Consider the following 54,899-nt stretch of genomic DNA (forward strand, 5'->3'; position numbering starts at 1 on the left):
GTCCGCGCTCTACACAGCGGGCAGGGGCACGCGGAATGGTTGGCGGGCACGGCGGAGCGGTCTTCGGCGGCTGCTGGACGGCCGCCGGTCGCCGAGCAACCACGACAGGGCAGCGGTGTCCGGCCGTGCGGCGTCCCGTGACGGGTCGACGGGGTCTCCTCCCGGCCGGGCCGCGTGCTTCCGGCCCGGCCGCAGACCCGTCAGGACCCGTTCCGTGGGCGGTCACCCGGTGCGTGACCTTCTTCGGAGTCGCGCTGGGCGGCCTTGAGCTGGTCGATCTCCGCCTGGAGGCGAGTGATCTCCGTGGCCTTGGCGTCCGGGTCGGTAGGGGCGCCAGCCGCTTGCCCGGGCTGGTGCTGGGCCTGGTTCTTTCGCTGATACCGGCTCATGAGCCACATCGCCCCGCACATCCCGACGGGACAGGCCAGGAGCAGCACGACGAGTGCAACGGTCTGGGACGACATCATCAACTCCCTTCACGCGGCGGCCAAAGGACGGAGTTGTTCACCGGCCGTCTGTCCGCGTGCCTCCGGCGGAACGTGATCGGTGACGTGAATCCGGCACGCCCGAACCGGACGCGCGCTTCATCATCGGGACGGTGTGCGCGGTGGCCGCGTGCCAGTGGCGCCGGGAGGGCAGGAAGCGGGGCGTGGCGGCCGCGTACTCCTCCCAGACCATGCCGAACCGGCGGGCGACCTCCGCCTCCTCCCGGATGGCGAGGCGTCGGTAGACCCAGACCAGCACAGGGAACATCACCAGAGTAGGCAGGGTCGGCCACATCAGCAGGAACCCGACCATGATCGCGAGGAATCCCGCGTACTGCGGATGACGGATGTGCCCGTACGGGCCCGAGGTCGCCAGGACGCCCGACTGCGCGGCGGCGTGCAGATGCCGCCACCCGGCGCCGATGAGCACGAAGCCGAGGATGATCAGCACGTAGGCGGCGAGGTGGAAGGGGCTCATGTGAGGGTCGCCCTTCCAGCCGATCAGGTCGTTCCACAGGTGACCCTGGGCGTGGCTGTAGCCGAGGTTGGGGAACCAGTTGCCCAGCGGTCCGGCCAGCAGGTAGACGGTGAGCGGGGAGCCGTACATCTCGGTGAACAGCGCCACCGCGAAGGCGGAGAAGCCGCCCAGTGCCTTCCAGTCCCGGCCGGTTTTCGGGTGGAAGAAGCTCGCCGCGAAGATCACCAGCACGAGCGTGTTGATCACGACGAGTGGCCATAGTCCGTAGTCGTACGGGGCGTTCACGGCGTGTCCTTCTTCGGTGCCGCCTGCGGCTTGGTGGCGGTTTCCCTGGTGGCAGATGGTTGTCGCGGTCCCCGGGCGTGAACGGCACGGCCCGGCGACGCGCGCTCGGCCGGGCGTGCGGTACCGGCCTCGGTCAGCAGCGGCAGGGCCCGGCGGAGCAACCGGGCCACGTCGGCGAGTTCGTCGCGCTCGGAGCGGCACCCAGAACAGTGGACGAGGTGAGCCTCGATCGGCGCCTCCTCCCCCGGCTCCAGCGCCCCGATCACGTACGCGCCGAGCCATTCGCGGATCTCGTCGCATCCGGGCGTCGGCTTCGGCATAGCCCCTCACCCCCTTCTCATCGCGTCCCGGTGGTACGGGACGCGGTCAGGTGTGCGCGTCGGAGCCGGTGTCTTTCGTGAACTTGACCGCCTCCTCGGCCCCGGCAGTGGTGACGCCCTCCTGCCGGGCCTGCGCGGCCTTGAGGTCACGTAGCTCGGCCTGAATAGCGCTGATCTGCTTGTTCAGGTCGGTGTCGGAGACGGAGGGCGTACCGGCCCTGGGGGTCGTGGTCCCCGTTCCGCACGAGCTGCCGGCCTTCGTCTTGCCCTGGCCGCCGCTGTTCATCCCGCGCATCATGAAGATCATGCTCAGCGGGCACAGGGCGAGGACGAGCAGTGGCAGGGCCGCCAGGAACCAACCGGGCTTGACCAAGAGAACCGCGGCGGCAACGGCACCGAGGCCGATGATGGCCTTCTTGTTCAGGCACATGGGGATTCACTCCGAGGGTAGGGCGCGTGTCCGGATACGGGGCGCCGAACTGGCTTATAACTGGAAGATTAGGTTCGGGCTGTGACAGATCGATGAGCATGCGGTGGGCGGCCGATGTGCCTGACGCCCACCGGGTCCGGGGCGCTTCCCGTCGAAGGGCGGCGGCGCGAGCTCGGCACCCTGCCCGGGGCGGTGCCCTGGGCAGGGACCTGGACCGCGGTAGTGGCACCGCATCGTCATCGGCCTCTCCGCACAAGGGCGGTTGTTCGGTCCTCGCTGTCGCTGCTCCTGTGGACCTCGGTCGGCGGTAGGGGCTCGTCCCGGCCCTTTTGTGACGCCGCGGGCTCTTCGGCGGCGTCAGCCGCGGCCGGGCCGACAGCCCTGTCGGGCACGGCGGTCTCAGCGGCTTCTGCCGGGTCAGGCGCGGTCGGCCGCGCGGGGCGGCGCAGGTAGAGGAAGGCGAGCGCTGCGGCGAACAGCAGCAGGCTGGTCCACACGTTCAGGCGCAGGCCCAGGATGTGGTTGGCGGGGTCGACGCGCAGCATCTCGATCCAGCCGCGGCCCGCGGTGTAGGCGGCCACGTACAGGGCGAAGACGCGGCCCCGGTCGAGGCGGAAGCGCCGCTCGGCCCACACGATCAGCGCCGCCGCTGCCAGGTTCCAGCCCGCCTCATAGGCGAAGGTGGGGTGGTAGGTGGCGGCGTCCGGTGTGTCCGCGGGGCGGTTGGCGGGGTCGATCTCCAGGCCCCAGGGCAGTGTGGTGGGCCTGCCGTACAGCTCCTGGTTGAACCAGCAGCCGATCCGCCCGATCGCCTGCCCGACCAGTACGGCAGGGGCGACCGCGTCGGCGAACGCGGCGAAGTCGATGCCGCGCCGCCGGGCCGCGATCCACGCGCCCAGCGCTCCGCCCGCGATGCCGCCCCACACGCCGAGGCCGCCCTGCCACACGTACAGGACTTCGACCGGGTTCTTGCCGGGGCCGAAGTACAGCTGCCAGCTGGTGATCACGTGGTAGAGCCGTCCGCCGACGATGCCGAACGGCACGGCGACCATCGCGATGTCCAGGACGGTCCCCGGTGCGCCGCCGCGGGCGCTCCAGCGGCGCTGGCCGATCGCGACGGCGGCGATCACGCCTGCGATCACCATGACCGCGTACCAGTGGATCATGAGCGGGCCCAGGTTCAGATAGGGACTGGACGGGCTCGGCAAAGAGGCGAGGTTCATCAGGTCACATCAGCTTCGAGTGAGATAGACAGCGGTGGGCGGGGGCACGCCTCGCGGCGCGGACGGCCGAGCCGGTCCTGTGCTCGGCGGGACCGGTCCGGCGTTGAGGAGGGGCGCCGCTGATGCGACGGCCTGCTGTGCTCGGGGGCGGTCAGCCCATGCCGTGGTGTCCGTCCTCGGAGGCGCCGCCCAACATCGAGCCGCCCATCATCGAGTCGGAGTTCATGCCGTCGGACATCATGCCGTCGGACATCATCTTCTCCATCTGCTGCCGCGCCTTGGCGCGGTCTTCGGCCGGCAGCTGATCCGTACAGTGGCGGATCATCGCCTCCCTGCCGTCGGCGCTGTCCGCGTGGCGTCCCGACTCGGAGCTCTGTGTAGCGGAGGGCTTGGGGCTGGGCGGCGAGTCCGCGGCGAACGCGGTGGCGCCGTAGGTGCCGAGGCCGCCGAACACGACCGTCGCGGCGGCAAGGCCGATGGTCCTGCGCTTGATCATTGATTCGCTCCCTGTCCCAAGTGGGGCTTTTACGTCATCGACGCTAGGCACGGGGTGTGAAGGGGCCATGAAGCGCCGATGTGGCGCCTCTGTGCCCTCGCCCAGGCTGGATTCGGCCATCCCGCGGGAGAGTCCTCACTCCCACCTGCGCAAACGCGGGCACGACACCATCCGGGCCGCCCGTTTCGCACGAGAAGAGCCGTTTGCTACCCCTAGGGGGTACGAGTAGTTTCGCAGTAGTTTCGCTGACGAAAGGAGGTCGACATGGCGAACCAAGGCACTCAGCACCAGGAGCGGTTCCTCGCTCCGGATGTGGTGAACGACGCGGTGGTGCGGCTGGCCAAGATCAACGGCCAGGTGAAGGGCGTCTCCCGGATGATCCAGGAGGGCCGGCACTGTGTCGACGTCCTGGACCAGATCGAGTCGGTACGCAAGGCCCTGGACGGGGTGTCCCGCCAGGTGACGCGGAACTACCTGGAGCGGTGCGTCACCGACGCGATCAGGCGCGATGACCCGCTCATCTACGACGAGCTGATGAAGGTGCTGTTCCGGCACCGCTGACCGGCGCCGACTCCACGGAAGGAAGGAGAAGAAGACATGTCCAACATGATCACTTTGGCTGTTCCCGGAATCTCCTGCGGGGATTGCCGGCAGGTCATCGGCGGGGCGGTCGGCGCGGTGGCCGGGGTGTCGGCCCCGCAGGTGGACATCGAGGCCCAGACGGTGGGCGTGGCCTACGGCGCGTCGGCGGCCCTGCCTCGGATCGTGGCCGCGGTCGAGGACAGCGGCCACAAGATCAGCGGGTACGCGGTGCAGAACCAGGTCGTGAGGAGGGCGTCGTGAACGTGGACCAGATCGTGGTGCTCGCCGGAGCCGCAGGGCTGATGGCGCTGCTCGCCTGGTTCTTCTTCGGGCCGAGGAAGACGCGGCTGACCGAACTGCGGGGCGGAGCCCAGGAGATCGGCATCACCGTGAAGGGCGGCTACTCCCCGGACCTGATCCGGGTCCGTCAGGGCCTGCCCGTCCGGCTGATCTTCGACCGGCAGGAAAGCGGGGAGTGCACCTCCCGCGTGCTCTTCCCCGATTTCTCGGTGGCGAAGTCGCTGCCGGCGTTCGGGAAGGCCACAGTCGAATTCGTACCCGACAAGGCGGGCCGGTTCGGCTTCGCCTGCGGGATGAACATGGTGCACGGCACCGTGCTGGTCGAGCCCGGCGACGGGAACGGGGAGGCTGCGTCATCGGCCGCCGTGAGGGAGGAACCGGCCGCGCCCGCCGCCATACCGGGCGAGGTCGACACCGGGGAGGATGAGGCCGCCGAACGGCAGGCCGAGATCAAGGATCTGTCCCGGCGAGTGCTCATCGGTGCGGTGCTGTCCGCGCCGGTCGCACTCGCGGTCATGCTGCACGAGTTTCTCGGGGTCGATGTACCGGACCTGCTGCTCAACCGATGGTTCCAGCTCGCGCTGATCACGCCGGTGATGTTCTACACCGGCCGGCCGATCCACACGACGGGCTGGCGCGCCCTGCGCAACCGCAGCGCCGAGATGAACACGCTGATCACGCTGGGCACGTGCGCGGCCTATGGCTACAGCCTGCTCGTCACGGCGGTGCCGGGCCTGTTCCCTGCCGGAGTGCGGGAGGTCTACTACGAGGCAGTCGGGGTGATCCTGACCCTGATCCTGCTGGGTCGGCTGTTCGAGGCGAAGGCCAAGGCGGGCACCGGGCAGGCGATCCGCGAACTGCTGGGCCTGCAGGCCAAGACCGCCCGGGTCGTGCGGAATGGTGCCGAGGTGGAGGTGCCGGTCCAGGACGTGATGGCCGGTGACGTGGTCGTGGTCCGGCCCGGCGAGAAGGTCCCGGTGGACGGGGTCATCATCAACGGCCGCTCGACTCTGGACGAGTCCATGGTGACCGGGGAGTCGCTCCCGGTGACCAAGGCCGCCGGGGACGAGGTGGTCGGCGCGACGATCAACCAGACCGGCGCGTTCAGGATGCGGGCGACCAAGGTCGGCGCGGAGACGATGCTGGCGCAGATCATCCGGTTCGTGCAGCAGGCGCAGGCGTCCAAGGCCCCCATCCAGCGGGTCGCGGACCTCGTCGCCGGCTACTTCGTCCCCGCGGTGGTCGTCATCGCCATCGCCTCGTTCGCAACCTGGTACCTGATCGGGCCCGACCAGGCGCTGACGCTGGGACTGGTCTCCGCCGTCGCCGTACTGATCATCGCCTGCCCGTGCGCGCTCGGCCTGGCCACCCCGTTGTCGATCATGGTGGGCACCGGCAAGGGCGCCCAGCACGGCATCCTCATCCGCTCCGCCGAGGCCCTGGAGACCGCGCACCGGCTGCAGACCATCGTGCTGGACAAGACAGGCACCATCACCAAGGGCCGGCCCACGCTGACCGACGTCGTCCCAGTGAACGGGTTCGCCGAGGACGAACTCGTCCGCCTGGTCGCCTCCGCCGAGCACTCCTCCGAGCACCCTCTCGGCCAGGCCATCGTGCAGGGCGCCGCCGACCACGGGATCGATCTGGCCGAGGTGAGCGAGTTCGACTCGGTCACCGGAAAGGGCATCACCGCCACCGTCGAAGGGCACCGCCTGCTGGTGGGCAAGGCCGCCCTGCTCACCGAGGCGGGCATCGACACCGCCCCGCTGGAGACGGACGTGGACCGGCTGGCCGCGGAGGGCAAGACCCCCGTCTTCGCGGCCGTCGACGACCGGCTGGCCGGGGTGGTGGCGGTCGCGGACACGGTCAAGGAGGACTCGGCCGCGGCCATCGCCGAGCTGAAGCGGCTCGGCCTCGAAGTCGTGATGATCACCGGTGACAACCGGCGTACCGCCGAGGCGATCGCCCGCCAGGTCGGCATCGACCGAGTGCTGGCCGAGGTGCTGCCCGAGCACAGGGCGCAGGAGATAGCCCGGCTGCAGGACGAGGGCAAGCGGGTCGGCATGGTCGGCGACGGCATCAACGACGCCCCGGCCCTCGCCCAGGCCGATGTCGGCTTCGCCATCGGCAGCGGCACCGACGTGGCCATCGAGGCATCGGACATCACTCTGATCTCCGGGGCGCTGGGCGGGGTCGTCACCGCCGTAACCTTGAGCCGGGCCACCATGCGCAACATCCGCCAGAACCTGGTCCTGGCCTTCGTCTACAACACGGCGGGCATCCCGCTGGCGGCCGGTGTGCTCTACCCGTTCACCGGCTGGCTGCTCAGCCCGATCATCGCCGCCGCGGCCATGGCCCTGTCGTCGCTGTCGGTGGTGGGCAACGCGAACCGGCTGCGCACCTTCACTCCGCAACCGTTCCCCGCGGCCCCGCAGCAGGTCGCGGAAGCCACGTCCCCGATCGAGGTGGCCACATCATGACATCCGCGACCGTGCTGGTCGTCGACGACGAGACGAAGCTGCGCGCCCTGGTACGCGACTACCTCGAACGCGAGGGGTACAGGGTGCTGGAGGCGAGCGAGGGCCGCCAGGCCCTCGACCTCGCCCGCACCGCCCACCCCGACCTGATCGTCCTCGACTTGGGCCTGCCCGGCCTGCCCGGCGAGGAAGTGGCCCGGCTGCTACGCAAGACCAGCGACGTGCCGATCGTCATGCTCACCGCCAGGGCGGCCGAGAACGACCGGGTGATGGGCCTGCGGCTGGGCGCCGACGACTACGTCGTCAAGCCGTTCAGCCCGCGCGAACTGGTCGCCCGGGTGGAGGCGGTACTGCGGCGCGCCCGCGGCCCACGCGCCGCAGTCGAGGAAACAGCCGTCTCCTACGGCGACGGCCAGCTGCGCGTCGACGCCGAGCGCCGCGAGGTGCACGCCGACGGACAGCCGGTGGAACTCACCCGCACCGAGTTCGACCTGCTCGCCGCCCTCGCCTCCCGGCCAGGGCGGGCCTGGACCCGGATGGAATTGGTCGGTCGTGTCCAGGGCCACACCTTCGAGGCATACGAGCGCACCATCGACGTCCACGTGAAGAACCTGCGCCGCAAGCTCGGCGACACCCCGCCCTCCCAGGTAGTGCTCACCGTGCCCGGCGTCGGCTACAAGCTGGGACTGGACAAAGATGCGTGACCTGCTGCGAGGCCGCTTCGCCCGCCGCCTCGCCCTCGCCTTCGCCGCCCTCGGCATCGGGGCCGCGGCCCTGACCGCGGTGCTCGTCAACACCGCCTTCGGGGCCCGGTTCGACGATTACCTCGCTGAGCAGCAGCAGGTGCGCCAGCAGCAGCTGGTCGCCCTGTTCGCCGCCGAGTACACCAAGGACGACGCCTGGAAGACGTCGACACTCAACGAACTCGCGCCGACGGTCACCATGACCGGCTCGCAGGTCGAACTCCGCGACCGGGCTGGGCAGCGGATCTGGTCGCTCGCCGACGCCGAGGTGGACCCGGCCACCCTGGCCATGCACCGCGACATGATGGGCATCGGCGACCTCGGCCCACCGCACGAACTGCCCATCACCGTCGACGGGCAGAAGGTGGGCACCCTCGACATGCGCGTGCCCCAGGGCCCGATCCCCGCCGTCGACCGGGAGTTCCGCGCCGACGTCAACCAGCTCCTGATCGCGGGGGGCTTGACCGCCGGGCTGGTCGCCCTCGCCGTCGGCCTCTACACCGCTCGCCGTGCCACCGCCCCCATCGCCGAACTCACCCGCGCCGCAAGCGACCTGGCCGCCGGACAGCGCGACCGGCGCGTGGCCACCGTCCCCAACAACGAGATCGGAGAACTCGCCACCGCCTTCAACACCATGGCCGACCGCGTGGAGAAGGAAGACGAACTGCGCCGCGCCTTCGCCGCCGACGTCGCCCACGAACTGCGCACTCCGCTCGCGATCCTGCGCAGCGAACTCGAAGCCGTCCAGGACGGCGTCCGCCAACCCACTCCGAAGGTCATCGGCTCGCTGCACGACGAGACACTCCGTCTGGGCCGGCTCATCGCCGACCTGGAGACCCTCGCCTCCGCCGACGCCGCCGCCTTCACCCTCGAACGCGAGCCCGTATCCCTGACCGGCCTCGTCCGCGACACCACAGACGACCTCTCCGGCCGGTTCACCGAAGCGGGAATCACCCTGCACACCGACCTCACCACCGAGGTCCACGTCACCGGCGATGGGGTACGCCTGCGGCAGATCGTCACCAACCAGCTCACCAACGCCCTCAAGTTCGTCCCCGCCGGCGGCACCGTCAACGTCACCCTGCGCCACGACGGCGACTGGGCCGAACTGCGCGTGGCCGACACCGGGCCCGGCATCCCCGCCGAGGACCTGCCCCGCATCTTCGACCGCTTCTTCCGCAGCCGCACCGCCCGCGCCGACGGCTCCGGCATCGGCCTCGCCGTCGCAGCCGAACTCACCGCCGCCCACGGCGGTACCCTCACCGCCGACAGCGCACCCGGCCAGGGCGCCACCTTCACCACCCGGCTGCCCGCCACCAGCTCAGCACGCCCCCGCAAGCCGGGACAGTCCCCGCGATCCACGCCATAAGCACGCCATTGCGCGTCCGTTCCCGCCACCCTCAAACCCTGAAACCCAGGAAGCCCAGGAGAGCGGGGTGGGTCAGCGCAGTGACTGAACGGCGTAGAGAGGGAGTTACCTCTGTGTCGTGACGGTCGTGGCCGAGGCGGCCCGGCCGATGAGCGCGGCCGCGGCCAGCAGGGCTGCTCCGATGGCGTAGACGGCGGTGATGCCGGCCGCGTCGGCCAGCCAGCCGCCCAGAGCGAGGGAGGCGAGGCGGCCGAGCTGCCAGATCAGGTCGAATGCGGCGAAGACGCGGCCCCGGGCGGCGGGCGGAGTCTCGGCCTGGAGCAGCGAGTTGAAGGTGACCGCGCCGGTGGAGGTGGCCACCCCGTATCCAGCCAGGCTGCCCAGTGCCACGGCCGGGACGCGCACCAGGGCGAGGACCGCGTCCACGACCGCGCGCAGCAGGTAGGGGCCGAAGACGAACACCGGGCGGCGCGGGTCGGACACGTACCGGGTGAGCAGCAGCGGACCGGCGGCGGCACCGACCCCGATACAGGCCAGGGCCATGCCATAGCCGGACGGCCCCAGCCCGAGCCGGTCGCGCACCAGCACGACCAGCAAGGCGCTCGTCGCTCCGGCCGACAGCGCGGCCAGTCCTTGCCCAGCGGCAAGGGCCCGCAGCACCCGGTGCCCGGCCAGCACCCCGATACCGTCGCGGGCCTGCCGCCAGAAACCGCTCCGGGTCGCGCCCGCCGGGCGGCGTGGCAGGCGCAGGCGGGCCAGCACTGCGGCGGAGGCGGCAAAGCTGGCCGCGTTGATCCAGAACGCGGGACCGTAGCCGATAGCGGCAACCACCATCCCGGCGGCCGGGGCCAGCACGATCTGCGACAGCACCGCGGCGGTCCAGATGCCGGAGTTGGCAGCGATCAGTTCCTCCTCGTCCACCAGCGCGGGCAGCACCGCCCCGGCGGCCGGGTTGAAGAACGCCGACGCCCCCGACATCGCGAACGCCACCGCGTAGATGCCCGGCACCGAGTGGTCCACCAGCGGCAGCGCCGCGGCCAGCAGCATCCGGGCCAGATCGGCGATCACCATCACCCGCACCGGCGCAAGCCGGTCGACGACCACCCCGGCGACCGGAGCGAGCAGCAGCACCGGCGCGATCTCGGCGGCCACCAACCCGGCCACGCTCAGCCCGGAACCCGTGCGCTCCCACACCAGCAGACTCAGCGCGACGGTGGCGAAGGCATCGCCCCAGGCGGAGGCGGTCCGCGCGAACCACAGACGACGGTAGCCGGGCAGGGCGAACACCTGACGCAGGCCGGTGTTCACTCTGCCCGGCCAGGTCCGGCTCAGCGGACCTTCTCCATCACGTGCCCGCAGCAGCAGGTGGGGTTGCGGTCTCCGCCGTGACCGGGGGCCGCGCCCTTGGTCACCGTGATCTCACAGCCGCACTCCGGGTCCGGGCACCGGTACACCTCGCCCTCGACGAATGGCATGACCTGCGCCTCCTTCCGTGGCGTCGTCGTACGCTGGAGACGCTAGAACCTTCACCCGGGGTGAAGGTCAAGCCGGGAACGGAGGCGTGCGATGGCCGGGACCATGACCGTGGGACAGGCAGCGCAGGCAGCTGGGGTCACCCGCCGGGCCGTGCGGCTGTACGAGGAGCGCGGCCTGCTGGCCTCCGCCCCGCGCACCGCGGCCGGCTACCGCCTGTACGACCAGGACGACATCGACACCCTGGTCTTCATCCGCCAAGCCCGCGCCCTCGACCTCCCCCTCGACGACATCGCCGCCATCCTCGCCCTGCGCCGCGGCGGCACCGCTCCCTGCACCGCCGTACGGGAGCTCGTCGATGCCCGCATCGCCGAGATCGACCGGACCATCGCCGACCTGCGGGCCCTGCGTGCAAGCCTGGTCGCCACCCGCCGGGACGCGGCGGAGGCGAGTCCCGCGTCGCAGCCGGGCGGAGCGGTCTGCCCGATCATCGAGCGTCAGGCGACGGCAGCCGGTTGAGGGCTGGGTCGCCCTTGCCCTCGTCGTGGGTACGGCCGTGTTGAGTCGCGCGCCTCAAGTGCCGGTCCCGGGCTGTCGCAGACAGACACGAGCCGTCCCGGGCGGGACAGCGCCACCGGTGACCGCTGGTTGTCCGGTGCCCGAACCGAGTCGATAACCCGGAACGGGTTCAGGACTGCCTCGCCGAGACCCGCGAGGGACCAGGGAACGCCACGGCAGCCCCGGCGGATCCCCTGCCGGCCACGGCACGATGGGCCAGCTCGGTGCGCAGCCGGGCGCGGCCGCGGTGGATGCGGCTGCGCACCGTCCCGAGCTTCACGCCGAGTGTCGTGGCGATCTCCTCGTACGGCAGGCCCTCGATGTCGCACAGAACGATCGCCGCGCGGAACTCCGCGGGCAGTGCGTCGAGAGCGGCCTGCACCTCTGTGTCGAGCTGTGCGTCGTGGTGGGCCCGCGCCGGATCCTCTTCCCTGGCCGGCACCCGCTCGGCGGCGGCGTCGGTCAGGTGCTCGAACCGGATACGGGACCGTCGCCGGGCCATGTCGAGGAAGAGGTTCACGGTGATCCGGTGCAGCCACCCCTGGAAGGTGCCGGGTCGGTACCGGTCCAGTGACCGGAAGACCCGTATGAAGACCTCCTGAGTGAGGTCCTCGGCGTCGTGCTGGTTGCCGGAGAGCCGGTAGGCGAGTCGGTAGACCTGGTGGGCGTGGCGGCGGACGATCTCGTCCCAGCTCGGCATGGTCCACACCTCTCCGGCGGGGCCGTTGTGGGCGGCGGGCACGGCATCCGAACGACCGCTGGGAAGTCGGCGCCGCTCGGGGAGGCCGACTGCCGCGTCATCGGTGTTCCCCGGGCTCCCCGGTGCGGGCACGGAGCCACAGGCCGACCGGGCAGACCCGGCAGGCGTCGCGTCGGGAAGGACACCACACGCGCCGCTGTCGCTGAGGTCGCGGTTCATCGGATTCTCCTCGCAACGCTTCTCCTGCCTGATGCGGTCCGTGGCACCAGGCGGCAGTGGCACAGCCACAGCAGGAACAAAACTATGCGGAAGGGGATGAAGGCCCTGTGAAGCGTCCATGTGCTTGCCAGGAAGGCAGCGGTGGTTTCACCTATTCACCGGTCTGCCCCGGTCGGGGTTCGCATTCCCGCTGTCGGGTCACAGGTCTACCGCCAGGATCGGGCTGCGAGCACGTGAGACGCAGGGATAGATCACATCGCGGCGCCCGCGCTCGCTCACGGCCAGCACGGTGTCGCGGTGGTCGGGGGTCCCTTCCAGGACGCGCAGCTCGCAGCTGCCGCAGAAGCCCTCCTCGCAGGAGGAGGGGGCGTCGGGAACCGCCTCGCGGATCACCTCCAGCAGGCTGCGATCGGCCGGGACCGGCAGGAGGCGTCCGGTGCGTCTCAGCTCGACTTTGAACTCGCGGGCGTCCGGGTGATGTCGGTCGGCTCGGGGGGCGCCGAAGCGTTCGGTGTGCAGATGCCGGTCGGGGAAGTCCGCGATGGTCTTCTCCAGGGCGGCGAGCAGCGGTTCGGGGCCGCAGGCGTAGATCGCGGTGCCGCGCGGGGTGTCGGCCAGGGCGGCGGCGAGGTCGGGCAGGCCGTCGGTGTCCTCGGGGACCAGCTGGACCAGGCCACTGCCGAGGGCCGGCAGTTCGTCGGCGAACGCCATGGCGGCGCGAGACCGGCCGCCGTAGATCAGGCGCCATTCGCGCCCGGCCGCGGCCACCGCGTGGACCATCGGCAGGATCGGGGTGATGCCGATGCCGCCCGCGATGAACAGGTAGTGGTTCGCCAGGACCAGCGGGAACCTGTTGCGGGGGCCCCGGATGGCGATCCCCTGCCCGGCTCGCAGGCTGTGCACCTCCGCCGATCCGCCGCGCCCGTCCGGTACGTCCAGGACGCCGACGCGGTAGGTGTCCCTGTCTGCCGGGTCCCCGCACAGCGAGTACGACCGGACCAGACCGGAGGGCAGCACCAGGTCGACATGGGCGCCCGGTTCCCAGGCGGGCAGTGACGCGCCGTCCGCGGCGGCGAGTTCGAGGGCCACAACGCCGTCTGCGGCGTGCCGCAGCTCGCTGACGACGACGCGCCGCGCTGCGGGCTCCTCGCGGCGGACCGGCTGCTGGGCTGCTTTACCCGTCGACGCGGGCTTCACGCTGACGGCGCTGGAAGTGCGGCGTCCGACCAGTAGCCGGTAGATGGTCAGGAAGGCGACGACCGCGGCCAGCACGAGTGCGGTCCAGCGCACGGTGCCCTCGTCGGTTCCAGCGGTCAGAGCGTGCACGGTGCCGAGCACGAACAAGGCGAAGGTGCTCGTGTGGACGTAGCGCCACCACCGGTGCGGGATACGCGACTTGAGCAGCGAGGTGGCCTGAACGGCGGCGAGCACGTACAGCGCGATCACACCCCAGGCCACGGCCATCGGCCGGTAGTCGGAGGTGAACGGGAACAGGATCTGGACCAGGCCGATGTCCACCCAGGAGTCGGTGAGCAGGCCGACCAGGTGGATGCCCAGGAAGACCAAGGAGAGCGCGGACAGGAAGCGGTGCAGATCCAGCAGGCGCCCCGGCACCGCCTTCGGGCCCAGTACCCGGGTGTACAGCAGCAGTCCCCACACGACCGTGGCCGACAGCAGCCACCAGGACATCAGCCCGCCGACGCGGGCGAGGTACCAGGACAGTTGCGAGACCACGTCACAAACCTTTCCCAGGGCCCGGCGCGGTGCGCCGTGCCGTCTTCGGTCACGAGCAGGCCGGTGACCCCGTGGGTCTCCAGCAGGGCCACTCCGGCGGGCAGCCCGGCGATCAGCGCCGCCTTCGCGAGCACCTCGGCCCAGTGCGCCTCGCCGGCCACCACGGTCACGCTGTGCACGTCGCTGGTGGCGGGCGCCCCGCTGCCCGGATCGATCAGGTGGTGCAACTCCCGCCCCTGGCGCTGCCATCGGCGGCGCAGCCGGGTGGAGGTGGCGACGGCTCCTTCACCGAGGGTCAGCCACGCCAGGTCCGTCCCCGGGTGGGCCTCGTCCTCAACGGCGACCACCCACGCATCGGAGCCGGGAGGCGATCCCGTCGTCCGTACGTCGCCGCCCAGATTGACGCAGGCCCCGTCGGCGCCCGCGGCCATCAGCTCCTGCGCGACCAGGTCGGCCGCGTACCCCTTGCCGATGCCGCCGAGGTCGAGTCGCACGCCGGGCGGTACGCGCACCCGGTCGTCGCGGATCTCGACACCCGCGCAGCCCGGCACGAGGGCTGGGCGCAACCTGTCCGGCTGCTCCCGGGGCAGTGCGTCGAAGCTGTCGGTGTATCCGGCGGCTTCGAGGGCGGACAGGACCGTCGGGTCGAACAGGCCGCCGGTCGCCTCCCACGCCCGAACCGCCTGCCGTACGACTGCGACGGTCGGCGGAGACAGGGCGACCCACCGGCCGGGCGAGGCATTGAGATGGCGCAGCTCGCTGTCGGGGCGGAACCGGGACCAGAGGGCCTCCAGCTCTTCCAGGCGGCGGAGTGCCCTCTGCACGAGTTCCGGCTCGCGGCCTCCGGCCACCAGGAGATGGCCAGTGGAGCCCATCACCTCGAAGCGCGCTTCAGCTGCCACTGCTGCGCGTCACCGGGGCGGACGGGGGTACCAACTGGCCCTCGCCTTGGCCCTGCTGGGCCGGGGGCTGTGCCTGGGTGGGTGTCGGAGCCATGGGTGCCTGAGCCGCTGTCTTTGTCTTTCCGCAGCCGCTGCCGCTGCTACGCGTGACCGGGGTGGTCGGCGAGGCCTGGGACTGCGCCGGGGCAGGGATTGCGGCTGTCGGGGAGACGGATGAGGGAGGGACTGGGCTGGAAATGCCCGCGGGTGACGTGGTCGCGGCGGAGGGCTCGGCCGCGACCACAAGGGCCGTGGTCAGCAAGGCCGCACCGGCCAGGCTCGCGCTGGCTACCGTGATCCGTACCGCTGTCCGCCGGTCCCGTTCGTCGGCGTTGGAAAGGTCAGCCATCCCCCATCTCCATCTCGGCCCCGTCCATCTCCGAGCCGTCCTCCTGGCCCCGGCTGTCGTCGCCCATGTCGTCCCCGTCCTTGCCCAGCGCGCCGCCCGGGACGCTGCCGGAGTCAGAGGGTGAGGGGACGGCGGCTGGTGCCGAGGTGTTCGAGGGATCCGGCGTGCCGGGTCCGCCACCCGCTACCGCCACGGTGGCGACGGCCATGGAGGCGGCCACTACCACGGCTCCGCCGACGGCGGCGAGTACGGTGCGAGGCCCTGCCTTACCGATGAACGAATTGGCCCTGCGCATAGACGATGTGCTCTCTCCCGATGGAACGAACGGCTCGGTGATCAGTGCGCCGCTACATGTCGCCCATGCCCATGCCCATATCCATGTCCATGCCGTCGTCCTCCCCCATGCCATTCATTCCGTTCATGCCGCCCATGCCGGAGCTGTCCTGCCCGCCCATCCCCATGCCGCCGGAGCTCTTGTCCGTGCCCTTGTCCTGCTCCATGCGCATGTTCATGCCGGCCTCCATGCCCATACGCATGGCCTCCATCCACATACGCATCTCCATCTCACTCATGCCGCCGCCGTTGCCCTGCATGCCGTCCATGCCATTTCCGGTGCTGGGCGCCGGGCTGGGCATGCCGCCGGCCGGCTGGGACGGTGCGGCGGGGGCCGCCGGAGCCGGGGATGCCGGGCCCGTCGGGCTGCCGGAAGGCGAGGAGCTCGCCATGCCCGACATGGAGGGAGGCGGGGTGTCCGGCCCACCGCCAGCGACGGCCGCGGTGGCGACGACGGCGGTGACGCCGACCGTCACGACGGCTGCCGCGACGGCGAGGGCGGTGCGGTGCTTGATGGTGCCGGCCATGGGGTTGGTCCTCTTTCTGTCGAATCCCGTGGGGTCTGGGCGAGGGACAAAGATGAGCCCCTAGTCCCCTTAGTCGATTAGGTTGTCAGGTCGGTTTGGTGACAGCCCCGCTCGGTGGGGCTGCCGGGTATCAGGGGCGGCGGCTCACGCCCGGTGGGCGGGCTGGAAGCGCCGCAGCCGCAGGCTGTTGCTGACGACGAACACCGAGGAACTGGCCATCGCTGCCCCGGCGATGAGCGGGTTGAGCAGGCCGAGCGCGGCCAGTGGCAGGGCGGCGACGTTGTAGGCGAACGCCCAGAACAGGTTGCCCTTGATGGTGGACAGCGTCCTGCGGGCGAGGCGGATCGCGTCGGCCGCGCCCCTCAAGTCGCCCTTGACCAAGGTGAGATCGGCCGCAGCGATCGCCGCATCCGTCCCCGTGCCCATCGCCAGGCCCAGGTCGGCCTGCGCGAGGGCGGCGGCGTCGTTGACCCCGTCGCCGACCATCGCCACGACCTTGCCCTGCTCCTGCAGCCGCTTGACCTCGGCGACCTTATCCTCGGGATGCACCTCGGCGATGACCTGCTCGATGCCGACCTCGGCCGCGACATGCTCGGCTGCCGCGGTGTTGTCACCGGTCAGCAGCACCGGGGTCAGGCCCAGCTCCTTGAACTGCGCGACCGCCTGCGCACTGGTGGGCTTGACGGTGTCGGCGACCACCAGCGCGGCGCGCACCTGGCCGTCCCAGGCGGCGAACACGACCGTACGGCCGGTCCGTTCGGCCTTCTTCTGCGCCTGGAGCAGGGCCGCGGGGACCTCCAAGTCCTGGTCGTCGGTCAGCCAGCTCGCCCGTCCGGCCAGCACCTGGTGTCCGTCGACCGTGCCCGTCACACCCCGGCCCGCGTGGTTGGCGAAGTCGGCGACAGGCGCGAGGTCGCCGGTCTCGTCCTCGGCGGCGTCCGCGATCGCCTTGGCGATCGGGTGCTCGCTGGCGTGCTCCAGCGCCCCGGCCAGCCGCAGCACCTCGGCCCGCTCCTCGCCCTCGACGGTGACCACGTCGACCAGGCGCATCTTCCCCTCGGTGACCGTGCCGGTCTTGTCCAGCACGATGGTGTCGATCCGCCGGGTCGATTCCAGCACCTCCGGGCCCCGGATCAGCAGGCCGAGCTGGGCACCGCGCCCTGTGCCGACCATCAGCGCGGTCGGAGTGGCCAGGCCCAGCGAACACGGACAGGCGATGATCAGCACCGCCACCGCCGCGGTGAGCGCCATGGCGGCCGGATAGCCCAGGATCAACCAGGCGAACAGCGTCTCGACCGCCAGCAGGATCACGATCGGCACGAATATCGCGGAGATGGAGTCGGCAAGACGCTGCACCTCCGCCTTGCCGGTCTGCGCCTCCTCCACCAGCCGGGCGATCTGCGCGAGCTTGGTGTCCGAGCCCACGCGCGTGGCCCGTACGACCAGACGGCCCCCGGCGTTGACGGTGGCGCCGGTGACGGCGTCGTCCGGGCCGACCTCCACCGGCAGCGACTCGCCGGTCAGCAGCGACTCGTCCACCGCCGAGGTACCCTCGACGACGATGCCGTCGCTGGCGATCTTCTCCCCGGGCCGCACCACGAACTCGTCCCCGACCGCCAACTGCTCGATCGGCACGCGCACTTCGCGCCCGCCGCGCAGCACGGCGACTTCCTTGGCGCCCAGGTCCATCAGGGCCCGGATCGCCTCACCGGCCCGGCGCCGGGCGCGGGCCTCGAAGTAGCGGCCGGCCAGGATGAACGCGGTCAGCGCCGCGGCGACCTCCAGGTAGATCTCCGGCTGCCCGGCATGCTCGCCCGAGCGCGGCAGCAGGGAGAAGCCCATGCTCATGCCGGGTTCGCCCGCACCGCCCCAGAACAGGGCGTAGACGCTCCAGGCCCAGGCCGCCAGCACGCCGAGCGAGACCAGGGTGTCCATCGTCGTCGCCCGGTGCCGCAGGTTCAGCGCGGCAGCACGGTGGAAGGGCCAGGCGCCCCACAGCGCCACCGGGGAGGCCAGCGCGAAGGCCAGCCACTGCCAGAACCGGAACTGCAGGGGCGGAATCATCGACAGCGCCACGACCGGCAGGGTCAGCACCGCCGAGGCCAGCAGCCGGTCCCGCAGCGCCCGCACATGCCGCTCCTCCTCGCTGACAGCCCCGTCACCAGCCGCATCCTGGCTCCCCGGGGCGGCCGAGGCGGGCGGCGCGGGCAGGCTGGCGCCATACCCGGTGGCCTTCACCGTGGCGATCAGGTCCTCGGGCGTCAGGTCCTCGGGGTAGCCGACGCGGGCGCTGGCGGTGGCGAAGTTCACCGTCGCGCTGACGCCTGGCATCTTGTTCAGCTTGCGCTCGATGCGATTCGCGCATGAGGCGCAGGTCATGCCGGTGATGGACAGGTCGACGGTCTGCGCCGGAGCACTCCCGTCGGGGAACTCCGCCGTGGGCAACCGGGTGGTCGTGGTGGTCATGCGAGGCTCGTCATTCATGTGCGGGGACCGGGGGCCGGGCGAGCCGTCAGACCCCGACCAACTCGTAGTCGCCCGCCTCGGTCAGGGCCGCCCGGACGTCCTCGGTCGCCAGCGGGCCGTCGCTGGCCACCGTGACACGGCCCGCCTCGACGTCGACCTCGACCTTCTGCACACCGGAGAGCGTGGTGAGCTCCCCGGTGATGGCATCGGCGCAGTGGCCGCAGGTCATGCCGGTGACCGTGTAGATGGACTTGCTCATCAAACGCTCCTCGCTCCATGAGAACGACCACCGGGAAGGGCGGCACAACGTCTCAGGCACCTCTGGACGCCCACAGCGTTACACTTCCAGCCCACTGGAACTTCAAGTGAGGAGCCCCATGAAAATCGGCGAAGTGGCCGAGCTCACAGGGACCAGCACCAAGACCATCCGCTTCTACGAGGACTCCGGCCTGGTGCCTCCCCCGGCCCGCACCCCCAGCGGCCACCGCGTCTACGGCCCCGAGACCGCCGACCGGCTCCGCTTCATCCGCCGCTGCCAGGCCGCCGGCATGACCCTGCAGGAAGTACGCCAGATCCTCACCGTCCACGACAGCGGCGAAAGCCCCTGCGGCCACGTCAGCCGCGTCCTGACCGAGCGCCTGGACAACGTCCGCGCCCAGATCGCCGAACTCGTCACCCTCGAAGCCCACCTGGAATCCCTCCTGGCGCACGCCGCCCAGGGCCGACCGACCGATCACGACCAGGCCGGCGTCTGCTGGATCCTCGAAACCGAGCCTGCCGAGTCCGCCGAGCCCTCGGTCACCGAGTGACGGGAGACCGTACAGGCGCGGGCTCCGGCCCAGCCGGTACGACAACGGCGAAGCCCTGCCCCTCCGCAGGCCGCCAGCCCAACTCCCCCGCGTACAGGCGGCGCAGCACATCAGGCGGCCGGTGATAACAGAACACCGACGCCCCGGCCCCGACGATCGACGGGGTGTCGAGGAACAGCGGCAGCTCCGCCAGGAAATAGCGCACCGCACGCTCGACCTGCCCGGCCTCCGGCGCCCGCCCCGGCGGGAGCTTCCCGGCCAGCACCCAGCGGGTGGCCTCCCTGCACGCGTCCCGGAAGCCCGGATCCTCGACGTACCGTTGCAGCCCGCCTTCGTGCAGCCCTGGGAACACCGCGTTGCGCTCCAACTCGGCCCACCCCAGCACCCGCGCTCCCGCGTCCGCCACGCCGAGCGACGTGAGCGCGGTGACGATCTTGTTCCGGGTGTACTGCCCTTGCCGCCGCGCTTTCCACGCGGCCTTCTCCGGGGAGTACCCCAGGGCCTCGAGCGTGAAGGCACTGGGCGCGTCCGGCACGAAGAAGTCCACCCGCTCGAACCGGCCCAGCCCCCAGGCCGCCAGCTCCCGGATCCGGGCCGTGGAGAAGTAGCCGTTGAACGGGCTGATCCCGAAACAGACGTGCTCACCCCGCTCGACCGCCTCTGCGCACCGGGCGCTGAGCGGAGTCACCGTCAGAGCGGCCCCGCTGCCGCCGCCTTGCTCTGTGCTCATGCCCGGACGCTAGAAGGCTCCCCCTGGGGCAAGTGCAAGCAAGGCGCGCACCGCCCCACCCGATCGAGGTATGCCGTCATCCCTCACCAGCCGTTCAAGCCGCCCGATGAGGTGAGCGGCGCCTGACGGCCGGACCGCAGGTCGACCGGCGTCGGGTCTTCGGGGCCTGCTTCGGCTACATGCCGCCGCCGGTGCGGTACGCCCGGAGCAGATCCAGGATAAGGGCGTTGGTGACGACGTAGTGCCGCACCAGGGGAACGAGGCCAGGTGGTCCTCGGTGCGCTCCGCGCCTTTGGCGGGCGGGCGAACCAACTGCGTTGGCTGCCCTCCTACACGGACTCCCCCAGCGGCCGTCCTGCCCGCAGGTTCCACCGACCGGCGCGTCCGCTGAACTCCAAGGCGGTCAGCGGCGGTACGTCGATCCGCCAGAACGCCTGTGCCGTCGCCCCCAGCGCCCGCACCGCCGCCGCGCGGACGGCCTCCGGCTCCACGACGGCGATCAGCCGCCCCGCCTCACCGGCCACCGCATCCAGCCATCCTCCGACCCTGTCGCACAGCTCCTGCAGCGACTCCCCGCCGTGCGGCGCGCATCCCGGGTCCGTCAGCCAGGCCGCGATCGCCTCCGGCTCGGCGGCGGTCACCTCTTCCAAGGTCCTGCCCCGCCACCTGCCCACCGCCCACCCGGCGACGTCGGGCAGCGGCACCGCCTCCAGCCCGAGCCCGGCGGCCGTCTCTCGGCAGCGCACCGACGGGGAGGCGAACACCCGGTCGGCCATCGGCAGTGTTCCGGCGGCGGACTGTGCCCGCCGCAGCCCAGCGGCGTCCAGGGAGCAACCGTCGTCGAAGCGCGCTTCCCGGAGCGCCGCGCTGACCGCTGGTGAGATCAACATCACCCGGCTTGTCATGCACCCTCCTCCTACCGCCGAACGAGCTTGCAAACACCGGAACTTGGGCGTACGGAAGCGGATCCGGCGCGCGGTCGGCGCCACCCGCGCGCTCTTGGCGGGAATGCCGCCCCGCGCTACCTTCACCACGACATTGACGACGGCATGACGGAAGTCCGGTGAGAATCCGGCACGGTCGCGCCACTGTAAGCCCAGCAGGAGCCGCCCCCGCCAGGGGCGCTGATCGCCGGGCAAGTCAGACCCGCAGCCGTCGCTTCGAGCTCCAACGACATGGGACGCGAGTTCCCCCAGGAGGTCCTGCCATGGCGCAGTCCGCAGCCCCGCCGGCCGTTGCCCCCGACGCACCCCTCACCCTCCCCGTCCGGGCGATCCTGCCCTGGGCGGCCTTCTTCGGCATCCTGATGCTGATCCTGCTGTACTTCGTCGGCGCCGAAGGCGGCACGGCGGCTGTCTTCTCCGGCGAGGGCGTGCACGAGTGGGTGCACGACGGACGCCACCTGCTCGGCTTCCCCTGCCACTGAGACGAGGCCGCGCACATGAATTCCGCCACCGTCAGAACCCTCCTGGTACGCGGCATGCTCACCGGCATCGCCGCCGGAGTGCTGGTCTTCGCCTTCGCCTACCTCGTGGGTGAATCGCCGCTGAGGTCCGCACTCGTCTTCGAAGCAGCCCACGAGACCGAACACGGCCCGGAACTGGTCAGCCGAACCCTGCAGGAGACCGCCGGCCTGGCCACCGGCGTGCTCTTCTTTACCACCGCGTTCGCCGGAATCGCCGCCCTGACCTTCTGCTTCGCCCTGGGCCGCATAGGCCGCTTCGGTCCGCGGGCCACCGCCGGCCTGGTCGCCCTGGGCGGCTTCGTCACCGTGTTCCTGGTGCCGTTCCTCAAGTACCCGGCGAATCCCCCGGCGGTCAGCAACCCCGACACCCTCAACCAGCGCACCGCCCTGTACTGGCTGATGATCGCGCTCAGTGTGCTGATCGGCATCGCGGCCGTCGTCCTGGGCCAGCGGCTGGCCCCACGCCTGGGCAACTGGAACGCGACCATCGCCGCCTCCGTGGCCTTCGTGATGGCGATCGGCCTCGCGCTGGCCTTCCTCCCGGCGGTCAACGAAATGCCCGAGGGCTTCCCCGCCAATGTGGTCTGGGACTTCCGCCTCGCCGCGGCAGGCATGCAGCTTCTTCTGTGGGCATCCTTCGGCCTGATCTTCGGCCACCTCGCCGAGCGGGTACTGGAACCTCGTACCACTACCGCACCCACCCAGGCTGTGGCATCGCAAGCAGCCCCCGCACCCCACTGAGACAACTGAGAGGACGGGCCCGCGGGGGACACCCCCTGCGGGCCCGTCCGCATGTCTCATGGCGACCTCAGGTGCGATCCGCCTAGTGCCTGCCCGACGTGTGCGCGTCACCGAGTCCCGCGGCATGCGTCTGCCCTTGCCGGGACCCGCGCACGTGGCCGACGGCGACCTGCCGGAGAAGTAGCCGCGCCGGCGGGGCCGGCACTCCCCCGGCATGCGGTCGCCGTCGTCACGAAGCCGTGGCGGCGGGGTCGCGGAAGTCGGGCGGCAGTGCGCCGTCCACGCGGGTCACCAGGGCCGGTGCGCACGTGCGCATGCTCTGACTGGTCACCAGCAGCAGGGACAGCGTGGTTCCGGTCTCGTCGTCGATCGGGAAGCGTGCGTCGGGGTAGCGCCGGGAGAATTCGATGATCGTGTCGACGTCCCGGGTGAGCGACGTCTGGCTGGCGCTCTTGTCCTTCGCGCGGCATCTGGTGTCGATGTCGTGGAGGGCCTCGTGCACGGGACGGACCTGGGCGGAAGGCGGGGTGACGAAGGACGCCGTGGCGCTCGGCTCGGTAGTGGCGGTCGATCCGGTACCGCCGCCGGAACCGCCCCGCAGGGCCACCACTGCGGAGGTGGCCAGGGCGAGCACCACGGTGGCGGCCACCACAGACAGCAGCAGGCCCGCCCTGTGGCTGAGCGGCGGGGCGGCGGCCTCCGCCGCGGAGACGGGTCTGCCGGGGGCGGCCCCGCTGCGGTCCTCTTCGACCTCTTCCTCGTCGCGGTGCGGCGTCACGAAGTGGCCTTCCAGCTGGCGCCGCCGTCGGTGCTGCGGTAGACGCGAGCGGTCGTGCCGTCGAGCGCGCCCGCGTACAGGGTGCTGCCGGTCGCGTCGTAGCCGACCGCGCTGGTGCCCTTGGGCAGGTCGGCGTCCTTCCAGGTCTTGCCGCCGTCGGTGCTCAGCTGGGCGCCGTCCATGCCGACGGCGATGATCCGGTTGATGTCCTTGGGGTTCCAGGCGGCGGCCATCGCGCCCATCGGGCCGCCCAGCTCCTTCCAGGTCTTGCCGCCGTCGCTGCTGGTCTGCAGCCCGCTGGACATGTCGGGGGCGATGAGGCGCTGCGGGTCCTTCGGGTCGACCAGGATGGTGCCCATGAAGGAGCGGCCCGTCTCGGCGTTGACCGTCTTCCAGGTCGTGCCGCCGTCGGTGGAGGCGAGAAGCCCGGACTCGGGAGAGCCGACGTAGACGGTGTCGCCGGTGCCGCCGATGGCGTGGACGTCTCCGAGCGCGTTCTTGCCGGTCGCCTTGGTGAAGGTGGCCCCGCCGTCGGTCGACCGGTACAGCCCCGGGTGCCCGCCCACCAGCACGGCGTCTTTCGTGCTCGCCCATCCCATGGCGTCGGCCCCGCGCAGCGAGGGCACGTCCTGCCAGGTCTTGCCCCCGTTGCCGGAGGCGGCGACGGCCGCGTGCCCGCCCACGAAGAGCCGGCTGCCGACCACCGACACCGTGTGCAGGTCCCCGCCCACGAGGGGCCTGGTCGCCGACCCGGTGGACGAGCCGCCGGCGCTGCCGCCGTCGCCGCGGGTGGTCAGGAAGACCCCGCCCGCCGCGACCGCCACCACGGCCAGGGCCGCGCCGCCCCAGCGCAGCCGCCGCGCCCGCTGCTCGGCGCGCCGTGCCGCGGCAGCCTGCTCGGCTGCCCTGGTCCGGCGGCGTTCGGCCTTCGTGGGCCTGGCGGCTGCCGTCGGCTTGGCGGCCGCAGCCGACGGCTTCGTCTTGCGGGACGATGTGGAGGACATGATCGTGCTTCCTTCGCAGGTGTCGTGAGGGCGGAGACAGTCGGCGCGGGCGGCCCGCGTACCTCCCGCCGGGCTGGACGGTCACCGCCTACCGGCGGCGACCCACTGGATGATCGGGAAGAACTCCTCGAAGGTCAGGGCCGAAAGAGAACGCGGCCCCCTTTCCGGAGCGGTCGAGTACGTAGGTGTGGGGACGGCTCTCGGGGCCATGCACCGGAAGCCCGGCAGGGTACGGCCGTCCCGGTCGAAAATGCTCGGATACGTGATGCCGTAGCCGCGCTCGAACGCGAGCACGGACGCCTTGTTGTCGCGGTTGTCGATGCCGAGGAACCCGCAACCCGGAGCGGGGCGGCGGTCTTGGCGGACAGCCGGGCGATCTCCGGGGCCTCGTGTAGCCGTCGGCCTGGCCGCCCCCACACGTTGACGACCACATCGCCGCGCATGTCGGCGATGCCGACGCGCCCGCCGGTGAGCGTGGTGCCGGACAGGGCGGGAGTGAGCCTGCGCTGCGCCGACGGGAAGCAGCGAAACACCGAGGCGCCGGTCACCGCCGCGGGAATGCCGCTGCTCTGCTGCGAGCCCTTGGCGGTACGGCAATCGGTGAGGGTCGCGGCCCCCAGCACACCGAAGGCGCACACGTGCCGTCGCGAGGCGCCCACGGGGAGGGAGACGGCGTCGGGACGTCGTACGGGAAGGAGCGATCTGGTCAGCGGATCTCTTCCTTCACGGGCTGCCCGGTGTCGTCGGAGCACAGATCCGCCTCGTGACGCAGCAGCCGGACCTCTTCCCGCAGTCGCTTGATCTCGGCGTCGACGTCCGCGTCCGGGGCCGACTGTGCCCCCGGCGCCCCGCAGCACGATCGCGCCGCGGGCTGCCGTTCCGGGCCCGCGTGCCTGGCGGCACCCCGGCGCATCGGCCGCACGCAGCAGAAATACATCATCGCCGCCGACGCCACGGCGAGGAGCAGGGGCAGGACGTAGCCGCTCACAGTGTCCGCTCCCGGACCGGGACGTCAGGCCGATGGCCGACCTCGGCCCGCAGTTCCTCGACCTCGGCGCGCAGCGCCTCCAGCTCCTTGCGTCGCGGATCAGACGGGGCCGGCGCTGTTGTGCCCTCCGCCGTGTAGGTCTCGGCCTGACGGCGGCCGGACCGGCTCATGAACCACATCATGAGGCCCATGCCCAGCGGGCAGGCCAGCAGGGGCAGGACGGTGAGCAACTGACTCATCAGACTTCTCCCTTCGGCGCGAACGGGGTCGCCCGTCGGCGCAGGCCGCACCGCGGCGGCTCAGCCACCTCCGCGCTTCTGTGCGAACGATGGCAGTCAATACCCACATCCTATGTGACTTAGGTACTAAGGCGCATAGGAACAGAGGTCGTCGGGGCGCTGTGTCCAGCTGCCCACGACAGCGGCGCGAACAGGCCCCGACGACCCGGCCGGCCACCGGATCCTCCGGTCTGTCGTAACCGGATCCTCGGGACTCCGAGGCGGACGTCGCGGCGACCAGCCGATCAGCCCCGTCAGGCCACCCCGTGAGCCGTCGGCGCGGTGATCGCCCGCCGGGACCGCCACATGGAGCCGAGGGTCAGCACTGCGAGCGCGACCATGACACCGGCCGAGATCAGGAACGCCGGCGAGGTCGGCGACGAGGCCGAGGACCCGGCGACAACGTAGGCCGCCGTCCCGGGCAGCACACCCAGTGCCGTCGCGGCGGCGAAGGAGCGCAGCCGCACACCGGAGAAGGCCGCCGCGAAGTTCACCGCCTGGAAGGGGACGCCCGGCACGACGCGCAGCAGGAAGACGCTGCGGAACCCCTGCTCGGTGAGCCGCCGGTCCAGCACCCCCAGCACCTTTCCCCTGAGGAACGGCTGAAGAGCCTCACGGCCCAGCCCCCGGCCGAGCGCGAACGCCAGGACCGCGCCGAGAGTCGTCCCCGCCACCGCGAGCACCAGCCCTGCGGGGATGCCGAAGAAGACCCCGGCCGCGACGTTGAGCACCGGCTTGGGGAAGAAGGCCAGGGTGCCGATCGCGAACACGAGCACGAAGCCGAGCCCTGCCCAGACCGCGGGAACGTCCGGCGCGAGCAGCCCTTGAGTGAGGAGCCGCCGGGGATTCCACAGAAACAGGGAACCGGCCGCTGCCGCCAGGACCATGAGAAGCAGAGCCAGCCGAGCGGCTGGTGTCATACGCACGCGCCGAGTGTACCTACGAGGCCTTCCCCCGGTCGGCCCGCGATCCGCCTTTCACGCCCCCGGCATGCCGACGGTCGCGGGCGCGAGACCAGCCCGGGTACGAGCGAGGACAGGTAGCGGGCCACCCTGTACGGCAGGACGGTCACTGCCGGCTCTCGCCCGGGCCGACCGCCGGACCGCTCGCATCCTCGCCACCGATCGGGGCCGCCCACACCGACCGGCCGGCGGACACGCGCTCGAAACGCCGGTTTCCCTGAAGTAAATACCCCCACGGGGTACTTGACGCTCCCCGCGAGTAAGGAGCACTCTGCCGATGCGCCCCTCACAATTCCGTCGGCAGCAGCCCTCTACACCTTCCTACCCGGTTCACGCGTCGCCGAAGACGACGTGGACCGGTGCCCCCGCTTGGAGCGGCCAGGGCTGCTGTGATCAGGAAGGACCGCGACTGTGAACAACCACCGTCAGACCTCCCGATGTCTCCGACTCGCGGCACTGCTCGTGACCGGCGCAGTGACAGCCACCGGGTGCTCGGCCGCTGCGAGCGACAGCACCCTCGACAACGCGCGCTCCAAGGGCACCCTGAGGGTCGCCCTCACCCAGGCCAACCCGCCGTGGAACTTCCTCGACGGCGACAACGAACCGGTCGGCTACGACGTCGACGTGGCCCGGGAGCTGGCGAAGCGGCTCGGCATCGGCAAGGTCGAGTTCGTCGGCTCGGACTTCGGCAGCTTCATCGAGGGAGTGCGGGCCAACCGGTTCGACATCGTCATCTCGGGCCAGACGATCACCGCGGAGCGCAGGCAGCAGGTCGACTTCTCGCGTCCGTACGAGGTCAACGGCATCTCGGTCTTCGTCGGCACGGGCAACACCTCCATCACCGGGCTCGCCTCCCTGAAGGGCAGACGGATCGCGGTGACCGAGGGCACCACGCAGGCCGAGTACGCCCGTACGAAGATCCCGGGCGCGCGGATCAAGACGTACAAGAACGCCACGCTCGCCCTGACGGACGTCGGACAGGGCCGGGCCGACGCCGCGCTCGTGTCGAAGTTCCAGGGCGCCTACCTCGCCGACAAGAACAACCTGCAGGTGAAGGCCTCCGGAGCGCTGCTGGAGACCGAGGTCAACGGCATGACGTTCCGCAAGGGCCAGCAGGACCTCAAGGGGAAGGTCGACAAGGCACTGAACGACATGATCGGCGACGGCACACTGTCGGCCATCTCGCGCCGCTGGCTCGGCGGCCTCGACATGGCCGCCGAGCTGCGCAAGCTGCCCGCGGATCAAGCGGGTTGACGGGAAGGAGGAAAACGGCCATGGACCTGATCGTCCGCGACTTCCCCGACCTCCTGCGCGCGATGGGCGTCACGCTCCTGCTCGGCGTGGTGTCGTTCGTGCTCGGCTGCATCCTCGGCGCCCTCGTCGGGCTGGCCAGGATCTCCCGGTTCCGGCTGCTCAAGGGCCTCGCCATCGCCTACGTGTCGGTGTTCCGCGGCACACCGCTGCTGATCCAGATCATGCTCGTCTACTACGGGCTTCCGCAGCTCGGCATCCTGATCGAACCGATCCCCTCGGCGATCCTCGCCCTCACGCTGTACGCCGCGGCGTACCTCAGCGAGAACTTCCGCGCCGGAATCATCGCCGTCGACCGCGGCCAGTGGGAGGCGGCCCACTCGATGGGCATGCCGTACTGGCGGATGCTCCGGCGGATCGTCGCCCCGCAGGCGATCCGGGTCGCGCTGCCGCCCATCGGCAGCCGATTCATCGCGCTGATGAAGGACACCTCGCTGGCCTCCGCGGTGACCGTCGTCGAACTCACCAGGGCGGCCGAGACCATCGGCAGTTCCACCTTCCGCTACATGGAGGCGTTCCTGGTGGCCGCCGCGGCCTACTGGCTGATCAACACCGCGCTCTCGCTGGGTCAGGGCGCCCTGGAGCGCCGACTGGGGAGGGCCTACGCATGAACACGACGGATCAGCCCGGCACACCGGGCCGGACGGACAGCCCGATACACATAAGCGGCCTGCACAAGCGCTTCGGCGCGCTGGAGGTGCTCAAGGGCGTCGATCTCACCGTGGCCCGCGGGGAGGTGGTCGTGGTGATGGGGCCCTCCGGTTCCGGGAAGACGACACTCATCCGCTGCATGAACCTGCTGGAGGAGCCCGACGCCGGCACGGTCGCCGTCTGCGGCTGCTCGGTGGAGTGCGGCGACCGGGCGCGCCGGCGTGAACGCGCCCGGCAGGTGAGGGAGATCCGGCACCGCACGGCCATGGTGTTCCAGCAGTTCAACCTCTTCCCCCACCTGACCGCCCTGGGCAACGTGGCCGAAGGGCCCCTGTCGGTACGGCGCATGCCCAGGGCCGATGCGGAGGCGCTCGCCCGGCGACTGCTCGACCGGGTCGGCCTGGCCGACAAGGCCGCCGAGTACCCGGCGCGGCTGTCGGGCGGCCAGAAGCAGCGGGTCGCCATCGCCCGGGCTCTGGCCATGGAACCGGAGGTCGTCCTCTTCGACGAGCCGACCTCGGCGCTCGATCCCGAACTGCACGCCGAGGTCCTTCAGGTGATGCGCGAACTCGCGCGCGACGGCATGACCATGGTCGTCGTCACGCACGAGGTCGAGTTCGCGCGGGAGGTGTCGGACCGGGTGGTCTTCATGGACGGCGGCGTCGTTCTCGAAGAAGGACCGCCCCGGGAGTTCCTGAGCCGTCCGGCCCACCCGCGGGCGCAGGCGTTCCTCCGCCTGGTCGCACACGACCTGCCCGAGCAAGGGGCCGACGGCGACGGCCCGGACAAGCCGACACGATGGGAGCAGGCGAGTTGACGGACACGCGAGAAGACAGGCAGGCCGAGGAGAACAGGGACTTCACCCCCGGGGAGGTCGCCCGGGCCCGCGCCGACACCCCGGGATGCGCCAAGGTGTCCCATTTCAACAACGCCGGCGCAGCCCTGATGCCCCGCCAGGTCGTCGACGCGTCCGTACACCACCTGCACCTGGAGGCGGACATGGGCGGCTACGAGGCGGCCGCCCACGCCGCTGAGCGCATCGAGGCGGTGTACGACTCCGCCGCCCGACTCCTCGGCTGCGGCCGCGACGAGATCGCCCTGGTCGACAACGCCACCCGGGCCTGGGACATGGCCTTCTACGGCATCCCGTTCCGCCCCGGGGACCGCGTCCTGACCAGCATGGCCGAGTACGGCAGCAACTTCATCGCCTATCTCCAGGTCGCCGAGCGGTACGGCGTCCAGGTCGACGTCGTCCCCAGCGACGAGCACGGCCAGATCTCGGTCGACGCCCTGAGCGCGGCGGTGGACGAGCGGGTACGGGTCATCTCGCTGACCCATGTCCCCACCAACGGAGGGCTCGTGAACCCCGCCGCCGAGGTGGGGAAGATCGCCCGTGAGGCGGGCGCGCTGTATCTCCTGGACGCCTGCCAGTCGGTGGGCCAACTCGCCGTCGACGTAGGGGAGATCGGCTGCGACATGCTCTCCACCACCGGCCGCAAGTACCTGCGCGGTCCACGCGGGACCGGGCTGCTCTACGTGCGCAAGGACGTACTCGACCAGTTGGTCCCGCCCGTGCTCGACCTGCACGCCGCCACCTGGACCGCGCGCGACCGGTACGAAATGCGGCTGGACGCACGCCGGTTCGAGACCTGGGAGGCCAACTACGCCGCCCAGCTTGGCCTCGGCGCCGCCATCGACCATGCCCTGGGGTGGGGCCTGCCGAGGATCCAGGCACGCGTGACCCGCCTCGCCGGGACGCTCCGGGAACAACTCGCCGAGATCCCCGGCGTCCGCGTCCGGGACCTTGGCGTACGGCGCTGCGGCATCACCACATTCACAGTGGACGGCGTGGCGGCGGACCGGGTCAGGGCGGCCCTGGCGGCACAGGGGATCAACGTCAGCGTGTCCCGGACGGCCTCCACCCGGCTGGACATGGACGACCGCGGCCTCGGAGAGGTCGTCAGGGCGTCGGTGCACTACTACAACACAGAGGAGGAGGTCGCCGCCCTGGCCCGCGCGGTGCGAAGCTGCACCTGATCACGTCCGCGCGAACAGCTGCGCGCGGTCGGCTCGTCGCGCCTGCCTGACGCCCTCACCCCCAGCCCTGCGCTAAATGCCTTAGCAGCACAGGGGGTGGAGTCACGGCAGGAGCGAACTCTTCACTCGAAGATGCATAAAAGGTGGCTGATCGTGACGGTCCAGTTACGATCAGTGGCATGCCGCAGGGATCCGTCGGCCGCGCGGCGTCGCGCAGGCCGGCCCTCGTCCTCCTGGTGGGCCTGGTGCTGACGCTCACGGCCCATCTGGTGGCGTGCGCCGTGCACGCCGCGGAGGACCACGGTCCCGCGGTGTCGGCCGCCTCGCCGGCGCACGGGGAGCACGGAGCGCACGGGGCGCACGGGGCGCACACCCATGGGACCGTCGCCACCGGGCCCGCCTGTTCCCCGGCCGGCTGGGCCGACGGGCATCCGGGGCACGACGACGTCCTGTGCTGCGACCCGGCGGACGTGCCCGCGGACCTCCGGGCGGCGAGCGGGTCGATGCTCCTGGCGTTCCCGTTCCTCGCGCTCCTCTCACTGGGCCGCCGCCCGGAGGACCCGACGGCGTCCGGGGCTCCCCCGGGGCCCGGGGACGGGACCCGCGCTCCCGGGTCCACCGGCCCCACTCTGCTGCAACTGGTCTGCGTCAGCCGTACCTGACCGTGCCCGCCCGGCGTCTCCGCCGGGCGTTCCGGAACCCCCACGGACGGCACGGACGTGCGGCCCCGCCACGAGCGGGCCGCGGAAGGACCACTCATGAGCACGGCCCTGCGCGGCGTTTCCTCGCGCGACATCACCTCGTTCCTCGCGGCACACGAACTCCCCCAACCGGCCGGAGCCCCGCGCCGGTCACCCGCCGGCATGGTCGGCAACACCCCCGTCCTGTGGGTGGGGGAACCCCTAAACCCTCCGGGGCGCGGCTTCTGGGCGAAACTGGAAGGCAACAATCCCGGCGGCATCAAGGACCGCCCGGGCCTGCACATGGTCGCCGCTGCCCGCAAACGCGGCGACCTGGCACCGGGCGCGCCCGTCATCGAGTCCACCAGCGGCACCCTCGGCCTCGGCCTCGCCCTGGCCGGCATCACTTACGGCCACCCGGTCACCCTGGTCACCGACCCCGGCATGGAGCCGCTGATGGTGCATCAACTGCGTGCCCTGGGCACGCACGTGGACATCGTCACCGAGCCCCACCCCGTGGGCGGCTGGCAGGAAGCGCGCCGGCAGCGCGTACGCGAACTGCTCGCCCGTACGCCGTCGGCCTGGTGCCCCGACCAGTACAACAACCCCGACAACGTCGCCGCCTACGCCCCGCTCGCCCTCGAACTGATGGTCCAGCTCGGCCGGATCGACGTCCTGGTCGCGGCAGTCGGCACCGGCGGCCACTCGGCCGGCATCGCCCGCACCCTGCGCACCTTCAACCCGGAACTGAAGCTCGTCGGCGTCGACTCGGTCAACTCCACGGTCTTCGGCCAGCCCGCGGGACCGCGCCTCATGCGCGGCCTGGGCAGCAGCATCCACCCCGGCAACGTCGACCACGCGGCCTTCGACGAGGTTCACTGGGTAGCACCGGGCGAGGCCGTGTGGACCTGCCGCCAACTGGCCCGCGGCCACTACGCCAGCGGTGGCTGGAGCGTGGGCGCGGTCGCCCTGGTCGCGGGCTGGCTGGCCCGCACCGAGCCCGAGCGCACCCGGATCGCCGCGGTCTTCCCCGACGGCGTGCACCGCTACTGGAACACCGTCTACAGCGACGAGTACTGCCGCACCCACGACCTCCTGCGCACCTTCCCGTCCACCGACCCGGACGAGATCGCCCACCCTGGCGAGCGCACGGTCGCATGGTGGACCCGGTGCACCCACGTCACCGTGCCGCAGGAGGCCGTGCGATGAAGTCCCTCGCCGCGCGGTTCCGTTCGTTCAACGGATGCGTCAGGCTGCTGATGGTCCAGCAGTTCACCGGCGCCGATGTCCGGTAGCCCGCCCGGCGCGGCTGATGCCCACAGCTGTGGGACGAGCGGCCGGGCCACTGCCGTGCCGCGTCTCACTGTGCGGCGGGCGGCGCCGGGCGCGCGCGGCCGGTTCGCCAGGTGTCCACAATGAGGGGGCGGAGGCGCCCTGACGGCGGCCCGGAAACGACGGCGTGAGACGGCAGGCGATGGAGGACGTCGGGATGAGTGACACGGCGACGGCTGGGGCGGAGGGCCGGCGGCGATGGCTGCCGTTGCAGGTGCATCTGGAGGGGCACGACCGACACCGGTGGGCCGGGCCGCTGGCCGCCGTCGGCCTCGCCTCCGGTGCGCTGCTGGCCGTCCTCGGGCTGCCGCCGGTGGACTTGCACAGCCCACTGCACCACGCGGGCGTGATGGACCCGCTGTGCGGCGGGACCCGGGGCGTGCACGCGGCGATGTTCGGGGACTTCGTCACGGCGTGGCGCTACAACCCGCTCAGCCTGCTCCTTGTGCTGGGTGCGGCCGTAGTGCTGGGGCGCGAGGCAGTCGGCCGACTGCGCGGCCGGTGGCCGAACCTCCGGGTCCGCAACCGCCGGGCGGCGGTCGCGACCGGTGTCGTGCTGCTGGTGGCACTGGAGGCGAATCAGCAGGCACACGCCGACCTGCTGAGCTCCGGACCGGGCCGCGCGCCGTCCGCCTGGCTGCTGCTGTCGGTCACCTTGCCGCTGGCCGCGGCCGTGGTGCTCCTGGTCCTGCTGCTGATCCGGCGGGCCGGTCGCACCTGACAGGCCGGCCGCTGCCGTACGGTGGTCCGCCGCCCAGGGCGTTTCCCGGGCCGAGGCGAGGGCGGCGCCGACTCCGCCGGGACACTTCCCAGGCCAGGAGGTCTGCCTGCTGCCATGAGGTGCGGCCTGCCGCCATGGGGCTGAACCGGCTGCGCACGCAGGCCGACGGGGTCCGCGACGGCTGGCGTCACGTGCCCCCACACCTGTGACATGGGTGGCAGGGAACGCGTCCGTCCTTCCTGCCACACGCGATGGCCGACGCCCACGACGGGCTCCTCTGGCACAGGCTCAGAGCTTGGCGAGAAGTCGCGTCAGGCTCTGGACCTCGTCCTCCTGCATGGCGGCCATCATGACTGCCTGCTGCTTCACGGTCGCATTGCGGCCGTCCCCGAGCACGCCCCGGGTCATCTCGATCTCGCCATTGCGGTGCTCGATCATCGCCTTCAGGAAGGCGCGGTCGAAGGCGACCCCCTCGGCGGTCTTGAGCTTCTCCAGGTCGGCCTCGGACATCGAGCCGGCCATCTTCATGTCGCTGCCATCATCGCCGCCCATGTCCATGCCGCCCATGCCGCCCTCGGCGGCGGACTCGGGCCTGTTCCAGTGCCTGAGCCAGCCTCGTGCGGCGGCGATTTCGGCCTCCTCGTCGGTCATGGTCCTGCTCGCCAGATCCTTGACCTCCTGGTTCGAGGCGCGGTCGGGAGCCAGGCCGGACATCTCCACCAGCTGTGTGCAGTGGGCGATCATGCCCTGTGCGTAGGCCACGTCCGCGTCGTTGAACGCACCCGGCGCGGTCGTCGGCATGGCCATCGCGCCCTCATGGGCGGCCGTGGAGGCAGACGGCGAACCGGACGTGCCGTCACTCATGTCCATGTCTCCCATGCCACCGCCGCACGCGCTGAGAAGCAGGGCTCCCGCAGAGACACCGGCAAGGACAAGGAGGCGACGGGACTTACGCGACCGGCCGGGAAGACGTGTCATGAGTGTTCTCACCTCAGTGCAGCGGAAAAGGAAGCAGGAACCGGAAGCCCGGGGACCCGGAAGCCGCGTCCTGGACCCGGGTCACGATGTGAACGCATGTCAGCGGCGCGGCCGGACCGGCTCACCCGGCCGGGGCGGACTGCCCCGCTGTCGACCCCGCTGTCGACGGACTGGCAGCGGACGGACTCGCGGTGGGCCCCTTGAAGGGCACGGACGGGTACCCGGTGTCGAAGTGCATGTAGTCGGGCACCTTGATGTCCTGCCAGACCCATCCCTCCTCCGTGAACGCCTGCCAGACCAGCCCGCCCTCGAGGATCTTTCCCTTCCCCTTGGTGCGCTCGGCGTACTCGGCGCTCGGCGACCACTTCTTGGTCCGCAGGTTGATCCACGGGTTCTCGCGCGGGTTGATGTCGATCGCGCGGCCGTTGGCGTGCGGGGACTCCCTGAACGGGGCGTTGATCTGGTCGGGGCGCCGGCAGTTGAACGCGGAGGTGTTGTCGGCGGCCAGGCTGGCGTTGAGGTCTCCGTCGTAGACCTCCATCGGCTCCATCCGGCGGATGGGGAAGCCTTCCTCGAACAGTCGCGTGAAGATGCGGATCACGCTGGCCGTCACGTCAGCGTTGACCACGACGACGCCGCGGTGCACCTTGCCGTCGAAGCCGAGGTAGTTCATCTCCACGCGGCGCAGTTGGTCGCGGACGTCGGGGCAGCCCTTGCGCCACAGTCCTGCCGCCACCATGCGGGACCACTGGGCGCCCGTGATCTCCTTGACCGCGGCTTCCAGGGACGGTGTGGGGGAAGGGGTCGGGGAGGAGGTGGGGGTCGGGCTGGGAGTCGGGGAGGGGCTCGGCGAGGTCGCCTCAGAGGTGCCGGCAGTCGGCGTGGACGGCGCGTCCTCGGACGCCGACGAGGACGAGCAGCCACTGACCAGAAGCGCGGTCGTGGAGAGCAGCGCCACTCCTCCAAGGGTGAGCTTGAGGCGGCGCATTCGGGTGGACGATGCCGTGGCCCTGTGCGGGTGGTGAGGGCGGGCCGCGGTGCGCGTGTGCCCCGTCTCCGGTGCGTGGCTGGTCAAGCAGGGTCTCCTGGAGTGCTTCCGGGACAGCCGTGCCGAGCAGACGGCGGTTCCGGTGGGGGGTGATCTGGTCGGTCCTGGGCGGGGCGGACGAGGCCGGCGCCTCAGGGGTGCTCGGGTGTCGGGCCCTCGTGCAGCGGGAAATCGTAGGTGAGGAGGCGGCGGCCCTCGGGCGTGCGGATCTCTCCCTGAGGCAGCCAGCCGTGCCGCTCGTAGTACGGTCCAGCCCCGCCCTCGGCGGCGGTGACGAGAGTGACACGCGCGCAGCCCGCGTCGGTGGCGTCCTTCACGAACCGCGCGATCAACCGAGACCCTATGCCACGGCAGCGGGCGTGCTCGGCCACGACGACGTAGTCCAGGACAGCGGTGACGCCGGTGGGACCGACGGCGGGAGCCTGCCGGGCCGCCCGGTTCGGTATCAGCTTGCGGCCGTAGCGCACCAGCCGGGTACGCAGGAAGTGCAGCGCGAGGCGGGGCCGCAGACACAGGCTGCCCAGTGCGCGCAGCAGCAGTCCGCGGCCGTAGTCGCGCAGCACATGGCGGCGGTGCGCCGCCGGGTCGATCCCACCGATGAGGAAGCCCACCGGCTGCCCGCCCATTTCCGCGACGTAAGCACGCCCGTCTGGGCTGGTGAGGTAGGTCCGGTCGTACGCGGTCAGGAACTTCGGCCCGAGGCGCGCGAAGAAGCTGTCCGGAAAGTGTCTCAGGTGCTCGGCCACCACGAACGGGAGATCTTCCGGGTCCATGAACCGGATCCGGAAGCCGCTGTCCGCCGGCCGAGGGTCGGCTCTCCTCGGCCCGATCGGAGGCCCTTCGGGGGACTGACGCGGGGCGGAGAGTGCAGGACTCGGGTAGGCGGCTGAGCGCGTGTCGGCTTCCACTCGACAGAAATTACTACACCTCGTAGCAACTTAGTAGTTCAGTTGTTCACCTTGAGGCGGAGCAGCGGCCCCCGACCGCGCGAGGCAGCCCCAGTAGGGGCGGCCTTTGCGGCCGGCACCTGAGGGAGGGCGAGGGACGGGCGCAGCAGGCCCTGTCACTTCGCGCCGAGCGCCTTCTGCAGCGCAGCGAGGTTGGCGTCCATGACCTCGACGTAGTCGTCACCGCGCGACTGCTCGGTGATTCCCTCGACCGGGTCGAGGAGATCGGTCTTCAGGCCGGTGTCCCGGGCAAGGGTCTTCGCGGTTTTGCCGCTGGCGAGGGTCTCGAAGAAGACGGTGGTGACCTTGTCCCGCTTGGCGATCTCCTGCAGCTCCTTCATCCGGGCCGCGCTCGGCTCGGACTCCGGGTCGAGCCCGGCGATGCCCTGCTGCTCAAGACCGTACCGCTGGGCGAGATAACCGAAGGCCGTGTGGGAGGTGATGAAGACCTTGCTCGCGGAGTTCTCCAGACCGTCGGCGAATCTGGCGCTGAGGCCGTCGAGCTTGGTGACCAGGGCCTCGGTGTTCTTCCTGTACGCGGCGGCGTTTTCCGGATCGGCCTTCTCCAGGGCTGTGCCGACACCCTTGGCGACCTCGGCGTACTTGACCGGGTCGAGCCAGATGTGCGGGTCGAGCGAGGCGGCGGCCTCACCGCCCTCTTCCCCGTCTTCGGTGTCCGCCGTGCCGAGATCTTCGAGAGTGGTGAGGGCCGTGGCATCGACGGCGTCCTTCACGCCGGACTGAGCAACGGCCTCGTCAACGGCAGGCTGGAGGCCCTTGAGATAGAGAACGAAGTCGGACTCGCCGAGCTGGGCCGTCTGCTGCGGGGTGAGTTCCAGGTCATGGGGCTCGACACCGGGCCTGGTGAGAGTCGTCACGGAGACGTGGTCGCGACCGATCTCCTCGACGAGGTACTGCATGGGATAGAACGACGCCACCACATCGACCCTGCCGCCACCGTCGCTCCCGGCGGCGGTGCCAGAGGAGCTGCAGGCGGACAAGCCGACCAGTGAGAGTGCCACGGCGCTGGTGACGGCAGTGGCGGGTATGGAGAAGCGCAGGTGCATGACCCCACGCTCGCTGAAAACGATGTCAATAAGATTTACTAAGAAATTTCGGAGACAAGTGACTGCCCCACACGCGGGCAGCCCGGGCACTCCCGCGACTCCGTAGGAATCCGCCGCCAGTTGGGCATGATCGCACCGCTGGTGGACGCACTGTGCCCACCGCCAGATCAAGGGCGACCAGCGCCACGATCACACCGATCACCAGGGCCCGCCCGACCGCGGTGACCTCCACCCCGACCACATCGCGCTACTCGTGGCCGACCAGTCACCGCTGCGGTCTCCGCCAGGACAGCGCGCCATCACCCTCCTGCGGCGGTGCAGCGCGCACCCTCGAAGTCCGGGCATCTGCCAGCGAGCGCGGTGCCACCACCGATGTCCGCGCGCCCGCCCGCACGCCGACAATCGCGTCCTGATGCGCGTGAGCACCCTGTTTCACGCCTCGGCCTGCGCTTCGGACCGCGCGTCAGACGGTGAGGCCCTGCGAGCGCAGAAACGCGAGGGGGTTGATCGCGGTGCCGAAGTTCGGGCTCGTGCGGATCTCGAGGTGCAGGTGGGGACCGCTGGAGTTGCCGGTGTTGCCGGACCGGGCGATGGTCTGCCCGGTCTTCACGGTCTGGCCGGCCTTCACATCGATCCGGGACAGGTGCGCGTACTGCGAGTACGTCCCGTTGCCGTGCTTGATCACGATGGCATTGCCGTACGCCGGTCCGTCCCCGCCGCCGTTCGGCCCGGCCTTGACGACGGTACCGCCGCGCACGGCGCCGACCGGGGTACCGAGCGGCACGGCAAAGTCCTGCCCGGAGTGGGTCGACGACCACCTGCTGCCCGTCTGGGCGTAGCCCGCGGTGAGCTTGTACTTCTTGACCGGGGCGACCCATGAGGGCGCCGTCTTCACGGCCGACTTGACGGCTGCGGCCTGCTCGGCGGACTTCTCAGCGAGCTGAGCCGTGGCCGAGCCAGGAAGCGCGGCGGTGGTGCTGCCCGTTCCCGCAGCCACCGCGGTACCCACACCGAGCACCGCCGACGCTCCGAGGCCGACGGCTATGACGGCCGCCCGAGTGCGGAGCAGTGACGAGCCGGGATTGTGGGAGCGAGTGCGCTGGGACATTCGGGATTACCTCCGGGCATGAATGGACCCGGCACACAAGCCACATGCCGGGCGGGCCACCCCTTGGTACCCGCGCTCCCTCCATTACTCAAAGAGCCGTTCTACTAGTCAGAATCGTAGACGGCCACTTGGATCTCGCCCCCTCGACGCCTATGACTCTCGCGGCCGAACATCCCAAAACGACCACGTGGTCACCCTCGACGAAGAGGTTTACGCGCACTACGCAAGGGTCGCATACTGCCCACTTGGCCTCTGTTCCATCACTCGGGACTCTTGCACCCAAACCACCGTCAAAGCTGCGGAGCGGAAACATCTTCATTTACAGCAATCTTCGCCACTATTCCGCCTAGTAAGGGATAAACCCTCTGTGGGGCACATCACCGGACGGCAAGATCCCATAACCCTGGAATGTGACGCGCGCTACGCCGATACGCATGGCCGCTAGGCACCGCCGGCTACGGCCCGCTGGCGCCGGTCTTGCGGAGCGCCTGAGCTACAAGCCAAGGGAGTCCCTGGTCAGCGCCAGCCATACCGCCGACCAGGCACGCAGGGCAGACGGCGACTCCATCGCCGGGTGGTTCAACGTCGTCCCGGATCAGGTGCGTACAAGGCGAGCCCGAGCAAAAGGGGTGCAGATCGAGCAGGTGCGCCAGGGCGGTCCGGACGCCCAGTACCCGGTGACCCGCTGAACGGCACTCCGCGCCGTTCAGCGGGTGCTGTCGGTCAGTCGAGGTTGACTGAGCGGGCCGAGGTGGCGCCGATCTCCTGAGCGATTTCACTGCGGACGTCGGTCGGGACCTCGTTGTCGATGGTCAGCACGACCAGCGCCTCACCGCCCTCGTCCAGGCGGGAGACCTGCATCCCGGCAATGTTGAGGCCCGACTCGCCGAGGATCCGGCCGACGGTGCCGACGACGCCGGGGCGGTCGGTGTAGCGCAGGAAGACCATGTGGTCGGCGACCGGGACGTCGATGTCGTACTTACCCACCGACACGATTTTCTGGATGTGCTTGGGGCCGACAAGGGTGCCGGAGACCGAGGCCTCCTCACCATCTGCGAGTGTGCCGCGGACGGTGACCATGTTGCGGTGGTCCGGGGACTTGGAGCTGGTGGTGAGGCGAAGCTCGACGCCGCGCTCCTGTGCGAAGAGTGGGGCGTTCACGTAGGACACGGTCTCCTCCACGACGTCCTGGAAGACACCCTTGAGCGCGGAGAGTTCGAGGACCTTGACGTCGTGCTGGGTGATCTCGCCGTACACCTCCACGTCGAGCCGGACGGCGACCTCGCCCGCCAGGGCGGTGAAGATCCGGCCGAGCTTCTCGGCGAGCGGCAGCCAGGGACGTACGTCTTCCGCGATGACGCCGCTTTGCACGTTGACCGCGTCGGGGACCAGCTCGCCCGCGAGCGCCAGCCGGACGGAACGGGCGACGGCGATCCCCGCCTTCTCCTGGGCCTCCTCCGTGGAAGCGCCGAGGTGCGGGGTGCACACGACCTGGTCGAACTGGAAGAGCGGGGAGTCCGTGCAGGGCTCCTGCGCGTACACGTCCAGGCCCGCGCCCGCGACCCGGCCCTCCTTCAGCGCGTTGAACAGCGCCTGCTCGTCGACGATTCCGCCGCGCGCGGCGTTGACGATCCGGACGTGCGGCCGGACCTTGTGCAGCGCCTCCTCGCCGATCAGGCCCAACGTCTCCGGGGTCTTCGGCAGGTGCACGGTGATGAAGTCCGAGACCTCCAGCAGCTCGTCCAGTGAGAGCAGCCTGACACCCATCTGCGCCGCCAACGCGGGCCGTACGTAGGGGTCGTAGGCGACGATCTTCATGCCGAAGGCGGACATGCGCTGGGCGACCAGGGCACCGATGCGGCCGAGGCCGACGACGCCGAGGGTCTTCTCGCTCAGCTCCACGCCCGTGTACTTGCTGCGCTTCCACTCGCCGTTCTTCAGGGCGGTGTCGGCCTGCGGGATGTTGCGGGCTGTGGCGATCAGCAGGCCGCAGGCGAGCTCGGCGGCCGTGACGATGTTGGAGGTGGGGGCGTTGACGACCATCACACCGGCCTGGGTGGCGGCGGGTACGTCGACGTTGTCCAGGCCGACGCCGGCGCGGGCGACGACTTTCAGTTTCCTGGCCGCGGCGATGGCCTCCGCGTCGACCTTGGTCGCGCTGCGCACGAGGATCGCGTCGACGTCGGCGATCGCCGGAATGAGCTCGGCTCGGTCGGCGCCGTTGCAGTGCCGGATCTCGAAGTCCGGACCGAGTGCGTCAACGGTGGCGGGCGACAGCTCTTCAGCTATCAGTACGACGGGTTTCGGGCTCACGGTGGTCTTCAGTCCTTACCTATTCCTTCGCGAACGACCGTCTCGGCGGCCGAAGGCGGTGGCGACTTGCGATGGGGTTCTGCGGGGGCGGGAGGAGTGCGGCCGGCATGGAGACGTGACGTGCCAGGCCCGCGCACGGGGCGACGGCGGCGTGACGCGCCTACCTGACGGCAGCCGTGCCAGGTGGTCTGGCCCGGGCGGGCGAGGGCCTGGCGGTGCTTGTATCCGTGGGCGCACACGCCCGACCATCGACATGGGCGTGGCCGGCTGGAGGGGGCGGCAGCGAACTCGTCCGCCCCCTCCAGCGCAGGACGTCGTGTTATGCGTGCGCGGGCTCTGGCTGCGCCTCGCGCACCGGTGGTGCCAGGCGGCCCGTGCGGTGCAGCCCGTAGAGGGCGGCCGCGCAGGCGAGGCCGAGTGCGAACAGCGCCACCCATGGCAGTGCGGACATCCCGGCGGCCCGGGCGGCGTCGAGCGCGGCACCCGTCAGCAGGTTTCCGAGGGTGATGCCGATGCCGCAGATGGTGTTGTACAGGCCGTAGTGGGTGGCGACGAGGCGGTTGCCGGAGAGGCGGACGATGGTGTCCATCTCGAAGGGGTACGCGATCATCGTGCCGATCGCGAGGAGCAGCGCGGACAGCGCCGGCGGCACGGCCGCGAGCAGCCACAGCCCCACCCCACTGTCCGGTACCGGGACCGCAGTGGCCACCAGCAGCGGAACGAACCCCAGCCCCATGGTCAGCAGCCCCCAGGTCAGCGCGCGGCCCGGTTCCATGCGGGCCTTGCACCAGGCGGTCACCTTGGTCTGGAAGAGGATCGTGCTCAACCCCGAGACGGCGAACAGCACCGCCACCGCCCCCGTGCCGAACGTCCCGTCGCCACCCAGGCGCCGTACCTCCAGCGGCAGGGCCAGATAGACCTGGAACTGCATGACGTAGAAGCCGATCATGGCAACCGAGAACAGCAGGAACGGCCTGTTGGACACGATGCCCCGCCACTGGGACAGCACGCCCTCCTGGTCCTGTCCGCGCCCCGCGTCGTCGCCCCGGCGGGCAGGCAGGGCCCGGATCTGGACAATGCTCAGGAGAGCGAAGATCCCGGCCGCGGTAAGGCACGTGACGCGGAAGCTCACGCCGGTCAGCAGCATGCCCACCAGTGGGCCGAGCAGGATCCCGGCCTGGTAGAAGACATTGAACAGCGCGAACGCCTCGACCCGGCGTTCACCCGCGTCCGCCGCCACGTAGGCCCGTACCGCCGGGTTGAACAGCGCCCCGGCCAGCCCCGTCGCCGCCGAAGCGGCCAGCAGAGCGGGTACGGACTCCACCAACCCGAGGGTCGCGAAGCCGACGATGCGCAGCACCAGCCCGGCGATGATCATCGGCTTGTAGCCGAGCCGATCGGCGAGCGTCCCACCGAGCAGGAACATGCCCTGCTGGCTGAAGTTCCGCACGCCGAGGATCAGGCCGACCAGCCAGCCCGCCAGCCCCACGGGCCCTGCCAGATACGCGGCCAGGTACGGCATCAGCATGTAGAAGCCGAGGTTGATGGTGAACTGATTCACCATCAACAACTGCACGCTGCGTTCGTAGGAACGAACCTGTGCGAGGGTGCCCTTCACCGGTTGCCCTCCTCGGACTCGTCGACGTCGCCACGCTGCTCGGCGGTGTCGCCGTCCGAGGGCGCCTCGGCTTCCGCCTCCAACGCGTCGAGGGAACCGGCCACGTCGTACTGCTGCGGCTCGGACTCGGCCAGCGTCAGCGGGTCCACGACGTTCTCGCACCGCGTCCAGCGGCTGACCTCCTTCTCGTCCAGGCGGCCGATCACCTCCGGCTCCGGCGCGGGCGGGGAATCGAGCAGACCGTGGGCGGCGCAGTAGTCGTCGTCGTAGACGGTGCCCAGGTAACGCTGCGGACCGTCGGGGAAGACCGCCGCGATCCGGGCGTCCGCGGGCAGGGTCCGGGCCAGCCAGCCGGCGACCAGCGCCACCGCACCGACGCTCCAGCCACCGGTGGCGTAGTGGGAGGCGGCGAGCTGGCGGCAGGTCCACACCGACTCGGCCGGGGAGACCCAGTGCACCTCGCTGAAGTTGTCGTAGGCCACGTTGCGCGGGTAGATGCTGGAGCCCAGGCCGCGCATCAGCCGGGGCCGGGCGGGCTGACCGAAGATCGTCGACCCGATGGTGTCCACGCCGACCAGCTTCAGATCCGGGTAGAGCTGCTGGAGCACCCGGGAGACTCCGGCGGAGTGCCCGCCGGTGCCCACACTGCACACCAGGACGTCGATGTGGCCGAGCTCCGTGGCGAGTTCGAGGGCCAGCGGGGTGTAGGCGGTCGTGTTGTCCGGGTTGTTGTACTGGTCCGGGCACCAGGAACCGGGGTGCTGCTCCATGAGCTTGGCGACCCGGTCCCGGCGCGCCTGCTGCCAGCCCCCGGTGGGGTGCGGCTCGGAGACGACGTTGACCTGGGCGCCGTATGCCATCAGCAGCTTGGACATGGACATTTCCAGGCCCGGGTCGGTGACCAGGGTGACGGGGTGGCCGTAGACCATGCCGGCCAGGGCGAGCCCCAGGCCGAGCGTGCCGCTGGTCGATTCGATGATCCGGGCGCCCGGCCGCAGCTCACCGCGGGAACGGGCCCGCTCGACCATGTGCAGGCCCGGACGGTCCTTGATACCGCCGGGATTGAAGCCCTCCAGCTTGGCCCAGAAACCTCGCCCCTCCGGGGCGAGAGGCTCCGATACCCGCAGCAGCGGGGTGTTGCCGACCAGCCCGGACAGGGCAGAGCGGGTGGGGGGTGTCATGTCAGTGGTCGGAGAATGCATTGTCCGCTCTCGTTCGAAGATGTGCGTCAGGTGTTCGCTCATCTCGCATGCGGCCCGAGCAGGGCAGGGAGCAGTCCCCGCCTCCGCGGGCAGCATGCGGCAGCCGTTGCGAACGGCTGCGACCGAGAGGTCTAGATCCGCCACCGACAGACGATCGTGAGCGTGGAGCGGCCGGGCGTGGCTATCCGATGTCTACGACGCCGGGGCTGAAGCGCGAAGAGCCCTACGGCCGCAACTGCCGGTACTGCGGTGGCAGGGAGCAGCGCTCCGGCGCGGGTCGGCGAATCCAACCCACCTTGAACCGAGGGGATCAGGCCGGGGGATGTGCAGAGGGCACCGCCATGCGAATGCCCGGACTCGTTCTGAAGTGCAGATTCGGCTTCCGGCGCTGTGCCACTGGCCAGCACCAGCGACGGAAGATGACCATGGTCTCCGTCATGCGGAAGGGCAGGGCAGTGAAAGAGCCCCGTCAGCAGTAGGGCACCCAGCACCCAGGCCAGCAACCGGCGCGGCGATGGCCGAGCAGGTTGGGCTGGAGGTGCGAGGGACTGGTCGTTCGGCACAGGTCCTCCGTGCGGCTGCCGTCTCCCGGCACTGTGGACTAGGGAGAGCAGCAAGAGGTCGGCGAGCAGTGGGCGAGCGCCGTCGTCCGGACCGTTCAGCCTGCGAGCGGCCGTACGCGAAGTCGGGCGCCACAATCCGGCCAAAGCCGCACGCAACGGACAGTAGCGGTCCATTCGCTTTACTGCGCGGGATTGACCAGCGGAGGCGTGCCGAATCTAGACCTGCAGCACGGTGGAGGTTCTGGACTCCATGGGCGACGCGACAGTCACCCCTGCCCTTTCCGGGGAAATCCGACGGATGTCCGCCCCGCGAGGCTGCAAGTCCTCGCTCAACGGAGAAGGACAGGGAGCACCGAAGGCGACCCCCTGCTGGGGCTGCCCCGGCGTGCACTCCTGCGCAGGGTGGGAGGGGGCTTGATCGTGGTCGTGCGAGTCGAACGACGCACCTTCGAGCACCTGCTCAGCATCGGCGACCAGCGTCGCGACCTGCCCGCCGACGCCGCCCTGCGAGGCGGTTGCCGCAGTGGCGTTGATATGCCCTGCGACACCCTCGCTGCTCACACTGTGGGCGTATACAAGGCCGAACAGCAGCGCGGCCAACCCAAAGAGATGCAGCAGGCCAGCCCATGGGCGTGCCTGCCGCGCTCCGCGGGGAGACCAGTTCGTAACCACGCCGTGATCCTAGCGCGCCTCGCGACACAACACCGACGTCACCCTGGAATCATGAGTTAACAAGATGTGAACACATTGTGGGGAACGTGAATCATGAACGAAACGGAAGCAGCGCCCCAGAGTTGAGCTGCACCAGGGGCGCCTGATGTCTCTCGACGACGGATCAGCCGTTCTCCAACGGTGGGTAGCCACGCTGACCCTGATCGACCCGGTAGTCGGTACATAGGTCGGTACATACCGAGGAGGTGCGGCCCGAGGTCAGGGCGCGGAGGCGTCCGCGTAGCAGGAGAGCCCTCAAGATCCGGCCGGACGTGGGACGTAATCATCAAAACGCGGACCCGCACGGTCCGGCGGGCAGGACGGCAGCAACTGGTCGCAGTCCGTGCACGAGTCCAGCGTCACTCCGTCGAGCGCGCCGTGTCAGTCGCGTCGCCGCACGCCGTAGACCGCTCTCCCGCTCATCCTGCGAGGTTGAGGCCCGGGCTGTGGACGCGCCGCGTGATGGGCACGAGGACGGCCCGGAGGTCCGTCCCCGCGTTCCGGCGCTCGTCAATCGTCGGTTGCTTCGTCGCAGGTGACCTTGTCGCGGGGCACGTACCGCGTCTTGAAGGTCTCCCGCTTCACTTCCTTGCCGCCGTCCTTGAAGACCCGGTCGACCGCGACGTCGAAGCCTTCGAGTGGGGACTGCGGGACGCACTTCTCCCCGGAGCCCTCGCGCGTTGCCGGCTGCTTCACGTTGGTGCGCGGGCCCTTGACCGACTCCACCGCGTCGTACTTCTTGGTGCCCAGGAAGCTCACGGTCACGGAGCTGTTCGTGGCACGGGCGTCGATGTAGATGGCGTTGCCCGAGTCGTTCCTGAACTTCAGGTCGAGGCTGCCCCACGCCACCGTTGCCTCCCGGCCCTCCGGGTAGCGCTCGATGTAGAAGGAGTGCGCGCCGTACTCCACCGGCTTGACTCCGGCGAAGAAGATGGCGTTGAAGGTAGTGGTGGCGACCGCGGAAACCCCGCCTCCGGCCGCCTTCTCGAACTGGTCGTTGTTGATGATGATGCCCTCGACGAACCCGTTGGCCTCGGTCCGCTCGCCCACGGTGCGGTTGAAGCTCCAGGTCTCGCCGGGCAGTACGACCGACCCGTTGATCAGTTCCGCTGCGCGGCCGATGTTCGTGACGCGGTAGGGGGCGGGCTCGAAGTTGACCGTGAAGGTCGACATCTGCTCCTTGATGCCCAGGCGGCCGACGTTGTCCCGGGTCAGTTTGGGCTGCACCTCCTCGGTGTCCACCGCCCCGGTGCGGGCCGCCCCGGATTCTGTCAGCAGCGGCAGTACGGCTTTCTGGAGCGCCTTGGCCGTGACCTCCTGACCGGTCTTGCCGTCCGAGGCCACCACTACTCGTCCGCCGTCGAGGCGCAGTTTGGCGTTGACGGCCTTGTCGGTGGCCAGCGCGAGCGGGCTGGACACCGCCGGGTCGGCCAGGAGTCCCTTGCCGTCGAGGACGGGTATCAGCCGGCTGTCTCGGTCCGGCTTCATGGTGAGGTGCTTGCCGATGGTCGCCGGGCTGATCTCGACCTCCCGGCCGCCCACGGTGAGCGTGACCGGTGCCGACATCGCGGGGGTGGCGAACTCCTTCATCGCGCGGTTCACCTCCTCCGCGCCGACCTTGGGTTCGGACGTACGGGCAGGCAGCCGTACCGGCTCATCCCCCTGGCCCGGTACCGCCGACGCCAACGCCTCTACCGCGCCGTACACATCCAGGGCCCGCCCAGCGGCCGGTCGCACCGGCACCGCCTTGCCCGCGTGGAACGTGACCTCCCCCTCCCGCGCCTTACGGTCATACGCCTTCGCCTCCTCAGCCAGTGACGCGCGGGCTTTCGCCTCATCCACGCGGATCACCGGTTCGACCTCGCGATCGCCGCTCGTGAAGAGACGGCCGATCACAGAGAACGGGTCGGATCCCGCCTGCGCGGCGCGGGCGACGGTCTCCTCACTGTCCAAAGAGATGCCGGACACGTGGATGGTTTCGACACTGTCACCGAGGCGCACCTTCATCGGATCGGACCAGGCCCCGCCCAAGCTGCCGTCCAACTTCTCGCTCGCCTGCGAGCGGCTCAGCCCTCCGATGTCCACACCGCTCACCCGGGTCCCTTCGGGGACATCCTCACTGGACGCCAGCAGGCCCACCAGGTACAGCCCGCCGATACCGATACCGACCACCGCCCCCGCCACGAGCGCGACACGGCCTATTCGGCGGCGCCCCATCGGCGTGGCATCAGCAGGCGGGGCGGTCTCGGCGGGCGGGCCGAGGCGCGATGAAGGAAGCACTGATTCTCCTCGTGTGTGACTGGGTCGCGACGCAGCCAGGCTTGCGCAGCCGACCGCACGCCGGGCGATGGTAAGTAGACTTCTGCGACGGTTTCGTAGGCTCCGTCACCGGTCCGCTCCTGAGGCAGCATGAGCGGCCAGAGCAGCATGGCCACGACGGCTTCGGCCTCGCCGCCGGCACCGTCTGGGCACCGCACAGCAGCGCGTTCAGAGAGCCTGCGGTCACTGTCGTAAGCGCCGAGAGCCGGGGAGCACAGAGGGACAGCGCTTCCGGTCCAGACTGCGCGCGACCATCGGTCTGGTGGCGGAGCACGGACGCATGCTCGCACCCGCGGCCAGGCCCGGAGGGCCAGAACGGCGACCTGAGCGATGGACACGGGAGGTCTTGCCCCTTCTTCGGCTGGAACCCGATGCGGAGGCGTCGTCCGGTCTCATGGCGGACCGGTTCCTCGGCTGATCGATACAGACCTTCACTCCTAGCAAACTAAGTGGGTTAGTTATACATCAGTAAGATTGACTGCGAATTCTCCGCCCTCGCCGACGTCAGAAGGAGACCCGCGATGAATGAACTGCTCTATGCCCTGCCACTGCTGGCCTGCCCACTGGTCATGGGCGCCATGATGTGGTTCATGATGCGCTCCAAGCACGGCGCACCGACCGCCACCGCGGACCGCCAGGAGCTGATCCGCCTCCGCAAGGAAATCGCGGCTCTGCGCGGCGAGCAGGCGTCGCGGGACACCACACCGCACGACAGCCCGGCATGACGAGCGTCTGACTCCGACTTGCCGCGACCGTGCTCGCGGCGAGCGTGACCCGGTGGTGCTGCGTACGCGCCAGGCGAAGAACCGCTTCTGCCACTACGACCAGGCAGTGGCAGGCGACCCCGACGGCCTCGCGCACAAGCCACCCTGCTGTCAGTAGCCGCCAAAGGATCCGAGATCCTCGACACGTGACCTCCTCCGCACCAACGGCCCACCGCCCCCTCCTTGCGATCGGCTCATTGCTCTCGCTCGTCCTGGCTCTCCTGCTGGGCACCGCCGCCCCCGCGTCCGCTCACGCGACACTGCTGTTCACCAGCCCGGCCGCGGATGCGACGGTGGCCGACTCGCCGAGGTCGCTGGTCCTGGTCTTCGACCAGCCGGTCAGTCTGAGCGGAAGCTTCATACGCCTCGAGCCCTCGGCCCGCCTGGGCACCCCCACGCTCAGCCGCGGCAACCAATCGCTCACCGTCCCCGTCCGCACCGCGCCGACGGAGGGCGTGCACACCGTCGACTGGCAGGTGACGGCCCGCGACGGCGACGTGATGACCGGCAGCTACCGCTTCGCCGTCGGTCCCCGGACCATCGCTCTCGCCTCCGGCCAGACAACGGCCGCCAAGGACGCCGCTCCCACGACCGCCTTGCGCTGGCTGCTCTTCGCGGCCCTCGCCGTCGCGCTCGGCGAGGCGGCAGGCCGACGCCTCAGTAACCACCTCCCCAACGCCCCTGCCCCGCGACCACGCCCCTGGACCCTGCCTGCCACGCTCGTCGGCAGCGTCGCCACGCTCGCGCTGGCGGCCCTGCAGCTCGGGGACGGCTCCCTTTCCTCCTTCACGGACACACGGCCCGGCGTCCTGTCCCTGGTCGAGGTCGCGGGCTTCGCTCTCGCCGCCGTGGCCGTGCTGGTGCGCCGTCGGGCCTGGGCGGCCGTCCCGCTCGCCGCCGTCCTGGTCGCCGAGGCGCTGCGCGCCCACCCGCAGGCCGAGCAGTCCGTCGCAGGCCCGCTGCTGACCTTCGTCCACCTCACGGCGGCCGCCCTGTGGGCCGGGACACTGCTGCACGTCCTCCGCGCGCTCGCCGCCTGGCGCGGCGAGCGCTCCCCCAACCGGGCTCTGCTCCTCTCCTACGCCCGCCTCGCCACCTGGCTGTTCGCCACCGTCGTCGTCACCGGGCTGATCTCCGCGCTGCTTCTCGTCCCGCTCGGCGACCTCGCCACCACCACGTACGGGCAGATCCTGCTTGCCAAGATCGCCTTGGTCGCTGTAGCCGCGGGTCTCGCTCTCGCCGCCCGGCATCGTCTGCGCCGCGCCGGGACGGGATCATCCCAGCGCCCGGCCCGCATCGAGACCGGCGTGCTCGCCGTCGTCCTCGCGTTCTCCGCCACCCTCACCGTGCTGTCCGTCCCCGCCGACGCGAACCGCTCTCTCCCCTTCGCACCGCCGCTCGACGGGCCAGTCGTCCCGGCGGGCGCCCGGGCCGGGGAGATCGGCATCAGCGCCCGCGCCGCGGCCGGCCGGCTCGTCATCGACCTGACCGCGCCGCAGATCGGGGGCGCCGAGAAGCAGTCCTACGACCTCAAGGCCACCCTCGCCGATCCGCGCGGTTCCCGCCGGGCCCTGAAGCTCCGCGACTGCGGCGCCGGCTGCTTCTACAGCCCCGTCACCTGGCGCGACGGCACCAGCCGCCTCACCCTCACCGCCTCCGCGGGCGACGAATGGGCCGGTGGCCGCGCGGGCCTCGCCGTCACCTGGCCGCCCCGCCCGGACACGGGCCTACTGCGCGAGACGGTCACGGCGATGCGGAAGACCCCGCGCTTCACCCTGCACGAGCTGGTCACCAGCAACACCGCGCGTGGACTCGGCGACCTCAAGCAGTTGCCCGTCACGGGCAAGGAGTTCCTGGCCTCGGAGCCGTACGGCGGCGGCACCGCCCCTGTGATCACGCGCCTGCCCGACGAGGACGGCCACCGCCGCCTGGCCCTGGCCTATCCCGCCGAGCACACCCAGCTCGCCCTCACCCTCGACGAGGACGGCCGTATCCTCCACGAGACGCTGACCGCCCCGAACCACCTCGTCACCCGAACCTTCGTCTACCCGGAGGCGGACGAGGACGGCCATGGCCACTGAGCGTCCGGGCGAAACCGGCAGCCCGCCAGCAGCAACCCGCCTAATATCAACTGTGATGGGGAGCCGGAGACAGCACACGCCCCGCGAAGCGCACTGGACCACGCGCATCGCGGCGCTCGGTCCTGCCCTGGCCGTGCTGCTCGCCGGTTTGGTGATCTGCCTGGGGTTCGTGGCCCACAGCGAGAGAGGCCCGGCCACGACCTCCATGACCAGCATGTCCGCCACCACGGCCCCAGCGGGCACCCCGGCCGGACACCACGCGACGACAGCCGCGCACCCGTCCGACTGCCCCTACGACGACGTGTGCTGCAGGTCGGCCACCGATGACGTAGGTGCCGTGCCCGCCTCGACCGCCCAGCTCCTGCCGGCGGTCCTGCCCCGCGTGCCGGACCTCCCCAGGCAGCCGGACACTCCTTCGCGCCCCACCGACCCCGCGTCGGCCTGCCGAGCTCCCGATCTCCACGTCCTCCAGGTGCAACGGACCTAGACGGACGTCACGGCTCCGTGCGCCCGCATGCACGGTCGGCCGATGTTTGCCATCCACACCCCACACCTGCACCCACCGCCGCACGGCGGGGACGAGGAACCCACAGCCATGAGCAAGACCAGCAAGAAGCAGGCCTCCGCCGCGCGGCGGGCCAAGATAGAGGAGATGCGCCGTGCCGAGAGGGCACGCGAGCGCCGCAACCGCATCATCACCATCACGCTCAGCACGCTCATCGTCGGCGGGCTGATCGGCTGGGGTGGGTACGCCATCAACAGCGCCAACGAGAAGGAGGAGCAGCAGGCGGCCGAGGCGAAGAAGCCCGTGAGCGGTGAGAAGACCTGGGACGCGAAGAAGCTGGGCCAGAAGCACGTCACGGGCACCGTGAAGTACCCGATGAACCCGCCCGTCGGCGGCAACCACAACCGGGCGTGGATGACCTGCGAAGGCAACGTCTACACCCAGGCCATAGCGAACGAGAACGCCGTCCACTCCCTCGAACACGGGGCGGTCTGGGTGACGTACAACGACAAGGCCGCCGACGCCGACGTCAAAATGCTGAGCGACAAGGTCTCCCAGACCCCGTACACCCTGATGAGCCCGGCCACCGACCAGACCGGGACGATCATGCTGTCTGCCTGGGGTCACCAGCTCACCGTGGACAAGGCGTCGGACCCGCGGGTCGAGCAGTTCCTGACCAAGTACGTCCAGGGCACCCAGACGCCTGAGAAGGGTGCCACCTGCGCAGGGGGCCTGACCGGAGCATGAGGGATACGACTATGACGGCACCAGACGTGACGCATTCCGATTCCGACGACGCACCCACCCGCAAGCCGTCCTTCGGCCCGTGGGCCGTCGCAGCGGCGGCGGTCTTGGTCGCCCTCGGGCTGATCCTCTGGTCCGTGGCCGGTCCCGGCGACGAGGACACGTCCGAGGTGCCCACCGCCGCCTCTGCCGACGCGGGCTTCGCCCGGGACATGGCCGTCCATCACCAGCAGGCCGTCGAGATGTCGTACATCGTCCGCGACCGCACCGACGACGAGGACGTACGCCGTCTCGCGTACGACGTCGCGCAGACCCAGGCCAACCAGCGCGGCATGCTGCTCGGCTGGCTCGACCTGTGGGGCCTGCCGAAGACATCCTCGGACTACATGGCGTGGATGAAGGGTGACGGTCATATGGGGCACGAGCCGAAGGACGGCTCCCTCATGCCCGGCATGGCCACCAACATCGACCTCGACCAGCTCGGCAAGGCCCAGGGCAAGGACGCCGAGATCCTCTACCTCCGGCTCATGACCGACCACCACATGGGCGGCGTCACGATGGCCCGCGCCTGCGCCGAGCAGTGCGAGGTCCCGCAGGAGCGCCAACTGGCCCAGGGCATGGTCGACGCCCAGCAGTCGGAGATGGACCTCATGGCCGACATGCTCAAGGAGCGCGGCTCGGCACCCCGCTGACGCGATCTCCGTCACGGCCCGTCGCGGGGCGGCACTCATCCGGCCACCGGGCTGTCGGGAGTCTGTCCGTCGAGCCCGTGGCGGCTCGCCGGACAGTGGTCGTGCGGCAGGGCCCGGTGTACCGGGCCCTGCCGGTCCTCGCGGTGCGAGGCGGCACCAGCCGTTTCGTCCGGTCAGGCGACCTGCAGCATGTGTTCCTGGATGTCGTCGACCTGGAGGGTGCTGTGGGTGACGCCATGGTCATGACATAGGAGTTCTCTGAGGTCAGGCGAACGGTGTGGCAGTTGCCGTCGGCTGGACCAGGCCAGGGGCCGAGAGCGGCGGCCGGGCCGGAGGTGGCCCGTCGGCGGTGCAGGTCGTGGACCTCGACGACGGACGGCTGGGAGACCAGCTTGTCGCCCAGGGCATTGGGGTCCAGGTCTTCGGAGGGCGGCTTCTAGGATGATCCGGCCGGACCCACGCGGCAGCACCTACCTGCAAGTCCTCCAGGCAGGCGTTCGGCACCGGGCTGCGGCCAGTGCCGCTCCTATGGTCGCGGGACTGCGCATGGCGGCCCTCGGCTTCGCCGCCTACCCGGCCGTCACGCCCGGTTCGGCGTATGCCTTTCAGCGTCGCCGCCGTAATCGGCCCAGGCGCCGGACTCGCCTCAGCTACTCCGCGAGGGACTCGGCGCCGGTGGGCGCCGTGGCGGTGGACCACTTCTCCTCGATGCGGCCGAATCGCCAGACTGCCAGGGCGGCAGCCCAGGTCAGCACGAAGAGTCCGACGATGGCGCAGCCGACGTAGTCGAGGTTCAGGGAGGCGATCCATGCCAGGGGCCCGGAGTCGATGCCGAGCCTTTCCACGACCAGTCCGATGAGCACCAGGAGCCCGATGACGAGGGCGACGGTGACGGACAGCACGGTCACGGTGAGGTTGTAGAAGACCTTGCGGACGGGTTTGAGGAATGCCCAGGCGTAAGCCCGTGACATGAAGACGCCGTCTGCGGTGTCGAACAGGCTCATCCCGGCGGCGAAGAGGGCAGGCAGAACCAGGATCGCGTACCACGGCAGGACGTAGGCTGCCGAACCGGCGGCGAGCACGAGCAGGGCGACCTGCGTGGCGGTGTCGAAGCCGAGGCCCATGAGCAGGCCGACCGGGTAGAGGTGCCAGGCCTTGCTGACTCGCTTGGTCGCTCGGGCGAGAAGGCGGGCCAGGAAGCCGCGGTTGTCCAGGTGCCGTTCGAGTTCGGCCTCGTCGAACTCGCCGGCGCGCATCCGGCGGAAGGCCCGGGCGATGCCGAAGGCGGCGGCCAGGTTCATCACGCCGATCAGAAGCAGGAAGAAGCCGGCGACGATGGTGCCGATCAGGCCCAGCAGTTGCGCCGTCTGAGAGTCCTCGTCCTGGACGACCCCGGCCACGGAGCGGACTCCGAGGGCCAGCAGCAGACTCGCCACGAAGACGACCGAGGAGTGTCCGAGGGAGAACCAGAAGCCGGCGCTGACAGACGGCTTGCTCTCTCCGACGAGCTTGCAGGCGCTGCGGGCCCACCTGCTCAAGGAGTTGGAGGCGGCAGGCGACATCGCCGTCAACGGTGCGGGTGCGCCCTGCCTGCCCAAGACGCTGAACGTGTCCTTCGCCGGGGTGCGGGGCGACACGCTCGTCGACATGCTCGCCGTTCAGGGCGTCTGTGTCTCGGCGGGCTCCGCCTGCCACGCCGGCAGCGACGAGCCTTCCCACGTTCTGACCGCGATGGGTATCCCCGCGGAACGCACCCGGTCCTCCGTCCGGTTCAGTCCCGGCCGCACCACCAGCCTTGACGACGTCATAGTGGCGGCCGCGAGGACCGTCGATGTCGTCGGCAAGCTGCGGGCGCTCGGCCCGGTCGACACACCACAACCGACCCACGCCTAGGGACCGGTGCAGGTACGACCGAACGGGCCGACAGCACTACCAACACCAATGCACAACGGGGGCAGATGGACGTGTCTGATGTAACCGACCAGTGGGAGATGGCCCTGCCACACACAGATCGGGAGGCCGCGTTCGTGTCCGTACCGGACCCGGCTGCAGCGGCATCGGTGGCGCTCGATGCGCCGGTACGGAACCTGCTAGATGCTGGAGCTGCAGATCACCGGCGGCGCCACCGAGATCTACCTCGCCCACCGCTCCCCTGCCGACGCGGCCAGCAGTTTCGACGCGCTGCCGGGCAAGCGGGACGGCGATCCCACCCAGGTGTCCAACCGACGTCTGCTGAAGGAGATCATCGCGCAGGCCCATGCGGCCGACATGAAGGTCCACCTGTGCGCCGACGCCCCCGCGGTCACCGCGGGCGAGAAGGACGCCTTCCTGGCTCACGTCGCCCAGGGCATCGAGGCGGGCGCGGACAGCGTGGTCGTCGGCGCCCTGCCCGCCGCCCGGTGGATCGCCGATACGCATCCGGACGTTCCGCTCGTCGCCGGCGCTCCCCTCGGGGTCACCACCGTCGCCTACGCGAAGCGTCTGCAGGAGGGGTACGGCGTGCGGAGGATCGTCGTCCCGCATGCCACGGCGCTCGACGAGATCGCCGCGTTCTGTGCCGTGGACGGCCTTGAGGTGGAGGTCCCCGTCCAGACCGGGTCCGGCGCCGACTGCCATCACTGTCGGTTGCCAGCAAGGGTCCGGGCTCGGCTGCCGGGCCGGCTATCAGGGCACACCGGCGGCTAGTGACGGGGCTGTGGATCTGGGCGGATTCCTCGATGGAGCGTCGGACTGGGCCCTGTGCGACGTGCCGTCCCTGGTGGCGCTCGGCGTGGCCGCGCTGCAGATCCCTGGGCGGGAGAGCCCGATCATCCGGCAGAACGCCAAGATCACCCAGATGTACCGGCGGGCGCTCGACGGCGTCGCGAAGGGCTGGAGCACCAAGCAGACCATCGCCGACATCGACCGCATCGAACTGACATGGCAGATGGGCTGGGTGCCGCGGATGTGCGAACAGCAACGCTGCCGCTTCCGCGACACCGCCCGACGCCGCGCCCACGTCTAGGCCGCTAGGAGAAACGTGACTGTCGAAGTCCGCCTCACCACCTGCGACCGGCTGGAGGAGGTCCTTCGCCTGCCCGTCGACGCGGTGAGCATCGGGCAGGAGGGCTGCGCGGCCAAGCTGCCCGACACCGAGGCCCTGCGGCGTGCCGTGGAGCACATCACCGAGGCCGGGCTGCGGGCGGGTGTCGTCCTGCCCGCAGCCTGGCAGCGCACCGCAGCCCAACTCACCGATCTCGCCATGAGCTTGGCGCGGAGGGGCCC

Annotated in this window: 60 protein-coding genes (1 of these 60 cut by a window edge); 27 read left to right on the forward strand and 33 right to left on the reverse strand. The window is 70.5% G+C overall.

Annotated elements, in window-relative coordinates:
• Positions 1-200: 200 nt before the first annotated feature.
• The 6 genes from OO68_RS17385 to OO68_RS17410 form a co-directional block, all read right to left on the reverse strand.
• Positions 201-464, reverse strand: a complete 264-nt coding sequence (locus OO68_RS17385; protein ID WP_063739320.1) for a hypothetical protein — start codon at positions 462-464, stop codon at positions 201-203.
• Positions 465-504: 40 nt separating this feature from the next.
• Entirely contained in the window at positions 505-1,248 is a 744-nt protein-coding gene (locus OO68_RS17390) for a methyltransferase family protein (RefSeq protein WP_078625345.1), read from the reverse strand.
• Complete coding sequence (locus tag OO68_RS17395) at positions 1,245-1,568, reverse strand: zf-HC2 domain-containing protein (protein WP_033309261.1); 324 nt, start codon at positions 1,566-1,568, stop codon at positions 1,245-1,247. The genes OO68_RS17390 and OO68_RS17395 overlap by 4 nt, the downstream gene beginning before the upstream one ends.
• 46 nt (positions 1,569-1,614) lie before the next feature.
• Positions 1,615-1,998 (reverse strand): DUF2933 domain-containing protein, encoded by a 384-nt coding sequence (locus OO68_RS17400; RefSeq protein ID WP_051814680.1) that lies wholly within the window; start codon positions 1,996-1,998, stop codon positions 1,615-1,617.
• Positions 1,999-2,234: 236 nt separating this feature from the next.
• On the reverse strand, positions 2,235-3,221 hold the full coding sequence (lgt, locus tag OO68_RS17405; protein ID WP_078625346.1) for a prolipoprotein diacylglyceryl transferase: 987 nt from the start codon (positions 3,219-3,221) through the stop codon (positions 2,235-2,237).
• A gap of 151 nt (positions 3,222-3,372) precedes the next feature.
• Positions 3,373-3,717 (reverse strand): hypothetical protein, encoded by a 345-nt coding sequence (locus OO68_RS17410; RefSeq protein WP_033309262.1) that lies wholly within the window; start codon positions 3,715-3,717, stop codon positions 3,373-3,375.
• 264 nt (positions 3,718-3,981) lie between these two features.
• Between OO68_RS17410 and OO68_RS17415 the strand changes: the two genes are divergently transcribed.
• The 5 genes from OO68_RS17415 to OO68_RS17435 are packed head-to-tail and all read left to right on the forward strand — an operon-like array spanning position 3,982 to position 9,188.
• Positions 3,982-4,278, forward strand: coding sequence for a metal-sensitive transcriptional regulator (locus tag OO68_RS17415; protein ID WP_033309263.1), 297 nt, complete (start codon positions 3,982-3,984; stop codon positions 4,276-4,278).
• 36 nt (positions 4,279-4,314) lie between these two features.
• Positions 4,315-4,560: a cation transporter gene (locus tag OO68_RS17420; RefSeq protein WP_033309264.1), complete on the forward strand. Its 246-nt coding sequence runs from the start codon at positions 4,315-4,317 to the stop codon at positions 4,558-4,560.
• The gene (locus OO68_RS17425) at positions 4,557-7,079 is read left to right on the forward strand and encodes a heavy metal translocating P-type ATPase (protein ID WP_033309265.1); all 2,523 of its coding nucleotides are present in this window, start codon (positions 4,557-4,559) and stop codon (positions 7,077-7,079) included. The genes OO68_RS17420 and OO68_RS17425 overlap by 4 nt, the downstream gene beginning before the upstream one ends.
• Complete coding sequence (locus OO68_RS17430) at positions 7,076-7,780, forward strand: response regulator transcription factor (protein WP_033309266.1); 705 nt, start codon at positions 7,076-7,078, stop codon at positions 7,778-7,780. The genes OO68_RS17425 and OO68_RS17430 overlap by 4 nt, the downstream gene beginning before the upstream one ends.
• Positions 7,773-9,188 carry a sensor histidine kinase gene (locus OO68_RS17435; RefSeq protein ID WP_033309267.1) on the forward strand — a complete coding sequence of 472 codons (1,416 nt, stop codon included), beginning with the start codon at positions 7,773-7,775 and terminating at the stop codon, positions 9,186-9,188. Before OO68_RS17430 ends, OO68_RS17435 begins: the two co-directional genes overlap by 8 nt.
• 105 nt (positions 9,189-9,293) lie before the next feature.
• Here the strand turns inward: OO68_RS17435 and OO68_RS17440 are convergent, their stop codons facing one another.
• Positions 9,294-10,496, reverse strand: coding sequence for an MFS transporter (locus OO68_RS17440; RefSeq protein WP_033309268.1), 1,203 nt, complete (start codon positions 10,494-10,496; stop codon positions 9,294-9,296).
• Between the two features lie 20 nt (positions 10,497-10,516).
• Positions 10,517-10,663, reverse strand: coding sequence for a hypothetical protein (locus tag OO68_RS46825; RefSeq protein WP_167345899.1), 147 nt, complete (start codon positions 10,661-10,663; stop codon positions 10,517-10,519).
• Positions 10,664-10,754: 91 nt separating this feature from the next.
• On the opposite strand from OO68_RS46825, the gene OO68_RS17445 reads away from it, so the two are divergent.
• Positions 10,755-11,180 (forward strand): MerR family DNA-binding protein, encoded by a 426-nt coding sequence (locus OO68_RS17445; protein WP_051814681.1) that lies wholly within the window; start codon positions 10,755-10,757, stop codon positions 11,178-11,180.
• Positions 11,181-11,349: 169 nt separating this feature from the next.
• Here the strand turns inward: OO68_RS17445 and sigE are convergent, their stop codons facing one another.
• The 7 genes from sigE to OO68_RS17480 form a co-directional block, all read right to left on the reverse strand.
• Positions 11,350-12,138, reverse strand: a complete 789-nt coding sequence (gene sigE / locus OO68_RS17450) for an RNA polymerase sigma factor SigE (protein ID WP_078625347.1) — start codon at positions 12,136-12,138, stop codon at positions 11,350-11,352.
• A gap of 198 nt (positions 12,139-12,336) precedes the next feature.
• Entirely contained in the window at positions 12,337-13,428 is a 1,092-nt protein-coding gene (locus tag OO68_RS44090) for a PDR/VanB family oxidoreductase (protein WP_403551860.1), read from the reverse strand.
• Between the two features lie 398 nt (positions 13,429-13,826).
• Positions 13,827-14,774 (reverse strand): FAD:protein FMN transferase, encoded by a 948-nt coding sequence (locus OO68_RS17460; RefSeq protein WP_157852729.1) that lies wholly within the window; start codon positions 14,772-14,774, stop codon positions 13,827-13,829.
• 380 nt (positions 14,775-15,154) lie between these two features.
• A complete protein-coding gene (locus tag OO68_RS17465) occupies positions 15,155-15,457 on the reverse strand; it encodes a hypothetical protein (protein WP_157852730.1) in 303 nt (100 codons plus the stop codon).
• Between the two features lie 52 nt (positions 15,458-15,509).
• Positions 15,510-16,022 carry a hypothetical protein gene (locus tag OO68_RS17470; protein ID WP_033309270.1) on the reverse strand — a complete coding sequence of 171 codons (513 nt, stop codon included), beginning with the start codon at positions 16,020-16,022 and terminating at the stop codon, positions 15,510-15,512.
• 144 nt (positions 16,023-16,166) lie between these two features.
• Positions 16,167-18,488: a heavy metal translocating P-type ATPase gene (locus tag OO68_RS17475; protein WP_033309271.1), complete on the reverse strand. Its 2,322-nt coding sequence runs from the start codon at positions 18,486-18,488 to the stop codon at positions 16,167-16,169.
• A gap of 46 nt (positions 18,489-18,534) precedes the next feature.
• Positions 18,535-18,747 (reverse strand): heavy-metal-associated domain-containing protein, encoded by a 213-nt coding sequence (locus OO68_RS17480; RefSeq protein ID WP_033309272.1) that lies wholly within the window; start codon positions 18,745-18,747, stop codon positions 18,535-18,537.
• A gap of 118 nt (positions 18,748-18,865) precedes the next feature.
• Here OO68_RS17480 and OO68_RS17485 point away from each other — a divergent pair, with 118 nt between their 5' ends.
• Entirely contained in the window at positions 18,866-19,297 is a 432-nt protein-coding gene (locus OO68_RS17485; protein WP_033309273.1) for a heavy metal-responsive transcriptional regulator, read from the forward strand.
• On the opposite strand, the gene OO68_RS17490 is transcribed toward OO68_RS17485, so the two are convergent.
• Positions 19,287-20,027, reverse strand: a complete 741-nt coding sequence (locus OO68_RS17490; RefSeq protein WP_051814684.1) for a tRNA-dependent cyclodipeptide synthase — start codon at positions 20,025-20,027, stop codon at positions 19,287-19,289. The two genes, OO68_RS17485 and OO68_RS17490, sit on opposite strands and share 11 nt — an antisense overlap.
• 329 nt (positions 20,028-20,356) lie before the next feature.
• Positions 20,357-20,932 carry a histidine phosphatase family protein gene (locus OO68_RS17495; RefSeq protein WP_033309274.1) on the reverse strand — a complete coding sequence of 192 codons (576 nt, stop codon included), beginning with the start codon at positions 20,930-20,932 and terminating at the stop codon, positions 20,357-20,359.
• 302 nt (positions 20,933-21,234) lie between these two features.
• On the opposite strand from OO68_RS17495, the gene OO68_RS17500 reads away from it, so the two are divergent.
• On the forward strand, positions 21,235-21,453 hold the full coding sequence (locus OO68_RS17500) for a CbtB domain-containing protein (protein ID WP_033309275.1): 219 nt from the start codon (positions 21,235-21,237) through the stop codon (positions 21,451-21,453).
• Positions 21,454-21,468: 15 nt separating this feature from the next.
• A complete protein-coding gene (locus OO68_RS17505) occupies positions 21,469-22,233 on the forward strand; it encodes a CbtA family protein (protein WP_033309276.1) in 765 nt (254 codons plus the stop codon).
• A gap of 229 nt (positions 22,234-22,462) precedes the next feature.
• Here OO68_RS17505 and OO68_RS17510 read toward each other — a convergent pair whose 3' ends face one another.
• From OO68_RS17510 to OO68_RS17535, 6 genes are all read right to left on the reverse strand, one after another.
• Positions 22,463-23,011, reverse strand: a complete 549-nt coding sequence (locus tag OO68_RS17510) for a hypothetical protein (RefSeq protein ID WP_033309277.1) — start codon at positions 23,009-23,011, stop codon at positions 22,463-22,465.
• Positions 23,008-24,015 carry a WD40/YVTN/BNR-like repeat-containing protein gene (locus tag OO68_RS17515; protein ID WP_033309278.1) on the reverse strand — a complete coding sequence of 336 codons (1,008 nt, stop codon included), beginning with the start codon at positions 24,013-24,015 and terminating at the stop codon, positions 23,008-23,010. The genes OO68_RS17510 and OO68_RS17515 overlap by 4 nt, the downstream gene beginning before the upstream one ends.
• Before the next feature lie 81 nt (positions 24,016-24,096).
• On the reverse strand, positions 24,097-24,309 hold the full coding sequence (locus tag OO68_RS17520) for a hypothetical protein (RefSeq protein ID WP_033309279.1): 213 nt from the start codon (positions 24,307-24,309) through the stop codon (positions 24,097-24,099).
• Between the two features lie 412 nt (positions 24,310-24,721).
• Positions 24,722-25,003, reverse strand: coding sequence for a hypothetical protein (locus OO68_RS17525; protein WP_033309280.1), 282 nt, complete (start codon positions 25,001-25,003; stop codon positions 24,722-24,724).
• The gene (locus tag OO68_RS17530; RefSeq protein WP_051814685.1) at positions 25,000-25,242 is read right to left on the reverse strand and encodes a hypothetical protein; all 243 of its coding nucleotides are present in this window, start codon (positions 25,240-25,242) and stop codon (positions 25,000-25,002) included. The genes OO68_RS17525 and OO68_RS17530 overlap by 4 nt, the downstream gene beginning before the upstream one ends.
• A 293-nt stretch (positions 25,243-25,535) precedes the next feature.
• On the reverse strand, positions 25,536-26,201 hold the full coding sequence (locus OO68_RS17535; RefSeq protein WP_033309281.1) for a TVP38/TMEM64 family protein: 666 nt from the start codon (positions 26,199-26,201) through the stop codon (positions 25,536-25,538).
• 516 nt (positions 26,202-26,717) lie between these two features.
• Between OO68_RS17535 and OO68_RS17540 the strand changes: the two genes are divergently transcribed.
• The 7 genes from OO68_RS17540 (at position 26,718) to OO68_RS17570 (ending at position 32,975) form a co-directional block, all read left to right on the forward strand.
• A complete protein-coding gene (locus OO68_RS17540; protein WP_245237020.1) occupies positions 26,718-27,497 on the forward strand; it encodes a transporter substrate-binding domain-containing protein in 780 nt (259 codons plus the stop codon).
• A gap of 20 nt (positions 27,498-27,517) precedes the next feature.
• Complete coding sequence (locus OO68_RS17545) at positions 27,518-28,165, forward strand: amino acid ABC transporter permease (protein WP_033309283.1); 648 nt, start codon at positions 27,518-27,520, stop codon at positions 28,163-28,165.
• On the forward strand, positions 28,162-29,022 hold the full coding sequence (locus tag OO68_RS17550) for an amino acid ABC transporter ATP-binding protein (RefSeq protein ID WP_051814686.1): 861 nt from the start codon (positions 28,162-28,164) through the stop codon (positions 29,020-29,022). Before OO68_RS17545 ends, OO68_RS17550 begins: the two co-directional genes overlap by 4 nt.
• Positions 29,019-30,242 carry an aminotransferase class V-fold PLP-dependent enzyme gene (locus OO68_RS17555; RefSeq protein WP_051814687.1) on the forward strand — a complete coding sequence of 408 codons (1,224 nt, stop codon included), beginning with the start codon at positions 29,019-29,021 and terminating at the stop codon, positions 30,240-30,242. The genes OO68_RS17550 and OO68_RS17555 overlap by 4 nt, the downstream gene beginning before the upstream one ends.
• A gap of 179 nt (positions 30,243-30,421) precedes the next feature.
• Positions 30,422-30,904 carry a hypothetical protein gene (locus OO68_RS17560; RefSeq protein ID WP_033309284.1) on the forward strand — a complete coding sequence of 161 codons (483 nt, stop codon included), beginning with the start codon at positions 30,422-30,424 and terminating at the stop codon, positions 30,902-30,904.
• Positions 30,905-31,000: 96 nt separating this feature from the next.
• Positions 31,001-32,131, forward strand: coding sequence for a PLP-dependent cysteine synthase family protein (locus OO68_RS17565; protein WP_051814688.1), 1,131 nt, complete (start codon positions 31,001-31,003; stop codon positions 32,129-32,131).
• Between the two features lie 280 nt (positions 32,132-32,411).
• Positions 32,412-32,975: a DUF2752 domain-containing protein gene (locus OO68_RS17570; protein WP_063739321.1), complete on the forward strand. Its 564-nt coding sequence runs from the start codon at positions 32,412-32,414 to the stop codon at positions 32,973-32,975.
• A 288-nt stretch (positions 32,976-33,263) separates the two neighbouring features.
• Here OO68_RS17570 and OO68_RS17575 read toward each other — a convergent pair whose 3' ends face one another.
• The 5 genes from OO68_RS17575 to OO68_RS17600 form a co-directional block, all read right to left on the reverse strand.
• Positions 33,264-33,839: a DUF305 domain-containing protein gene (locus OO68_RS17575; RefSeq protein WP_157852731.1), complete on the reverse strand. Its 576-nt coding sequence runs from the start codon at positions 33,837-33,839 to the stop codon at positions 33,264-33,266.
• Between the two features lie 235 nt (positions 33,840-34,074).
• Entirely contained in the window at positions 34,075-34,941 is an 867-nt protein-coding gene (locus OO68_RS17580) for a M15 family metallopeptidase (RefSeq protein WP_245237023.1), read from the reverse strand.
• Between the two features lie 191 nt (positions 34,942-35,132).
• The gene (locus tag OO68_RS17590; RefSeq protein ID WP_051814691.1) at positions 35,133-35,774 is read right to left on the reverse strand and encodes a GNAT family N-acetyltransferase; all 642 of its coding nucleotides are present in this window, start codon (positions 35,772-35,774) and stop codon (positions 35,133-35,135) included.
• A gap of 290 nt (positions 35,775-36,064) precedes the next feature.
• Positions 36,065-37,015 (reverse strand): metal ABC transporter substrate-binding protein, encoded by a 951-nt coding sequence (locus OO68_RS17595; protein WP_033309286.1) that lies wholly within the window; start codon positions 37,013-37,015, stop codon positions 36,065-36,067.
• Between the two features lie 463 nt (positions 37,016-37,478).
• Entirely contained in the window at positions 37,479-38,123 is a 645-nt protein-coding gene (locus OO68_RS17600) for a M23 family metallopeptidase (protein WP_033309287.1), read from the reverse strand.
• 434 nt (positions 38,124-38,557) lie between these two features.
• On the opposite strand from OO68_RS17600, the gene OO68_RS17605 reads away from it, so the two are divergent.
• Positions 38,558-38,812: a hypothetical protein gene (locus OO68_RS17605; RefSeq protein WP_033309288.1), complete on the forward strand. Its 255-nt coding sequence runs from the start codon at positions 38,558-38,560 to the stop codon at positions 38,810-38,812.
• A gap of 34 nt (positions 38,813-38,846) precedes the next feature.
• On the opposite strand, the gene serA is transcribed toward OO68_RS17605, so the two are convergent.
• The 4 genes from serA to OO68_RS17630 form a co-directional block, all read right to left on the reverse strand.
• Positions 38,847-40,436, reverse strand: coding sequence for a phosphoglycerate dehydrogenase (gene serA, locus OO68_RS17610; protein ID WP_033309289.1), 1,590 nt, complete (start codon positions 40,434-40,436; stop codon positions 38,847-38,849).
• 319 nt (positions 40,437-40,755) lie between these two features.
• A complete protein-coding gene (locus OO68_RS17615) occupies positions 40,756-42,054 on the reverse strand; it encodes an MDR family MFS transporter (protein ID WP_033309290.1) in 1,299 nt (432 codons plus the stop codon).
• Positions 42,051-43,256 (reverse strand): PLP-dependent cysteine synthase family protein, encoded by a 1,206-nt coding sequence (locus tag OO68_RS17620; protein WP_033309291.1) that lies wholly within the window; start codon positions 43,254-43,256, stop codon positions 42,051-42,053. Before OO68_RS17620 ends, OO68_RS17615 begins: the two co-directional genes overlap by 4 nt.
• Positions 43,257-45,040: 1,784 nt before the next feature.
• The gene (locus OO68_RS17630) at positions 45,041-46,747 is read right to left on the reverse strand and encodes a VanW family protein (protein WP_033309293.1); all 1,707 of its coding nucleotides are present in this window, start codon (positions 46,745-46,747) and stop codon (positions 45,041-45,043) included.
• Between the two features lie 623 nt (positions 46,748-47,370).
• On the opposite strand from OO68_RS17630, the gene OO68_RS17635 reads away from it, so the two are divergent.
• The 6 genes from OO68_RS17635 to OO68_RS46285 all read left to right on the forward strand — a co-directional run bounded on the left by OO68_RS17635 (position 47,371) and on the right by OO68_RS46285 (position 51,886).
• Entirely contained in the window at positions 47,371-47,574 is a 204-nt protein-coding gene (locus tag OO68_RS17635) for a hypothetical protein (RefSeq protein WP_033309294.1), read from the forward strand.
• A 185-nt stretch (positions 47,575-47,759) separates the two neighbouring features.
• Positions 47,760-49,694: a copper resistance CopC/CopD family protein gene (locus OO68_RS17640; protein ID WP_078625350.1), complete on the forward strand. Its 1,935-nt coding sequence runs from the start codon at positions 47,760-47,762 to the stop codon at positions 49,692-49,694.
• Positions 49,695-49,749: 55 nt separating this feature from the next.
• Positions 49,750-50,181, forward strand: a complete 432-nt coding sequence (locus tag OO68_RS43115) for a hypothetical protein (protein WP_051814693.1) — start codon at positions 49,750-49,752, stop codon at positions 50,179-50,181.
• A 108-nt stretch (positions 50,182-50,289) separates the two neighbouring features.
• Complete coding sequence (locus OO68_RS17650; protein WP_033309295.1) at positions 50,290-50,946, forward strand: thioredoxin-like domain-containing protein; 657 nt, start codon at positions 50,290-50,292, stop codon at positions 50,944-50,946.
• A gap of 11 nt (positions 50,947-50,957) precedes the next feature.
• The gene (locus OO68_RS17655; RefSeq protein WP_033309296.1) at positions 50,958-51,635 is read left to right on the forward strand and encodes a DUF305 domain-containing protein; all 678 of its coding nucleotides are present in this window, start codon (positions 50,958-50,960) and stop codon (positions 51,633-51,635) included.
• 77 nt (positions 51,636-51,712) lie between these two features.
• Positions 51,713-51,886, forward strand: a complete 174-nt coding sequence (locus OO68_RS46285; RefSeq protein ID WP_157852732.1) for a hypothetical protein — start codon at positions 51,713-51,715, stop codon at positions 51,884-51,886.
• A 399-nt stretch (positions 51,887-52,285) separates the two neighbouring features.
• Here the strand turns inward: OO68_RS46285 and OO68_RS17660 are convergent, their stop codons facing one another.
• Complete coding sequence (locus OO68_RS17660; protein WP_209442590.1) at positions 52,286-53,197, reverse strand: HoxN/HupN/NixA family nickel/cobalt transporter; 912 nt, start codon at positions 53,195-53,197, stop codon at positions 52,286-52,288.
• Here OO68_RS17660 and OO68_RS45495 point away from each other — a divergent pair.
• The 4 genes from OO68_RS45495 to OO68_RS17680 all read left to right on the forward strand — a co-directional run.
• A complete protein-coding gene (locus OO68_RS45495; RefSeq protein WP_245237025.1) occupies positions 53,127-53,528 on the forward strand; it encodes an aminotransferase class V-fold PLP-dependent enzyme in 402 nt (133 codons plus the stop codon). The genes OO68_RS17660 and OO68_RS45495 overlap by 71 nt on opposite strands.
• A gap of 201 nt (positions 53,529-53,729) precedes the next feature.
• The gene (locus OO68_RS17670; RefSeq protein WP_033309298.1) at positions 53,730-54,320 is read left to right on the forward strand and encodes a U32 family peptidase; all 591 of its coding nucleotides are present in this window, start codon (positions 53,730-53,732) and stop codon (positions 54,318-54,320) included.
• A gap of 10 nt (positions 54,321-54,330) precedes the next feature.
• The gene (locus OO68_RS46290) at positions 54,331-54,639 is read left to right on the forward strand and encodes a U32 family peptidase (protein WP_033309299.1); all 309 of its coding nucleotides are present in this window, start codon (positions 54,331-54,333) and stop codon (positions 54,637-54,639) included.
• Between the two features lie 15 nt (positions 54,640-54,654).
• Positions 54,655-54,899 carry the 5' portion of a hypothetical protein gene (locus OO68_RS17680; protein WP_033309300.1) on the forward strand. 586 nt of this gene lie beyond the right edge of the window, so only the first 245 of its 831 coding nucleotides appear in the window; the start codon lies at positions 54,655-54,657; the stop codon falls past the right edge of the window.

The organism is Streptomyces iakyrus (genome assembly GCF_000717055.1).
Taxonomy (GTDB): domain Bacteria; phylum Actinomycetota; class Actinomycetes; order Streptomycetales; family Streptomycetaceae; genus Streptomyces; species Streptomyces iakyrus.

Coding starts and splice junctions, on each gene's coding strand:
- OO68_RS17385 (WP_063739320.1), bottom strand. CDS start 464: ATGTCGTCCCAGACCGTTGCACTCGTCGTGCTGCTCCTGGCCTGTCCC.
- OO68_RS17395 (WP_033309261.1), bottom strand. CDS start 1,568: ATGCCGAAGCCGACGCCCGGATGCGACGAGATCCGCGAATGGCTCGGC.
- OO68_RS17400 (WP_051814680.1), bottom strand. CDS start 1,998: ATGTGCCTGAACAAGAAGGCCATCATCGGCCTCGGTGCCGTTGCCGCC.
- lgt (WP_078625346.1), bottom strand. CDS start 3,221: ATGAACCTCGCCTCTTTGCCGAGCCCGTCCAGTCCCTATCTGAACCTG.
- OO68_RS17410 (WP_033309262.1), bottom strand. CDS start 3,717: ATGATCAAGCGCAGGACCATCGGCCTTGCCGCCGCGACGGTCGTGTTC.
- OO68_RS17415 (WP_033309263.1), top strand. CDS start 3,982: ATGGCGAACCAAGGCACTCAGCACCAGGAGCGGTTCCTCGCTCCGGAT.
- OO68_RS17420 (WP_033309264.1), top strand. CDS start 4,315: ATGTCCAACATGATCACTTTGGCTGTTCCCGGAATCTCCTGCGGGGAT.
- OO68_RS17430 (WP_033309266.1), top strand. CDS start 7,076: ATGACATCCGCGACCGTGCTGGTCGTCGACGACGAGACGAAGCTGCGC.
- OO68_RS17435 (WP_033309267.1), top strand. CDS start 7,773: ATGCGTGACCTGCTGCGAGGCCGCTTCGCCCGCCGCCTCGCCCTCGCC.
- OO68_RS46825 (WP_167345899.1), bottom strand. CDS start 10,663: ATGCCATTCGTCGAGGGCGAGGTGTACCGGTGCCCGGACCCGGAGTGC.
- OO68_RS17445 (WP_051814681.1), top strand. CDS start 10,755: ATGGCCGGGACCATGACCGTGGGACAGGCAGCGCAGGCAGCTGGGGTC.
- sigE (WP_078625347.1), bottom strand. CDS start 12,138: ATGAACCGCGACCTCAGCGACAGCGGCGCGTGTGGTGTCCTTCCCGAC.
- OO68_RS17465 (WP_157852730.1), bottom strand. CDS start 15,457: ATGCGCAGGGCCAATTCGTTCATCGGTAAGGCAGGGCCTCGCACCGTA.
- OO68_RS17470 (WP_033309270.1), bottom strand. CDS start 16,022: ATGGCCGGCACCATCAAGCACCGCACCGCCCTCGCCGTCGCGGCAGCC.
- OO68_RS17475 (WP_033309271.1), bottom strand. CDS start 18,488: ATGACCACCACGACCACCCGGTTGCCCACGGCGGAGTTCCCCGACGGG.
- OO68_RS17480 (WP_033309272.1), bottom strand. CDS start 18,747: ATGAGCAAGTCCATCTACACGGTCACCGGCATGACCTGCGGCCACTGC.
- OO68_RS17485 (WP_033309273.1), top strand. CDS start 18,866: ATGAAAATCGGCGAAGTGGCCGAGCTCACAGGGACCAGCACCAAGACC.
- OO68_RS17490 (WP_051814684.1), bottom strand. CDS start 20,027: ATGAGCACAGAGCAAGGCGGCGGCAGCGGGGCCGCTCTGACGGTGACT.
- OO68_RS17495 (WP_033309274.1), bottom strand. CDS start 20,932: ATGACAAGCCGGGTGATGTTGATCTCACCAGCGGTCAGCGCGGCGCTC.
- OO68_RS17500 (WP_033309275.1), top strand. CDS start 21,235: ATGGCGCAGTCCGCAGCCCCGCCGGCCGTTGCCCCCGACGCACCCCTC.
- OO68_RS17505 (WP_033309276.1), top strand. CDS start 21,469: ATGAATTCCGCCACCGTCAGAACCCTCCTGGTACGCGGCATGCTCACC.
- OO68_RS17515 (WP_033309278.1), bottom strand. CDS start 24,015: ATGTCCTCCACATCGTCCCGCAAGACGAAGCCGTCGGCTGCGGCCGCC.
- OO68_RS17530 (WP_051814685.1), bottom strand. CDS start 25,242: ATGAGTCAGTTGCTCACCGTCCTGCCCCTGCTGGCCTGCCCGCTGGGC.
- OO68_RS17535 (WP_033309281.1), bottom strand. CDS start 26,201: ATGACACCAGCCGCTCGGCTGGCTCTGCTTCTCATGGTCCTGGCGGCA.
- OO68_RS17545 (WP_033309283.1), top strand. CDS start 27,518: ATGGACCTGATCGTCCGCGACTTCCCCGACCTCCTGCGCGCGATGGGC.
- OO68_RS17550 (WP_051814686.1), top strand. CDS start 28,162: ATGAACACGACGGATCAGCCCGGCACACCGGGCCGGACGGACAGCCCG.
- OO68_RS17560 (WP_033309284.1), top strand. CDS start 30,422: ATGCCGCAGGGATCCGTCGGCCGCGCGGCGTCGCGCAGGCCGGCCCTC.
- OO68_RS17565 (WP_051814688.1), top strand. CDS start 31,001: ATGAGCACGGCCCTGCGCGGCGTTTCCTCGCGCGACATCACCTCGTTC.
- OO68_RS17570 (WP_063739321.1), top strand. CDS start 32,412: ATGAGTGACACGGCGACGGCTGGGGCGGAGGGCCGGCGGCGATGGCTG.
- OO68_RS17575 (WP_157852731.1), bottom strand. CDS start 33,839: ATGAGTGACGGCACGTCCGGTTCGCCGTCTGCCTCCACGGCCGCCCAT.
- OO68_RS17580 (WP_245237023.1), bottom strand. CDS start 34,941: ATGCGCCGCCTCAAGCTCACCCTTGGAGGAGTGGCGCTGCTCTCCACG.
- OO68_RS17590 (WP_051814691.1), bottom strand. CDS start 35,774: ATGGACCCGGAAGATCTCCCGTTCGTGGTGGCCGAGCACCTGAGACAC.
- OO68_RS17595 (WP_033309286.1), bottom strand. CDS start 37,015: ATGCACCTGCGCTTCTCCATACCCGCCACTGCCGTCACCAGCGCCGTG.
- OO68_RS17600 (WP_033309287.1), bottom strand. CDS start 38,123: ATGTCCCAGCGCACTCGCTCCCACAATCCCGGCTCGTCACTGCTCCGC.
- OO68_RS17605 (WP_033309288.1), top strand. CDS start 38,558: ATGGCCGCTAGGCACCGCCGGCTACGGCCCGCTGGCGCCGGTCTTGCG.
- OO68_RS17620 (WP_033309291.1), bottom strand. CDS start 43,256: ATGCATTCTCCGACCACTGACATGACACCCCCCACCCGCTCTGCCCTG.
- OO68_RS17630 (WP_033309293.1), bottom strand. CDS start 46,747: ATGGGGCGCCGCCGAATAGGCCGTGTCGCGCTCGTGGCGGGGGCGGTG.
- OO68_RS17635 (WP_033309294.1), top strand. CDS start 47,371: ATGAATGAACTGCTCTATGCCCTGCCACTGCTGGCCTGCCCACTGGTC.
- OO68_RS43115 (WP_051814693.1), top strand. CDS start 49,750: ATGGGGAGCCGGAGACAGCACACGCCCCGCGAAGCGCACTGGACCACG.
- OO68_RS17650 (WP_033309295.1), top strand. CDS start 50,290: ATGAGCAAGACCAGCAAGAAGCAGGCCTCCGCCGCGCGGCGGGCCAAG.
- OO68_RS17655 (WP_033309296.1), top strand. CDS start 50,958: ATGACGGCACCAGACGTGACGCATTCCGATTCCGACGACGCACCCACC.
- OO68_RS17660 (WP_209442590.1), bottom strand. CDS start 53,197: ATGTCGCCTGCCGCCTCCAACTCCTTGAGCAGGTGGGCCCGCAGCGCC.
- OO68_RS17670 (WP_033309298.1), top strand. CDS start 53,730: ATGCTGGAGCTGCAGATCACCGGCGGCGCCACCGAGATCTACCTCGCC.